This is a genomic window from Cryobacterium sp. Sr3 (genome assembly GCF_004402835.1).
GTDB classification, from domain to species: Bacteria; Actinomycetota; Actinomycetes; order Actinomycetales; family Microbacteriaceae; genus Cryobacterium; species Cryobacterium sandaracinum.
Genome location: NZ_SOFA01000004.1, coordinates 171,298 through 225,718, shown reverse-complemented (window position 1 = coordinate 225,718; position 54,421 = coordinate 171,298). Strand labels below are relative to the sequence as shown.

Genomic DNA, 54,421 nt, shown 5'->3' with positions numbered 1-54,421 from the left:
TCACCTTCCGCAACCTCACCCCGGCCGCGCACGCGGACATGCTGACGGGATTCGGACTCGACGCGGGCCTGGTGGGCTTTGTTGTGGGGCTCGACACCGACATCCGTGACGGCCTGCTCGGTGAGACCACCGGTGACCTCGCGTGCCTCACCGGCAAGCCGCCGACCCCGCTCGCCGCGGGTTTGGCTCGTGCGTCGTGAGGTGGTTGCTCGAGGCGAAGGACGGGGCCTCGGTGACCGACGCTCGATCGGCATCGGCATCGGCATCGGCAGGCGTCTGGCCAGCCCCGAGGGGGCGACGAGCAGGTGGAAGCCTTTGCGGGCAAGGATTGGCACAACCTCAGCCTGCCGGCCAAGGTGGAGGGCCAACGAAGAAACCCCAGTTCTGCGACTGGGGCTTCTTCATTGCGACCTCTGCAGAACTCGGGCTAGTGGCTCAGTGCCGGTTCCTCGAACTGGTTCATCGTGTTGTTGGTGCCGCCGGCCTTCAGGGCGGCCTCGCCGGCGAAGTACTCCTTGTGGTTGTCACCGATGTCGGAGCCGGACATGTTCTGGTGCTTGACCGTGGCGATCCCCTCACGGATCTCTCGACGCTGCACACCCTTGACGTAGGCGAGCATGCCCTGGTCGGCGAAGTAGCCCTTGGCCAGGTCATCGGTGGACAGCGCGGCCGTGTGGTAGGTCGGCAAAGTGATGAGGTGGTGGAAGATGCCGGCCTCGGCCGAGCCGTCGCGCTGGAAGGTGCGGATGCTCTCGTCGGCGATTTGAGCGAGCTCGGTCTCGTCGTAGGCGACGCTCATCAGCTTCGCGCGGTCGTAGGCCGACACGTCCCTGCCCTCGGCGAGCAGGTTGTCGTACGCCTGCTGACGGAAGTTGAGCGTCCAGTTGAACGACGGGCTGTTGTTGTAGACCAACTTGGCGTTCGGGATGACCTTGCGAACCTCGTTCATCATTCCGGCGATCTGGGCGACGTGCGGCTTCTCCGTCTCAATCCAGAGCAGGTCCGCGCCGTTCTGCAGCGAGGTGATGCTGTCGAGAACGCAACGGGCCTCACCGGTTCCCTGACGGAACTGGAACAGGTTGCTTGCCAGGCGCTTGGGGCGCAGCAGCTTGCCGTCGCGCTTGATGACAACATCCCCGTTACCCAACTCGGCCTCGGTGATCTCGTCGACGTCGAGGAAGGAGTTGTACTGGTCGCCCAGGTCCCCGGGCTGGTAGGTCACGGCGAGCTTCTGCGTCAGGCCGGCACCGAGCGAGTCGGTGCGCGAGACGATGATGCCGTTGTCGATGCCGAGCTCGAGGAACGCGTACCGCACGGCGTTGATCTTCGCGATGAAGTCCTCGTGGGGAACGGTGACCTTGCCGTCCTGGTGGCCGCACTGCTTCTCGTCCGAGACCTGATTCTCGATCTGGATGGCGCAGGCGCCTGCCTCGATCATCTTCTTGGCCAGAAGGTACGTCGCCTCGGGGTTACCGAAACCGGCGTCGATGTCCGCGATGATCGGCACGACGTGGGTCTCGTAGTTGTCGATCTGTTCCTGGATGTCCGCGGCCTTGGCGTCGTTGCCGGCGGTACGGGCCCCGTCCAGGGCGGTGAATAGCAGGTCCAGCTCGCGGGCGTCGGCCTGGCGGAGGAAGGTGTAGAGCTCCTCGACCAGCGCGGGAACGGCCGTCTTCTCGTGCATGGACTGGTCGGGCAGCGGGCCGAAGTCGCTTCGCAGAGCAGCGACCATCCAGCCGGACAGGTACAGGTAGCGCTTGTTCGTGGTCTTCAGGTGCTTCTTGATCGAGATCATCTTCTGCTGGCCGATGAAGCCGTGCCAGACTCCGAGGGACTGTGTGTAGACGGAGGAGTCCGCGTCGTACTCCGCCATGTCCTTGCGCATGATGTCGGCGGTGTACTGGGCGATTTCGAGGCCGGTCTTGAAGTGGTTCTGTGCACGCATGCGGGCGACCGACTCAGGGTTGATCGCGTCCCAGCTGCTTCCGGCCGCGTTCTTGAGAGCTTCGACAGCCTGGGTGTCGTCTTGATAGATGGTCATGTGCATTCCTTCGACGTTGAATTGTGCAGAGCGTTGGACGGCTTCCGGCGGCCCGTTATCGGCTGCTAATTGAAGACTGCTGCAATAACAAGCGGTCTTCTTCACGATTCCCGGCAGAACTTTTGGGATTCTTCTTCGTTTGAGAAGAATTCCCTGAGCGAGCCGGATCGTGACCGGGAATATGCCGAGATCGACGACCCAGGTGGGATCGGAGGGGAGGCCACCCCGGTGGATCCCTCCCCGCGCGACTAGGGTGTTGCGCGGAAGAAAGCTTTGACAGGAGGACCACCTGAGCCCTGACCGTGGCTGGGGTGTTCCTCGCGGGAAAGGCACGGCGGCAGAACCGCACCAATCAAAGGAAATCACTATGAACAGCACACCTTCAGTAATCGTTTTCGACGTCAACGAAACCCTCTCCGATATGTCCCCGCTGAGCGCCCGGTTCGTGGAGATCGGAGCCCCGGCCCACCTGGCCCGGGTCTGGTTCGCCTCGCTGCTGCGGGACGGCTTCGCCCTCGCCGCCGCGGGAGGAACCGCGCAATTCTCCATGATCGGATCCGAGATCCTGCGCGGGGTCCTCCGCGACGTCGACCTGACCCGTAGCCTCGACGACTCGGTGCGCCACGTGATGGACGGCTTCGAGACGTTGAGCCTGCATCCGGACATTGCCGACGGCATCCGTGATCTGAAAAGTGCAGGGTTGCGCCTGGTGACCTTCTCCAACGGATCCGCGCAGGTGGCCGAGTCCCTCCTGACCCGCGCGGGTCTCCGAGGGGAGTTCGAGGCTCTGCTCACGGTGGAGGACGCCCCGGCCTGGAAGCCGGTTCGGGCCGCCTACGACTACGCCGCGGATGTCTGCGGAGTGAAGCCGGGCGACCTGCTCCTGGTGGCCGTGCACCCCTGGGACATCCACGGGGCCGCGCAGGCAGGCCTCCGCACTGCGTGGCTGAACCGCGCCGATGAGATCTACCCCAGCTTCTTCGCGGCACCGGACCACACCATCACCGCCCTCGGCGAACTGGCCATTCAGCTCGCCCGCGACTCGCACCCCGCCCATCGCCCCTAACGAATTCGACGGAGATTTTGGCTCTGGAGCCCGGTTTGTGGCCCACACAGGTCGAAAATCGGAAAATCTCCGTCGAATTCGTTCGGGCGGGCCGTGGTCTGGGGGCAAGGGCTGTCGGGAAAGAGACCGAGGCCGATGGTGGCGCTCTGGATACCCTAGGGGGTATACTGATACTTTCAGTGAATCGAGAAGGAGTCAGCTATGTGCAGCCCCATTCGTTGTAACCGTTGCGGCAAGATCACCTGGACCGGTTGCGGTGAGCACGTCGACAGCGTCATGGCCGACATCCCGCCCGCTCAGCGCTGCACCTGCAACTAGGCATGAAGAACCTCGTCGCAGCACTCGTCCTGGCCGGTGCCGCCCTGTTCGGCCTCACCGCGTGCTCCGCTCCGGTCGCCCCGGCGGCTGAGTCCGCCATGGCGGCCGGCACCGTCGTGATCGACGTGCGCACCCCCGGGGAGTACGCCGCCGGTCACCTCGAAGACGCGCTGAACATCGATGTGCAGTCATCCGACTTCGACAGCCAGGTTGCGGCGTTGCCGACCGACGGCGACTACGTCGTGTACTGCCGCTCGGGCAGCCGTTCGGCCGCCGCGGCGGCCCGTCTGGCCGATCTCGGGTTCACCTCGGTGACGGATGCCGGCGCCATGTCTGCCGCCACCGTCTCCACCGGTCTCCCGATCGTCACGACCCCGTAGTGCCCGCAACACCGGCACCACCCACAACACCGCGAAGGGCACCCACGAGCGTGGGTGCCCTTCGCGGTGTTGCCGGTGCTTAGCCGCCGAAAGCGACGAGGTGCTTTCGAAAGCGGCCAGCAGTCGCTCGTAGACCTTCAGCACGTCGGGGGCGGTGACGCCCTCGACCGCGATGGTCAGATCGGCGATGTCGGTCTCCTCGACCGCACGTCCGGCCTCCATAGCGGTGTCCACGCTGACCGAGCCCTCGGCGAGGAGGGTGTCGTAGAGGTCCTGGGTGTCGTCGGTCAGGAACTCGTCGGCCTCCAGTCCGACGGTCGGGTCGGTGAGCTCATACCGCTCCAGGAGGGTGCACACGGCATCCAGGTGCTTGGATTCCGACTTGGCGATGCGGGTAGAGAGCGCCGGGTCGTACTGGGCGTCGAATGCGGCGTACAGGTCGTACGCGAGCTTCTCTTCTTCGCTCATCGCCGCGAGCTCTGACTTCCGGTCCTCGGTCAGCGTGCCCATGACCATGCCGCTCGGGTTCGACTGGCCGGCCTGGGGGGCGTCGCCGGGAGTCGGTAAGGCGGAGAGGCCGGTCAGGCAGACGCCTTGTCGGCGGCCTGGCGTGCCGCGATGCTGGCGTGCACCTCGTCCATGTCGAGGCTCCGCACGGCGGTGATGACCTCTTCCAGTGAGGAGGCGTTCAGGGCGCCGGGCTGGGAGAACACCAGCACTTTATCGCGGAAGGCCATCAGCGTCGGGATCGAACGGATGCCCGCGGCGGCGGCCAGGCTCTGCTCGGCCTCGGTGTCGACCTTGGCGAACACGATGTCGGGGTGCTTCTCGGACGCGGCGGTGAAGGTGGGTGCGAACATGCGGCACGGGCCGCACCAGGCCGCCCAGAAGTCCACCAGCACGATGGAGTTGTCGGTGATGGTCTGGTCGAAGGTTTTCTCGGTGGTGTCAATGGTTGCCATGACTCCAGAATATACCCCATGGGGTATTTTGGTCAAGCGTCGGGCGACGCCCGGAGCGGCCCGACAGGTTGCTTTTCAGATACCCCTGGGGGTATCGTATCCAATGTGCGATCCGATCGCACGCACAACGCAGGCAAGACGTCAGCACGACGCACGCAAGACTTGGAGGACTTCGAACCATGGACGTTATCGTTATCGAAACCCCGCAGCTGGGAGACCGCAGCTACCTGGTGCACGACGGCGCGGTCGCGCTGGTCATCGACCCGCAGCGCGACACCGACCGGGTGGAGAGCGCGGCACGCGAGGCCGGAGTCACCATCACCCACGTCGCCGAGACCCACCTGCACAACGACTACGTGACCGGCGGCTTCGCGCTCGCCCGGGTGCACGGCGCGAAGTACCTGGTCAACGCCGCCGACTCCGTCACTTTCGAGCGGGAGCCGGTCACCGACGGCCAGGTCTTCCCAGTCGGCGGCCTGACCGTCACCGTGGTGGCCACGCCGGGGCACACCCACACCCACGTGTCCTACATTGTCAGCGACGGCAGCGAAGAGGCGGTCTTCTCCGGCGGCAGCCTGCTGTTCGGCTCGGTCGGACGCACCGACCTGGTAGCCACGACCGACACGGTCGCGCTCACCCACGACCAGTATGCCTCGGTGCGCCGGCTCGTGCACAAGGCCGAGCATGACGCCGCGCTCTTCCCGACCCACGGGTTCGGCTCCTTCTGCTCCAGCGGCCCGGCCACCGGCGCCGGAGCATCCACCATCGGCGAACAGCTCACGGCGAACCACGCCCTGACCGACTCCGATGAGGAGCACTTCGTGCGCGACCTGATCACCAACCTCACCGCCTACCCCTCCTACTACGCGCACATGGCCCCCGCGAATACGCAGGGTCCCGGCGCGCCGAACCTGCAGGTGCCCGAGTCCCTCGACGCCGTCGAGCTCACCCGGCGCCTGGCCGAGGGGGAGTGGGTCGTCGACCTGCGCAACCGGGTCGCGTTCTCGAGTAACCACCTGCAGGGTGCCGTGAGCTTCGAATACGGCAACGGCTCGAACTTCACCACCTACCTGGGCTGGGTTCTGCCCTGGAAGGAGCAGCTCACCCTGGTCGGCGACCGCGCAGACGTCGAGGACGCCATCCGTGACCTGTCGCGCATCGGCATCGACTCGCCGGATGCCGCCATCGGCACCGAGCCGCACGCCCTGGCCCCGGATGCCCCGGTCGCCACCTACCCGCGTGTGGGCTGGGTCGGGATGCTGCAGGGCCGCGCCGAACAGGATGTCCTCCTGGACACCCGTCGCGCCGACGAGTTCGCCGGTTCCCACCTGCTCGGTGCGGTGAATGTTCCGCTGCACGAGTTGCTCTCCCGGATGGAGGAGATCCCGGCCGGCACAATCTGGGTGCACTGCGGTTCCGGCTACCGTGCCGGGGTCGCCGCCAGCCTTCTGCAGCGCGCCGGCCGTGAGGTCGTGCACGTCGACGGGAACTTCGACGAGGCCACGGCTGCCGGACTCACCCTGGCCGAGCTGACCGTCTAACCCCATGCCGGGAAAGCGAACGGCGATCCACCCGGCCGAGAAGCGCAGTCCCGGCTCGTGGACCGTCCCTGGAAGATGCTGCCGATCGGTGTGCTCTTCGGTTCTGGCCTCGACACTGTCGTCTCGATCAGTCTCTCCGTTTTTGCCCGGGGTGCTCACGCCGGGCCTGTTTTGGTACGCGGCCCTGGTGCTCCCCATCGTCTTCTGGGAGCGGTCCTGTTCGGCGTCGTCGCGCTGACCGGAGTCCTCCTGGTTCTGTGGGCACCATTCCGCCCCAATCTGTCCCTGGAAAGGCACTCATAATGGAACTCACCCCGCAGCAGGTCTTCAGCCGCCTGGCCGAGGCGCAGATCGTCGAAGTGCGGGAAACCCCCGAGCTTCTCGACGGCATGATCGCCGGAGCCCGGCACATTCCGCTCAGTACGATTCCGGAGAACACCGCAGCTCTGGACCCGAAGCGACCCGTGAGACTGGGCTGTCGCAGCGGGAGTCGCAGCGCCAGCGCCGCCGACTACGTGGCTGCCGCGGGATTCGACGCGAATACGATGACGGGCGGAATGCTCGAGTGGACTGCTGAGCGGCTGCCCACTGTTCTGCCTCAGCGCCCGTGATCATCGCGGCCCTCGTCCTCGGGCTCATCGTCGGGTCCCTGCTGGGCCTGGTCGGTGGGGGCGGGGCGATCATCGCCGTGCCGGCCCTCGTCTACGGGGTCGGGCTGCCGTTGGAGGAGGCGATCCCCACCTCCCTGATCGTTGTCGGAGCGGCCTCCGCCGTCGCCGTGCTCCCGCGGCTGCGTCGCGGCGTCAACTGGCGGCTGGCCACCATCGTCGGGTCGGCCGGGGTGGCGACCGCCTACCTGGGCACCATGGTCAACCGGCTGCTTAACCCGGGAGTTCTGTTGCTGATTTTCGCCGTGATCATGGTGATCGCCGGCATCCGCATGTTCATGCCGCCCCGACCTGGCGGCGGCCCCTGTGCGCTCCCGGGCGGGGAGATCAGGTGGCGCAGCTGCCTGCCCCGCGCGCTCGCCACCGGCGCGGTGGTCGGTTTCCTGACCGGGCTGCTCGGAGTCGGTGGAGGCTTCCTCATCGTGCCCGCGCTCACCCTCGTGCTCGGCCTGCCCATGAGCGTGACCGTGGGAACCTCGCTGGTCATCATCGTCATCAACTCGTTGGCCGGGTTCACCGCGCACCTGGGTGACGTGCAGATCGACTGGGCCGTGACCGGTGCGTTCGCCGTGACGGCCATGGCTGCGTCGCTGATCGCCGGCCGGCTCGCCCGCGGACTGTCCGACACTGTGCTGAAACGCGGATTCGCCGTTCTGGTTCTGATCGTCGCGGTCTATGTGGCCGTGCAGGCCGTGGTGGCGCTTGTCGACTAGGACAGCGCTAGGAACAGCTTCTCGAGTTCCTCCACGTGGAGGGGCTTCTTGTCAACGGTGTCGCCCTGGTCGGGGAGACACTCCTTCATCGCGGAGGTGATGATCGTGAAGCCGGCGCGGTCGATGGCGCTGGAGACGGCGGCGAGCTGGGTGACGACCGCCCGGCAGTCGGTGCCTGCTTCGACGGCGGCGATCACCGCGACGAGTTGCCCCTGGGCGCGCTTGAGCCGGCTCATGGTCTTGCGCAGATCATCTGGCCTTGTCGGGTCTGACTACATGTGTATAAAATACCCCGTGGGGTATCAACCCTCTTGACAATCGAGGAATCAGCCACACCATGAGAATCTCTAGAACGTTCACCGACCTCCGCATCTGGCCTCGCCGAAGACGGATGGTCGCAGCCGGCATCGCGGCGGCGGCGTTGACCGCGCTGACACTCGCCTCGGGCTCCGTTGCCGTGGCCGGCGGATCACTGATGTTCCCCGGTGCCGTCTGGGCCTATGCGGTCACGGTCGTCGGGGCCGGGCTGATCGGCCTGGTCGTCGCCAGCTACTTCGATGCCCCGATCGGCGGGGAAGCCACCCGGTGTGACGTGCGCTGGCCCGTGCTCGGCCTGATCGCGGTTTATCTCACCACCGAACTGCGGGAGGCCGTTCCACTTATCGCGGCCGCCGTTCGCCCGGTCGTCGCCGTCGCCGCGATCGCGCTGCTGGCGTGGGCGCTGCTCGAGCGTCTGGGCATCGAGCACCGTGCCGTCGACGATCGGAGTGTAAACGGTGAGGACGGCGAGGTCTGCACGACCTGCAAGCCGCTGTTCCCGGCGACGCGGAGCCGCTGACACCGTCAGGGCGCCAGAGGGTCGAGCCGACCGGCAACCACAGGAAGTCAAACCCCCAACAGTCGCACCGACGCTCCACTGCCCGGAAGACCGTGGTGCTCAGGAGGTCACGTTCCTGCGCGCTGAGACCGCCGAGTTCCGGTCTGCTCCCGACGAAGGTCTCCAACGGCCGATGATGTTTTGGCTGGTCTCCCCGTTCCAGATCACCGGGTACACCGCTACATGGATTCCGCGACCACGGCCAGCACGTTGGCGGCCGGGTCCGTGAACCAGGCGATTTGGGCCCGGTCTTCTTCGTCGCGCATGATGCCCTTCTCGTCGTTGGGCGGCATGTCGGCCAGATCCGCATCGCCGTAGATCTTCGTGGTCACGCCGCGGGCGTTGAGCTCGCCGACCGTCTTCTCGACGTCGTCGGTCATGAAGTTGAGAACGGTGAAGGACGCCGGCACATGATCGGGCTTGACGTAAATGAACAGCTGCGCGCCGTTGCCGAGCCGAACCTCGAGGTTGCCCATCATGCCCTCCGTGACGGAGAGACCGAGGGTCTCACCGTAGAAGCGTTTTGCCTTGTCGATGTCGTCAACGGAGAACGAACTGAAGGCCTCGGAACTGGTGAACATGTCAATCTCCTTCGTCAGGAACCATGTGGTTCGCCGACGACGATTGCACTCTGCACCAGAGTTGGATAGCCCCCGGCAGGGTAGCGGATCGCGGATACCCCGTGCCCTGCCGAGGCAGGTGCCTAGTAGCTGCGCGGCTGGCGCGGCGGGCGCTCGGTGCGGCCCTCGCGACGGACCGGTCCGCCGCCGTCGGCACGGATTTCGATGAGCTTGCCGCTGATGCGGGTGTTCTCCAGTCGGCCCAGCACGTCGCCCGGCATGTCGGCCGGCAGCTCGACGAGCGAGTATTCCGGGTTGATCTGGATGTGACCGAAGTCTTCGCGGCTCAGGCCACCCTCGTTGGCGAGAGCGCCGACGATCTGGCGCGGTTCCACCTTGTGGCGCTTGCCGACCTCGATGCGGTACGAGGCCATCGCGCGGTTGTTGTCGCGGGGGCGGCGTTCCACCCGCTCCACGCGTTCGCCGCGCTCTGCGCGTTCGTCACGGCGGTCGCCGCGACCGGCGTCGGCGCGGGCGCGCTCTGCCCGGTCGCCGCGGTCGGCACGCTCGGGCCGCTGCGCGCGGGCATCCGCCTGGGTGAGCAGCAGGGGAGTCTCTCCCTGGGCGACGACCGCCAGGGCCGCCGCGACATCCGCTTCGGGCACGTCGTGGTGTGCGACGTAGTGACCGATGATGTCGCGGAAGGCGCCGATCCGTTCGGACTGGCCGAGGGCCTCGGTGATGGCGTCGTCGAAGCGTGCCAGGCGGGTGACATTGACGTCTTCGAAGCTGGGCAGCTGCATCTGCGTCAGCGGCTGGCGGGTCGCCCGCTCGATGGCGTTGAGCAGGTGTCGCTCGCGCGGCGTGACGAAGCTGATCGCTGCGCCGCTGCGGCCGGCTCGGCCGGTGCGGCCGATGCGGTGCACGTACGACTCGGTGTCGATCGGGATGTCGTAGTTGACGACGTGGCTGATGCGGTCGACGTCGAGGCCGCGCGCGGCGACATCCGTTGCGACCAGGATGTCCAGCTTGCCGGACTTGAGCTGGTTGACGGTGCGCTCGCGCTGCACTTGGGCCACATCGCCGTTGATGGCAGCGGCGGAGTAGCCGCGCGCGCGCAGCTTCTCGGCGAGCAGTTCGGTCTCGTTCTTGGTGCGGGTGAAGACGATCATGCCCTCGAAGTTCTCCACTTCGAGGATGCGGGTGAGCGCGTCGACCTTCTGCGGGTACGACACCATCAGGTAGCGCTGGGTCGTGTTCGCGGAGGTCGTGGTCTTGTTCTTGATCGTGATCTCTTCAGGGTCGTTCAGGTACTTCTTCGAAATCCGCCTGATCTGCGGCGGCATGGTCGCCGAGAACAGGGCGACCTGCTTGTCGTTCGGGGTGTCGGCGAGGATCGTCTCGACGTCCTCGGCGAAGCCCATCTTGAGCATCTCATCGGCCTCGTCGAGCACCAGGTACTTCAGCTGCGACAGGTCGAGCGTGCCCTTTTCGAGGTGGTCCATGATGCGGCCGGGCGTACCGACGACGATGTGCACCCCACGACGCAGCGCGGAGAGCTGCACGCCATAGCCCTGGCCGCCGTAGACGGGGAGCACGTGCACGCCGCGCATATGACCGGCGTACTTCTCGAATGCCTCACAGACCTGTAGGGCAAGCTCACGGGTCGGGGAGAGCACGAGTGCCTGCGGGGTCTTCTGCGCCAGGTCGAGGCGCGAAAGAATCGGCAGCGCGAACGCGGCAGTCTTGCCGGTTCCGGTCTGGGCGAGGCCGACGACGTCGCGCCCGGCGAGAAGCGGGGGGATGGTGGCGGCCTGAATGGCGGAGGGAGTTTCGTACCCGACGTCCTTGAGCGCCTTGAGCATCGAATCATTGAGCCCAAGGTCGGCGAAGGTTTTCGTGTCGCGGGCAGTATCTGCCTCGCTCTGCGTGGGGGTCGTGTCAGGGGTGTGCATACTACAACGGTAATCCATCGGAGAGTGCGCCCCGTTCGTGCGGGAGGATAAGACCATGTCGACAACGCAGCAGCAACCCTGGGTAAAGAACTATCAGCCGGGCGTCCCGGCCGAGATCGAGCTCCCCACGGAGTCGCTCGTGGCGATGCTCGAGCGGGCCGTGGCCGAGGCCGGTGACCACCCCGCACTCGAGTTCTTCGGGCGCCGCACGACGTACACCGAGCTCGGCGACCAGGTCGACCGGGTTGCGGAGGGTCTGCGGCACCTCGGGGTGCGAGCGGGAGACCGGGTGGCCCTGATCCTGCCGAACTGCCCCCAGCACGTCGTCGCCTTCTACGCGGTGCTGCGCCTGGGTGCCGTGGTGGTCGAGCACAATCCGCTGTACACCTCGCGGGAACTCCGCCACCAGTTCGAGGACCACCAGGCGCGCATCGTGATCGCCTGGGACAAGTCCGTGGCCTCCGTTCGCGCCTTCCCGCGCGACATCGAGATCGACCACATCGTGTCCGTGAACCTGCTCCTGGCGTTCCCGACCCTCAAGCGCCTCGCCCTGCACCTGCCGGTGAAGAAATTGCGCGAATCCCGCGAGGCCCTCACGATTGCCGCGCAGGGCACGATCCCGTGGAAGGAACTGCTCAGCCATCTCCCGATCGATCCCGCGCATCCGCGCCCGTCGGTCGACGACCTCGCGGCCCTCCAGTACACCTCGGGCACCACGGGCCAGCCCAAGGGCGCCATGCTCACCCACTTCAACCTGTACTCCAACGCTCTGCAGGGCGAGGCATGGATGCACGGGGCCGAGTACCGCAAGGAGGTCTTCTACGCGATCCTGCCGATGTTCCACGCGTTCGGTATGACCCTCTACCTGACCTACGGCATCCGTAAGCAAGGTCTGCTCGTCTTGTTCCCCAAGTTCGACCCCAACTTGATTCTCGACGCCATGAAGAAGTCGCCCGCCACGGTGTATTGCGCGGTGCCGCCGATCTACGAGCGCACGGCCGTGGTGGCGAAGGAGCGCGGAATCTCGCTGCGCTCCTGCAAGTACTGCATCTCGGGTGCGATGAACCTGCCCGACCATGTCGTGGAACTGTGGGAATCGGTGTCGGGCGGGCTGCTGGTGGAGGGCTATGGCATGACGGAGACGTCGCCGGTGGCCCTCGGCAACCCGTTCCACCCCACCCGCCGGCCCGGCACGGTCGGCGTGCCCTTTCCCTCCACGCTGATGAAGGTGGTCGACCTGGACGACCCCACCGTGGAGGTAGTGCAGGGCCGGCCCGGCGAGCTGCTCCTGAGGGGCCCCCAGGTTTTCCAGGGCTACTGGAACAACCCCGAGGAGACCGCGAAGGCCCTCCTCCCCGGCGGCTGGATGCGCACGGGGGACATCGTGACCGTCGACGCAGACGGCTTCACCACGATCGTGGACCGCGCCAAGGAACTCGTCATCACCGGCGGCTTCAACGTCTCGCCCTCGGAGGTCGAGGCGGTGCTGCGACTGCACGCGGATGTCGTCGACGCGGCCGTCGTCGGCAAGGCTCTCGAACGCGGCGGGGAAATGGTCGTCGCGGCAGTCGAGCTGAAGCCCGGAGTGCCGCTCGATGAGGATGCACTGCGGGAGCACTGCCGCGAGCACCTCGCCGCCTACAAGATCCCGCGCCGGATCGTCACGATCGAGGACATGCCCCGCTCCATGCTCGGCAAGATCCTGCGCAAGCAGGTGCGCGAGCAGGTTCTGCCGGGGCTCTGAGACTGATCAGAGGTGCTGCTCGAGCCGACGCTTCGTGAGCAGGTAGGCCCGGCGCAACCACGGATCGCCGTCGCCGGCCCAGCGATTGAGCACCCCGTCTGCCCGGGCCCGGCCCGGCGCATCCAACCGCTCCACCAGCGGACCCACCACGTCGACGGCGAGCGGGTCGACCAACTCGCGCAGGCGGGCACTTCGCACAAATCCCTCGATCCGGCTCAGGTCGGAGTTGTCCAGCACCCGCACATTCGATTGCAGCAGCACGACGGCCGCGAGACGGCGCTCGAACACCGGCACCGCCCACAGCTCGGAACTCAATGCTGTGATGTCGTCGTGCGTCAGGCCGGGATACCGGCGGCCGGCGTCCCGGATCGTTCCGCGCACCGCGCCGACCGAGGCACCGTAGAACCGCAGGTCGCTGCCCAGCCGCTCCTGCGCCGCCGCCCGGTACGGATCCCCCTCGGCCTGCAGCGTCGCGTCTACGAAGCTGCCGGCGTCACTCACCCCTTCATTCTCGCGTTTCCGGAGGCTGCCGGCGCACCCCGGCCGTTACGCTGAGCGCATGACGACGGCATCGGAGAACACCGTGACGGACGCCCGATCTACCCGCCTGAGCAGCGTCAACCTCGCCGCCGCACTCCTCCTGGTCGCACAGGCCGTTCTGGTCTCCGTGGTCGTCCTGGCCCAGAGCGCCCCGGTGCTGCTGCCGGTCACGGCCGGCTTCCCCGGCGGGCCGGTGGGTTCCCAGGCCGAAGCGCAGGTCGTCGACCTGGCCGCCGTGAACCTCGGGGTGGCCGTCGTCGTCCTGCTCGCCTTCTCCGCGCTCCTACGTCTCGCCGCCGTGACCCCGACGGTCGCCGGCAGCTACCGGCGCGGCCTGGCCGCCGCGCGCAATCCGCTGCGCTGGGTCGAGTACTCGCAGGTCTCCGCGGTCACGGTGTTCCTCGTCGCCCAGTTCAACGGCGTCACGGAGGTCGGCACGCTGGTGGCGCTCTACGCCATCACGGCGGGTGCCACGCTGTTCCTCGCACTGCAGGAGCGTGAACCGGCCGGCGGCTCGCTCCGGCCCTTCGTCTTCGGAGCCATGGTCGGCATCGTGCCGTGGGGCATCATCGCCTTCTACCAGGTCGGCGCCGGGGTCCTCCATGACGTGCCCGAACTCTTCGTGCGCACCGTCACCCTCTCGCTGCTCGCGGTGGCGGCCTTGGTCTGGACCAACGCCTGGCTCGGCCGGCGAGCCCACGGCGCATGGGCGCATCCGCACCGAGTGGAGATCGTGCAGATCACCCTCGTCACGCTCGGCACCACGCTGCTGGCCGCGCACGTGGTGTGGGGCGTGCTGCTCTAGGCGAGGTTCGACACCGTCAGGTGCGGGGCCGACTCCAGCAGGGCCTGCTCGAACCCGGCCAGTGCCTCGGCGGGGAGCGACCAGGCCTGCCTTGGGCATCCGTCACCGGGTCTGCCACCCGCATCTGTCGTCACGTTAATACGGAGAATCTTAGGAAACGCCGGTTTGGGCGCCTGGGCGGCATGTCGCCAAAATCTCCGAAGTTAGCGACGGCGCGCCGGGTCTCGACGGGCTCGACCGCCGGAAGTCGAGCTCGACCGCCGGGCTCAAACGGGCTAGGCGAGCGCGCGGGCCACGTCCAGTCCGGAGCGCACGGCCCGAGAGATGCCCGACGGATGCCCGTGCAGCCGCCCGAAACCGTCTCCCGCCACGAAGATGCCGGGCTGGTCCGCGCTGCGGAAGAACGTGGAATCCGACCCCGAATCTGCAGGCACCACAGCATTCGCATACCGCCAGCGCTTCAACGCTGAGTCCAGAACGCGCACGCCGGGCAGCAGCCGGATCAGCTCGGCCAGCAGCTCCGCCTGCGAGAATGTGGCGTCCGCGTCCCAGGTCGCCTCGCTCCAGAGCGGGCTTGCAATGACCTCGAGCCACACCTGTCGGGCATCGTCCCGGTGCCTGACTCTAATCGTCTCGATGACTCCGTCGGGAGCGGACCAGCCCACGACGTCATTCACGACGTCGGCGCCGTCGACGATGCACAGCAGAACGGCCCGCCTGTCGTAGGCAGCCTCGAGCAGGCCGGGCGCGACAGCGATCCCGCTGCCGCGCAGCATCTGCAGGTTCTGTGGAACCGGCGCTGTGAGAACCACCGCCCGGCCTCCGAACGGTTCCCCCGAGTTGTGCGGCACGACGTGGATGAGACCGGAATTCTGCACGGCGAGGTGGGTGACGAAGGTGCGCCGGAGCGTCGTGCCGCCCGCCCACCGCTTGGCGATATCGCCCGCGGGCTCGTCGAACATCCACTTCGCGTAGCCCTCGGTGTCGGGCACGAACCGGGCTCCCGTTCGGCGGGTGATCTCGCGGGTGACCTCGGCGTCGTGACTGTGAACCGTGTCGACGGACGGGTTCAACAACCGGCCGCCGAGCGGGCGGCTCGCGAGCCGCCCGCCCGGCCGCGATCCCTTGTCGAGGAGGAGGACCGCACGACCGCGCTCCTGCAGGTTCCGGGCGATGGTCAGACCGCAGACGCCCGCACCGACCACGATGACGTCCCACGTTTCCATGTCTGGAGGCTAGTGCACGCGCGTTGCACGCGCATTGCACGCACAGCGCGCCCACCGTGCAGTCGTACGCTTGTTCGTGTCGTCCTAGCTGCCGAGACCCGGCACGGATGCCGCAGCGCTGCATCCGCAGCACCGCCCACACAAAGGAGTCCCGCATGAAGATCGTTGTCACTGGTGGAAGCGGAAAGCTCGGCCGGACCGTCGTGACGTACCTCGTCGCCGAGGGTCACGAGGTACTGAACCTCGACCGCGACGGTGCCCGCAGCCACGATCTGGTGGTCGTGGACCTCACAGACTACGGCCAGGTCGTCGACGCGGTCCTCGGTGTCGATGACCGGCATAGCGGGTTCGACGCCATCGTGCACCTCGGCGCGATCCCGGCTCCCGGCCTGGTTCCCGACGTGGCCACGTTCCACAACAACATCCTCTCCACCTACAACGTGTTCCAGGCGGCCCGGCGGGCGGGCATCAAGAAGCTGGTCTACGCGTCCAGCGAGACTGTGCTCGGTCTCCCGTTCGACATCGACCCGCCCTATATTCCCGTAGACGAGGAGTACCCGGCCCGGCCCGAGAGCACCTACTCGCTGGTGAAGCACCTCGAGGAGCAGCTGGCGATCCAGCTCACCCGCTGGGATCCCGAACTCAGCATCACGGCTCTGCGCTTCTCCAACGTGAAGGACCCGGAGGACTACGCGGCCTTCCCCGCCTTCGACGCCGACGCCACCCTGCGCAAGTGGAACCTGTGGGGCTACATCGACGGCCGTGACGGCGCCCAGGCCGTGCTGCGGGCATTGCAGAACGCGAAGCCGGGCTTCGAGGCGTTCATCATCGCCGCCGCCGACACGGTGATGAGCCGGCCGAACGCCGAGCTGGCCGCCGAGGTCTTCCCCGGCGTCGAACTCCGGGAGGTCGGCGAGAACGACACCTTGCTCTCCATCGACAAGGCCCGACGGATGCTCGGCTACGCACCGCAGCACAGCTGGCGCGACCACGTGTAGCCGTTTCAGCCGATGAAGCAACGGATGCCCCCACCCGGCCGGGCAGGGGCATCCGTCTTTTCGGTGCTGAGTGGTGTGCGGCTAGTTGGTGACCGCCACGAACGCCCGGGAGAACGACCACTGCGGGTTGCTCACCCCGGAGCACATGTACGCAGCGATCCCGCCGGTGCACGGCTGGTCCCGGGTCATTTCCCACCAGCCGAGGTAGTTCAGCGCGTTCGCCTTGGCGTACTTGCCGACCTTGGTCGTGTCGGTGAGCGAGCAGACCTCTCCCGTGTCGTTCAGCCCGATCATCGGCGTGATGCCGATCATGGACAGGCGCTGGGCGTCGGTCAGGCCGGTGTAGCGTCTCGTCCCGAACGAATTCGACGGATAGAGCAGGGGAGCCGAGATTCTGCCCAAATTGCCCCAAAACAGCCCGAAAACCGGATTTTTCCTCAAAATCTCCGTCGAATTGGTTCGGCCCTCCGGGCGTAATACAACCGCGCGAGACAACCGCGCGAGACAACCAATGGCGGAGGACTCAGTGCACCTTGAGCGACAGCAGCTGCGGTCCGCCCGGTGAGCCCACTCTGAGGCCGGCCCACGACACGAGGGTCCAACCGTCTTCGGGAGAGCCGGACAACTCGACCATCCCCGTGTTCTCGAGGTCGGTCGTGCCCGCGAACAGGGGCGACACATTGCTGGCGCGGGCCGCGGTCCACACGCGGATCGCCGCGCCGTGGCTGAACACCGCCGCCGTGTCGGCACCGGCGGCGGCAGAAGCGATATCGGCGTCGAACCGGGAGAAGAAGCTGTTCCCGTCCAGGCCTTCGGGCATCCTGGCCGCGAGGTCCCCGGTGACCCAGGTCAGCACGGTTTCAAAATAGGTGCGAATGGATGCTCGGTCGCTAAGTCCCTCGAGCGCGCCCGCTTCGATCTCGTGCAGCCCGGTGGCCACCTGAACGTCGAGCTGCAACGCGGTCGCCAGCGGCTCGGCCGTGAGCCGGGTGCGTACGAGCGTCGACGCGAAGATGGCGTCGATTGACTCGAGGCGCAGGGCATCCGGAATCACTGAGGCCTGCCGGAACCCGAGCTCGGTCAGGCCGGGGCCAGGGTGAGCGGTGTCGAGCTGGCCGAGCACATTCGCGGGCGTCTGGCCGTGACGGATCAGAAAGAGTCGCATTGTGACACCAGCATAGGCATCGGGCCTGGCGAGAGCCCGCAGGGTGAGGTCGTTGCCGCCGAGGGTGACAGCATGGGAGGAATAAACAGTGCATCCACGAGAGGGAGAAACCCCATGACGATCATCAAAATCAACGCCATCACGGTGCCCGGCGACAACGGCGACGAGCTGGCCCTCCGGTTTGCCGCCCGAGCCGGTGCGGTCGACGACCGACCGGGTTTCGAGGGTTTCGAACTACTCAAGCCGACGGATGGTCGCAGCACCTGGCTGGTCGACACCCGCTGGGCCGACGAGGAGTCCTTCCAGGCTTGGCTGACCTCGCCGTCTTTCGCGCAGGGTCACCGCGGCGACGCCCCGACGGAGGGCGAAGCACCGGCCCGGCCCATGGGCATCAGCAGTGAGCTGTGGTCCTACGAGATCGCCGGCGGCTCGTCGGCCTGACGCAGTCGCGTCCCCTGCGGTGCCCGAGGCCACGGCGCGTTACACGGAGCTGCGCGGCGGGCGGCCCGGTCGAGCTGGGCCGATGAGCGAACCCCGTGCACACGACGCCCTGCACACCGACGCCGTGCGACCGATGCGGGCCCAGGCTCTGCTGGATGCGTTGAACGTCCGGGTCGTCATCGCCGACGGCGCCATGGGCACCATGCTGTAGGACGGGCCTACGTCGAGGAGGACCGTGCCGAATTGTTCGACGGCACGGTGCGCCACGCGCGGGATGCCTTCGAGGGGTTGGCGGTGATGGAGCCGCTGGTCGCCGTCGCGCGGGGCGCCGACCCGGAATCCGTGGGTCTGCCGCCGCTCAAAAAGCGCATCCACAAGCGCAGTCTGCTCACCGTCACGGAGCCGGACGCCATGCCAGCCCGCTCCGATGTGGTCGCCGACAACCCGTGCCCGTTCCGCCGTTCTGGGGCACCCGCATCGTCAAGGGGATCGCGCTGGCCGAGTACTCCACGTTCCTCGACGAGCGGGCCACGTTCATGGGGAAGTGGGGTCTGAAGCCCAGCCGCGGCGGCGACGGCAAGAGCTACCAGCATCTGGTGGACACCGAGGGCCGACCCCGGCTGCGCTACTGGCTCGACCGCATCCTCGCCGAGGGCATACTCGACGCCTCCGTCGCCTACGGCTACTTCCCGGCACCAAGCGAGGGCAACGACCTCGTCGTGCTGCACCACGGCGACGACCCGTCGGGCGTGCTGGGGGTCGCCGGCCTGCCCGCCCCCGACGGCGGCTCCGGCGGCACCGTGGATTCCGAACGCCTGCGATTCGTTTTCCCCCGGCAGCGGCGCGACCGGCACCTGTGCCTGGCGGACTTCGTTCGCCCACGCGAATCCGGCCAGACGGATGTCGTCGCCCTCCAATTGGTCACGGCCGGAGCGAACGTCGACACGGTCACGGCAAAGCTCTTCGCCGAGAACAGATACCGCGACTACATGGAGCTCAACGGGCTGACCATGCAGCTCACCGAGGCGCTGGCCGAATACTGGCACTCCCGGGTGCGGGAGGAGCTCGGCCTGGGTGCCGAAGACCCGGTCGAACTGGCCGGCATGTTCAAGCTCGAGTACCGCGGCACCCGGTTCTCGCTGGGCTACCCGGCCTGTCCCGAGATGGAGGACCGCCACACGGTCGTCGAACTACTCAGGCCTAAGCGGATGGGTGTGGTGCTGTCGGAGGAGCTGCAGCTGCACCCGGAGCAGTCGACGGATGCGTTCGTGTTCCACCACCCGGAAGGGAAGTACTTCTCGGTGTAGCCGGTGTAGCCGGTGTAGCCGGTTCGGCCTGGGGTGGTCGGGCGGCCCTGCCTGGCCGGCCCAGCTTCGCTCGGCGGAGAGCGGCCAGTGCGGCCGGGCCTACCAGCACGATCCCGACCGTGGTGGTGATGGCGCGCACGGTGTCCCAGGTGAGGGTCGACGTCACGAGCGTGTACAGGGCGAAGGAGGCGAGGTTCTCGCCGAGCGTGGCGTCGGCCGCATAGGAGATGTCGGTGCCCGAGCCCACCGCGAACGGCCAGAACCAGAGGTTCATCACCAGTCCGAAGAGGTAGGACGCCACGATGCCGTAGGCCACGAGCATCGCGATCTCGAGGCGGGCCGCGCCGATATGTGCGGAACGGATGCGCGGCAGCAGCGCCGCCCCGGCTCCCACCCAGCCGCAGGCGAACATCTGGAACGGGGTCCACGGGCCGAACCCACCCCACAGGGCCGAGGACACCGCGATGGTGAGCAGGCCGAGCAGGAACCCGAAGCGGGCCCCGTAGGCGCGACCGGCCAGGATCAGCAGGATGAACACGGCCTCGACGCCGCCGACGCCGGTGCCCGCGATGCGCACGGCGGCGCCGACCGCGGAGAGCACCCCCAGCAGGGCCACGGTCTTGGCCGTGTACATCTCCCCGTCGAGGGTGAGAGCGAGGGCCACGATCAGGGCCGGCACGAGCGCGAAGGCCACGACCGGCGCGGCCGACTGGGCGTTCTCCGGCAGCGCCGAGGCGAAGAACGGCCAGGCGAAGCCGGCGGCCGCGAGGATACTGCCGCCGCCGAGCACCCAGGCGGTCCAGCCCGTCCAGCCGGTGCGCCTCATGACCGCACCGGTTCCGGTTCGGTGAGCAGGCCGGCGGCCATGATGACCGTCTTCGTCGCCAGGGACCGGGCGAAGTCGCGGTCGTGGGTGGCGAACAGGACCGCCGACGTGTCACTCGAGGCGCGCACTAGCGCGGCGGCGACGATCGCCCGGGCCTGTGGATCGAGGCCGCGCGTCGGTTCGTCCACCAGCAGCACCCGCGGCTCGGCGGCCAGCTGGATGGCCATCACGAGGCAGAGGCGTTCGCCGGCCGAGAGGTCCCGCGGATGCCGCCGCATCAGGTGCGCCGCCTCCGCCATGGTGCCAAGCCCGAGTAGGTTCGCGAACCGGAGCGCGGTTCCGATCCCGGTTCCCTTCCCGGCCGGGGGCTTCAGCCGGCGGTCGGCCCGGCGGCACTCCTCGGCCACCGTGACGGCGAAGAGCAGATCGTCGAAATTCTCAGGCACCAGGGCCACAGCCGTGCGGCGGTATCGGGGGCGCAGCTGCGCCACGTCCCGCCCGGCCACGAGCACGCTGCCTCGCGTCGCCGAAAGGGCGATCGCGCGCAGCAGGCTGCTCTTGCCCGCGCCGTTCCGACCCTCGAGCGCCACCAGGTCGCCCGCGTAGAGGTCCAGCGACACATCGTCGACCGCCCGCTCGCTCCCGTGCAGAACCGTGAGGTGACGGATACTCGCGAGCGGCCCCGCAGGCCCGGTGGCGGGGGTGGTCAGGGTGCTCTGACCCTGCTGTGCCGCCTGCTCCGCCGCCTGCTCCGCCGCGACCAGCGCACTCGGCCGCTCGCCCGGGCCGAGCGCATGCACGCGCGCACCGCGGAGCTCGAGCCAGGCATCCGCCGAATTCGACCACTCCCGGGTGTTGTGCTCGGCGACCACGACGCAGACCTGGGTCTCGTGGGCCAGGCGGTCGAGCACCTGCACCACGCGCTCCCGCGCCGGGGTGTCGAGATCGGCCAGAGGTTCGTCCACGAGCAGCAGGATCGGCTGGTTGACCAGGGCGGCGCCGATGGCGACGAGACTGGCCTCGCCCGCCGAGAGCTCCGAGGTGCCGCGGCCGAGCAGATGCTCGATCCCCAGCCGCTCGGCCACGTCGCGCACCCGCTGCTCCACGAGGACCGGTGCGATGCCGCGCACCGCGAGGGCGAAGCCGATCTCGTCCGGCACGGTTTCGGCCACGAAGGAGAGCCGCACGTTCTGGGTGACAAGTCCGACGAAGCCGGCCGTTTCGCGCGGGGGAGTGGCGGCGCGGTCGGCGCCGCCCACCTCGATCGAACCGTGCTGGGTGCCTTCGGCGAAGTGCTGGAAGAGACCGCTCATGCTGTGCAGCAGGCTGGTCTTTCCCGATCCGGTCGAACCGGCGATCACGGTCAGCGTGCCGGGAGCGAGGTCGAGGGTGAGTCCCTCAAGGTGCCAGCGCTCACCCTCGAAGCCGAGTGCGGCATCCGTCATCACGACCGGCTTCTCACACTCGCCGGCTGCCGCCCGCGTGGCGGCGAACCCGCGGGACTCCATGGACGCAGCCAGGCCGAGCGCCCGTTCCACGGTCTGCTCGAAGACCGGCACCAGCAGGGCCGGTGCCGACCGTTCGCCGCGCAACGCACTGGCCGTGCGCACCCGGCGCACCGCGTCGATCAGTGCCGGGAACGTCGCCCAGGCGATCACGAGCGACCGCGACAGGGCGCGCAGCGGGCCCCGGTTAGCGCCCCGGGCGAAGAAGCGGCGCACGTCGACGAGCGCGTTGAGCACTCCGAACCCGAGGATCACCAGAGCGAAGGGCAGCGCGCTCAGGGCGGCATTGCCGAGGCCTCCGGTCGTGACGGGCCCGAACAACGCGATGTGGTTGAACGGCCCATCGAGCGGCAGGCGCGGGAGGTCGAGCAGCAACAGGCCGCCGCCGGATGCCCCGCTGAAGGCCACCCGGTAGAGCACCCGGATGCCCACGAACGCTCCGGCAAGCAGCGCCGCCGAGCGCAGGGGGGAAAACCGGAAGCGCAGCATTAGCTTCCGGGGGTGGGCGTCTCGGTGCCGGTCGTGAAGATGAGGCCGACGGACTGGCCCGGTTCCAGCTCGAGGCTGCCGAGGCCCTCCTGGGCGTACTCCCACTCCGCGTCGGCGGTGGGCTTGACCCAGAGCGCCCAGTAAGCGGCAGCGGCGGGCATGGACGCGCAGGTTTCGGTGAACGGGGTTTCGCCGGCCACCTTGATGGTTTCGTCGGCGGCCGGGCGGCCGCCCACGCGGCAGACCACCTGGTCGCCCCACTCCACGGTGCCCTCGGTTTCCACACCGGCGGTCGCCAGAACCGTGCTGGCCGTGATCGTCCCGGCGGTGGCGGTGGCGGTGTCGACGCAGTCCGTGATCTCGGGGGCGTCGAGCGCGCCGAAGTCGACGACGACGCTCACGCCGGCACAGGCCCCGTCGGCCGGAGCGGCGGTGGCGGAGGCGGCGGCGGGGGTGGTGTCGGTCTCGGGCGCGCCGGTGGTGCATCCGCTCAAGGCCAGCGCCCCCACCAGGGTCAGGGTGGCCAGTGCTGTCAGCTTCATGTGCTCCAGAATACCCAGCGGCGGGTGAAGTCTGGTTCCTGTCACGCGCTGAGACGGGGGCACCGAGTGTTCACCGGGCCGACACCGGCTGGAGACCGGGAGACCTCCGGGCGTCAGCATGAGGCTCATAGATTCGATGGCGTTGTACCTACCCCCTATGAAGGAGTCGCGCCTTGCGCAAAAAGATCGCTGTCTTTGCCCTCACCGCCACCGCCACTGCCACCGCAGTCGTCGGCATCGCCCCTGCCGCGCTCGCCGCGACCGGCCCGTTCGATTTCGTGCCTCTCGCCGGTTCCGCCTACGGCATGGGCAGCACCGACTGGACCCAGCCGTACCTGCTACCGGAGGGCTTCACCCAGACCCTCGTGCACGACGAAACCGTGCTCGACGTCTACCCCGGCGTCGACGACCTGCATGACATGAACACCCAGAACGAGACCGGTGCTCAGGCCGGCCGCTTCCTCTACAACACCTACGAGGTCGGCTCGAACGGCGCCGTCTCTGTGACCGACCTGAAGACCGGTGCGGTCAGCGTCATCGCGCAACGCGCGGACTGGAACCGTCTCGATGGCATCCGCTGGACCCCCTGGGGCAGCCTCCTCGTCACGGAAGAGACCACCGGCGGCAAGGTCTTCGAACTGTTCTTCGCGAAGAACGACCCGACCACGGTCGAGCGTATCGAGGAGCGCACCGAGCTCGGAGCGCAACGTCACGAGGGCATCGACGTCACGGCCGACGGCTCCGTCATCGTCATCGACGAACTCAACGGCGGCTCAATCTTCAAGTTCGTGCCGACCGTTCGCGGCGACCTCTCCCAGGGCCGGCTGCACGCCCTCAAGATCACCGGGCTGACGGATGCCGCGCAAAAGTGGAACCAGGCCACCTTCACCGAGAAGGTCGGCGCCTTCGAATGGGTGGCCCTCGACCAGGCGCAGGTGCGCGTCGACGCGGATGCCGCGGCCAACGCGGTGAGCGCCACCGAATTCGGTCGCCCGGAAGACGTCGAGATCATCGGCCAGACCCTTTACGTGGCCAACACTTCCGAGGAGCGTGTGGTCGCGATCGACCTGTCGAAGCTCACCGTCAGCAGCTTCGTCGAGGCCGGCGTGAACGTGCCGGTCGAGGACAAGGCCGCCGGGGTCACCGGGTTCAACAACCCGGACAACCTTGCCGAGGGCCCCGACGGCGCCCTCTGGATCACGGAAGACAACAGCTTCAGCGACATCTTCCGGGCCGAAAAGGACCGAGACCACGACGGAGCGTCCGACAGCGTCGAGCTCTTCGCCTCGCTGACGGATGAAGGCGCCGAGACCACCGGGATCTACTTCGGCAAGAACCCGAAGGAGCTGTTCGCTACGGTGCAGCACCCCGACAAGGACCTCGCCGACGGCATCTGGAAGATCACGCGCGACTAGCCTCACCCCGGAGGCAGGCTACTGCAGCGCCGAGGTCAGCTGCGCGAGGCCGTCGAGCACGGTCTTGCTGTGGGGCTCGTTGTTCCAGTCCGACAACGTCAGCTCCCGGCTCACCTTCCGGTAGCCTGCCTCCACCTCCCGCATCCGGTCAACGAACGTGCGCCCACGCACCATCAGGGAAGTATCGAAGTGCCGCGTCGTCAAGAAGCCGGCATGAATGTAGCGCGGGTGAGGCGCGGAGGTGCTGGCAGCCTCAGTTCTGCGACAACCCGCGGGTGCCCGGCAGTTCCTCGCTCGACACCGAGCTGAGCAACAGGCTGGTCTCGCTGTTGAGCACGCCCTCGATCGAGCGCACCTGCCCGAGCAGCCGGTCGAAGTCGGCCAGGGTGTCGGTGCGCAGCTCGGCGACGAGGTCCCAACCGCCGTTGGTCGAGTGCAGGGCCTTCACCTCCGGAAAGCCGCGAAGGGCGTGGATCACCTTCGTGATTGCGCGCCCCTCCACTTCGATCAGGGTGATGGCCCGAATCGAGTTCGGGTCGCGGTCCTCCCTGATCCGCACGCCGAAACCCACGACGGTTCCCGAATCGGTCAGCCTCTTGAGCCTGCTGTTGACCGTGGACCGGGTGACACCGAGGTCGCGGGCGAGGCTGGCCACGGGCTCGCGGCCATTCACGCGGAGGACGGAGAGCAGGCGGCGGTCGAGGTCATCGAGGGGATACATTGCACATAGTGTATGTATATTGAGCGCACAATGCATAGTCATCTGGACAGAATGCGGCAATAATCAAATGGCGGCTGCACATCGCCCATGCATATGGTTGTAAACCTGAACGAGGGGAGACGCACGTGGTGCGCTTTGTAGACGTAGGAAACATCAACCGCTGGGCCGCCGCGACGGGTGTGGAACGCATCCTCACGGACATGGTCGAGTACCTCGAACGGGACTTCCGCCGCTGGCCTACCTTCGACAAGGCGCCGCGCGTGGCCAGCCACTCACCGCTCGGCGTGATCGAACTCATGCCCACGAGCGACGGCGTCACCTACGGCTTCAAGTACGTCAACGGTCATCCGTCGAACCCGTCGCGGGGCCTGCAGACCGTCACCGCGTTCGGCGTCCTCGCCGACGTGCAGAGCGGCTACCCCACCTTCTGGTCCGAGATGACCGTGCTCACGGCCTTCCGCACCGCCGCGACCTCGGCCATGGTCGCGCGCGCGCTCGCCCGCCCCGACGCCCACACCATGGCCATGATCGGCACGGGCACCCAGTCGGAGTTCCAGGCGCTCGCCTTCCGTGGGCTCCTCGGCATCAACCGGCTCCGCGTCTGGGACACCGATCCCGATGCCATCGCCAAATTCGTGCGCAACCTGGCTCCGCTCGGTTTCGAGATCATGGTCGCCACCGGGGCGACGGATGCCGTGACCGGCGCCGACATCATCACGACCTGCACCGCGGACAAGGCGAATGCCACCGTACTCACCGACGCCATGGTCGGCCCCGGCGTGCACATCAACGCCATCGGCGGCGACTGCCCGGGCAAGACGGAGCTCGACGCGGGCATCCTGCACCGCGCCGACGTCTTCGTGGAATTCACCGCGCAGACCCGTATCGAGGGCGAAATCCAGCAGATGCACCCCGAATTCCCGGTCACCGAGATCTGGCAGGTGCTCCTCGGCGAGGCCGCCGGCCGCACCTCGGCAGAGCAGATCACGGTCTTCGACTCCGTGGGCTTCGCCATCGAGGACTTCTCGGCGCTCCGCTTCCTGCAGGATGCCGTCGACCAGACCTCGTTCTACACCGATATCGACCTCGTCGCCGACCCCGATGACCCGAAAGACCTCTTCGGTCTGGTCACCGCGGGCGCGCCCGTCCTCGTCTGACCCCGGTGTCCGTGCAGGCCCCATCGGCCGTGGTGCTCATCCGGCCACATTTCTTCTCGCCGAACCCCGAGACGGCCCATGACAACGCTTTCCAGTCACGGGACGCCGGGCACGACGCCGCCCTGGTGGCCGAGGCCGCCTACGCCGAGGTGACCCAGGTAGCAGGCACCCTGGAGGCGCAGGGCATCGCGGTGCACCTGTTCGATGACGACGGGCCGGGCCGCCCCGACAGCGTGTTCCCCAACAACTGGATCTCGACCCACGCCGGGGGTCACGTGGCGCTCTATCCGATGCACGCGCCGAACCGGCGCACCGAGCGCCGGGGTGACATCGTCGAGATGCTCAAGCAGCGCTACCGCGTGCAGGATGTCGTCGACTACTCCGGTCTCGAACTCGACGACGTCTTCCTCGAGGGAACCGGCGCCATGGTTCTCGACCATGCGGCGCGCATCGCCTATGTGGCCCGGTCGCGGCGGGCCGACCCGATCGCGCTCGAACGGTTCTGCACCAACTTCGGCTACGAGCCCATCGTCTTCGACGCGTCTGACGAGAACGGCACGCCGATCTACCACACCAACGTCATGATGTGCATCGCCACGGACTTCGCCCTGGTCGGTCTCGACCTGATCGAGTCGCCGGCCCGGCGCAGCCACGTCGTGGAGCGCCTGGCGGCGCAGGATCGGCAGGTGCTCGCCCTCGACCGCGATCAGATCCGCAACTACGCCGGCAACGCGATCGAACTGCACGGACGGAACGGACGAATGCTGGCGCTCTCCCGCCGCGCCCTCGGCAGTCTGACTGCCGAGCAGCGCCGGATCATCGAGCAGAGCTGCACGATCCTGCCGCTTGACGTGCCCACGATCGAACTCGCCGGCGGCTCAGTGCGGTGCATGCTCGCCGGGATCCACCTCGACCGTCGTGCTGCGTTCACCAGTCAGGCGGCCGCGGCCGCCTGAGGGCTCAGGCGTTCGACGCTAGAGGCATTCGTCCGGATGGATGCTCCTGGTTGAAGCCCGGCGGTTGCGTACGCGAAACCAATCCGTGGGGTGTGGCTTCGGGAGGATCTTCGCGACCGCGAGTGCGGCGAACATGACCGTATTGATGGCGACGAACGCCGCAAGGATGGCGAATTCGTCCGATTGGAGCACCGTTGACGGAAGGAGGATTCCGACCGGAACCAGGGCGTGGAGAGCATCAACCATGATGGATCAGGCCACCCTTTGCAGTTCGTCGTTGGGTGCGGAGCGGATGACATGGCCCCACTGTGCCTGCCGGCCCAGGGTGATGTCGATGATCCCCTTGACAAAGACGCGGTCTAGGAACACATCGAAGATCAGCTCGGGGAAAAGCGTGAGCGCCTGCAGGCGTGCCCGTAGACCGCCCGCCCAGACCGACACGACACGTTCGGCGATGAAAACAAGACCGAGGCCAGCCCGAACGGAAACCAGACCCACGAATCGATCGCCAGAAGCGTCACAAGCATGAGCAGCAGGAACGCGCTGAGCGCGATGAAGCTGTAGCCCAGGCCCAACTGCTGGGCCCAGTACCGGAAGGTGAAGGGTGAGACGCCGCATGCCCCGATGTTCTCCAACGCGCCCCGTTGCCAGCGCAGGCGTTGTACCCACAGAGTGCGAACGGTTGGCATTACCTCGGTGACCACCGTGCACTTTGAGGGAGAGATGATGAGCGCTCCCAGCGACTTCAGGGCAATGGTGAGTTCGTTGTCTTCCGTGAGCGCGGCGGTGTCATAGACATCCCCGCTGGCCCCGGCGACGGCGACTGTCACGGGAGTACCGAATGTACTCGTTGCGCTGGAACTGACCGAGAAGCCCCAAACCTTCCTCTCCGGAGAACAACCCACCGACCGCCATCAGCGCACGATCGCTGGTGAAGCGACCAACGGCGGCTTCCAGAAAGCCGTCGTCGAGACGTGTGTCGGCATCCAGGACCATGATGAGGTCGTTGTCGCCCTGGCCCGGTAAGAGCACCTTCAGGATTTGATTGAGCGCCCCGGCTTTCTTGAATGTGTTCCGGCGAGATTCGAAGATCTCCACCCCCAGCGATCGGGCAATGTCGACGGTCCCGTCGGTGCAGTTATCCGCCACGACCACGACGCGTTCCGGGCGGTTCGACTGGGCGAGCAGCGATGACAGTGTCGCGAAGATCGATGTCTCTTCGTTGTGCGCGGGCACCAGAACGGTCACGGTCACGGCGCCGGCGAAGACTCCGCGCGTTCTTGCCATCGCGATTCCCGCCGAGAGGGGAGTGGTGCGCTGGTTCAAAGACCGACGGGCCTTGCTCGACGTTCCTCGTTCGAGCATCGCAATTCCTGCGGCGACGACAAACCAACAAACCAGAGGAGGGCCGCTGCACCTCCAGCCACAAGCCCGATGACGACGCCGACGCCGCGATCGAAAGTCTTTGCCCCGATGAGCGCAGATCAGCAGAGCAGGGGGACCTCGACCCTCCCGCTGCTGCTCCCGCTCCGGAAGAACTCGATCGCCGCCTCCCGGAACGCGCGTGACGTCGGGGCGTTGAAGTGATTGCGCCCGGGGATCTCGAAGAATCCTCCGCTCGGCGTGGCCGCGGCAAGTACCTTGGAGGCCTCGAGGATGCTGTCTTTGGTCCCGGTGGCGAAGAGCACGGGCTGAGTCGGCGCGTTGTCGGCGCCGGGTTGGGGGCCGCCGCGCATTCCCTCGACGAGGGCCACGAGGGCTTTGAGGTCGTTGCCGGGCAGCGCCCGGGCCATGGTCAGGTATGCCCCGGTAAGGCGGTCGGCGACCTCGGTGCCGTGCTCGATATGAGCGCGGGCATCCATGACCTTGAAGCGTCTGAGGGGGTCGCCGTCGGGTATGCCGCCGAGCACGGCCCGCGAGATGCGTCCCTCCAGTTCGCGGGCGGCCTGCCAGCCCACGCGGGCGCCGAGGGAGTATCCCGCGTAGGCGACCTCGTCGAGCAGGTAGGCGTCGAGTACCTGCAACACGTCGTCGACCAACGCCTCCATCGTGTAGTCGGCGGGGGAGCGGGGCTTGTCGCTCAGGCCGTGCCCGCGCTGGTCGATCGCGATCAGGTGGAAGCCGGCGCGGATGAGATCGCGCGTCCAGCCGGTGACGTGCCAATTGGCGACGGCGCTGGAGGCGAAGCCGTGCACGGCGAGCACGGTGGGGGCGCTCGAATCTCCGAATTCGTAGGTGGCCAGGTTGACTCCATCGGCCGAATAGACGAAGCGGTGCGGTGGGGCGGTGCGTTGTGACATCACGGACCATTGCATCACGACCATCCGGATTTCGGCCCACCAGGTCGACTTTTGGGCAATCCCGCCACCCTGCTTTGCCAGTGCTTTGCCAGCTAAAAATGAGGATATGTCCAGAAATCCCGGGCAGTCTTGAAGGTTCGCCCGGCCGGGTCCCCGACCGAGGAACGTCGAAAAAGAAGCGTGAGCGCAGCCGCGCGCGATTCGCCCAGTGAAAGTTATGCCAAACTCAGACTCGTCTTCCCCTTTGTCCGTCCTTTTCCCCAGTTCAAACCCTGAATCAGACGCCACTCCGGTCCGTGCGGCAGCCGCGATCGGCACCGACGTCGGACTCACCCGCCATCAGGAAACGCGTCGCCGGCGTGGACGAAGCCGCCTACTCGTGGCCGGCGCCGTCATCGCCGTTGGCGCCATCGTGGGCAGTGGATTCTCCGCCCAGTCTGCGTCGCAGGCTGCCGCGGACGAGCAAAAGAAACGCATCATTGCCACCGCAGCTCTGGCAGCCGCCACCGGCCCTCATCCCGAGCAGGCAGGCAGTCTCGACGGAGTCGTCCCGGCCCACGCCTCCGCGAGCGCCCGCACCGCCCTTGCCGGTGCCACCGGCGTGATCGCGGCGGCCCAGGGCAAGACGGATGTCTCGGCGCTCTCGAGCACCGTCGCCTCGCTCAGCGAGTACTCGCTTCTGGCTCCCGAACGAGTTTTCGATCTTGTGGAGCAGGTCACTGCCGAAGCCGAGGTCGTGAAGGCCTCGACCGCCGAGGCCGATCGCATCGCCGCGGAGCAGGCCGCGGCTGCTGGTCAGGCTGCCGCAGCTGCTCAGGCCGCCGCAGCTGCTCAGGCTGCCGCGGATGCCCAGGCGCAGGCCGCGGCCCAGGCGGCGGCTCCGAAGCCGGCAGCACCCAAGCCGGTCGCGCCCGCCCCGGCACCTCCCCGCCCCGCCGCCCCCACGAACCCCAGCGGAGCCCAGGCGATCGCCCGGGACATGATGGCGTCCAAGTACGGCTGGGGCGCCGACCAGCTCGGATGCCTGGTCAGTCTCTGGAACAAGGAGTCCGGCTGGAACGTCAACGCCTACAACGCCTCGAGCGGTGCCACCGGCATCCCGCAGGCCCTGCCCGGCAGCAAGATGGCCTCGGCCGGCGCCGACTGGGCGACCAACCCGGCCACCCAGATCTCCTGGGGTCTGAACTACATCGCGGAGCGCTACGGCGATCCCTGTGGAGCGTGGTACAAGTCGGTGGCCTCGGGCTGGTACTGATGGTCAACATCTTCGAAAAGTCATGTAGATTTTCTGCGTATTTCTAGAACTGAGATTCCATCAGTGCTAAAATCAGGGTATGGAAAACCTGGCCGATCTCAGCGACATCGAGAACTTCGACATCGAAGAGCTTGACGACGGCGGCGCGCTCGGCGTCGTGACGGCCGAAACGTCCGGTGATGCGGCTTCCCTCGATCGCAGAATGAGTGTCCTGGCCGAGCTGGTCTCCGCGGCCGCGGCCGCCGACCGACTGCTCGCCGCGGCGTCGGCGGCGCGGGCCGAGGCGGTCGACGAGGTGCGGGCCTGGTGCCTGTCCAATGAGCTTGCCGTCGAACGTGATCGCGCGCGCCGGACGGCTCGGGCCGAGGCCGTCGAACAGGGGCTCACGCCGCCTGCCGACAGCGCGGCCGACAGCGCGGTCGACAGCGGTTCGGTTTCGGCCGGCGTGGCCGGTTCCCGGTGGAACGCCCTTGAGATCGCCTACCGCACCGCGATCTCCGAACTCGCCTGTGCGTTGCACATCTCCCAGGCTTCGGCCTCCAATCTGATGGCGCAGAGCGAGGCGCTCACCGGCACGTTCACCGCCAGCCGCAATGCCCTCGCGGCCGGCCAGATCAGTTACGCGCACGTGCGGGTCCTGATCGAGCACGCCAATTCTCTTCCGACGGCGGCCCGCGCCGCCTTCGAGGCCGAGATGCTGCCCCAGGCGAAACGGCTCACCGTGCCCCAGTTCGACCGCACGGCCCGCCGCCTGCGGGAGAAGTCGCATCCGGAGTCGATTACCGTGCGCCGCAGCAAGAGCCAGGCCGACCGCACCCTCATGTTCGAGCCGGCCGCAGACGGCATGGGGTGGCTGCACAGCTACCAGCAGCTGCCGGTTGCCCAGGCGATTTTCCACCGAGTCAACGACATGGCGGCCAGTCTGCAGGGCCCCGACGAGCACCGCACCCTGGCCCAGCTCCGAGCGGATGCCTTCGCGGCACTGGTGGTCGACGGCGTCACCCCCGCGGGGCTCGGCCGGGGCATCCGCGCCACCGTGAACGTGACGGTGCCGGTGCTCACCCTCCTCGGCCGCAGCGACGAGCCGGGTCACCTTGAGGGGTGCGGGCCGATCGACCCCGAGACGGCCCGGGAACTGGCGGCCGGAGCGCCGAGCTTTACTCGCATCCTGGTCCATCCCGAGACCGGCGTGATGCTGTCGGTCGGCCGAGATCAGTACCGGGTGCCGAAGGACCTCCGGCGGCTCCTTGTGATTCGAGACGAAACCTGTCGATTCGCCGGCTGCAACCGACCGGCGGCCCGCGCCGAGATGGACCACAGCCACGAATGGCAAGAAGACGGCATCACTCGGTACGACAACCTCGCCAGCCTCTGCGCGCCCGACCACCGGTTGAAGACCCAAACCAACTGGACGGTGACCCAGTCGCCGCGCGGCGAGCTCCACTGGACCGCGCCCAGCGGTCTCCACTACAGGTCCGATCCGGCAATACCCTTCGAGCCTCCGGGCGCCGTCGACGACCCACCGCCCTTCTAGGGCCGGCGTCCAGGGTCACAATGTCTGCTGAAGCTCCCTCTCGTGCTCGCGGGAGCCCAGACCGACAAGGGCGGCTGGGCATTGGCCGGCTACGAGGAGGACAAGAAGCTGGCCGGGATCGTAACGGCCGCAGTGTTCGTGACATCCGCGATCTCCTCCGGGGTCGCGAATACGTGCAAGCCGAGGCAGGTCAGGGCGTAGCCTCAAGCCATGAAGCGCGCGCTCGCAATTGCCCTGGTGTCGGCCCAGTTCCTGCTGCTCCTGGCCCTGTCCCTCCTGCCCCACGGCACACTGTGGCCGGTGCACCTCGCCGTTGTCTTTGGCGCGATCGTGCTTGCTGTCGCCGGCGCGGTCTTCGCCGTGCTCGGCATGCTCGGCCTCGGACCGGCCCTCACCGCGAGCCCGATTCCGCGGGAACACGCGCCTCTGGTCACCACTGGTGTCTACGGTCTTGTGCGCAGCCCCATCTACACCGGTCTGATGATCTGCGGCCTTGGGCTCGTGCTGCTCGGTGCATCGGTCTGGCATCTCGTAGCCTGGCTCGCCCTCGTTCTGCTGCTGGCGGGCAAGGCACGCTGGGAAGAGCGGATGCTCGTCGCCGAGCACCCGGACTACGCCGCTTACGGCGCCCGCGCCGGCCGCTTCCTCCCCGGGATGGGCCGGCTGAAGCCGTGACGTGGTGAACCAATTCGACGGAGATTTTGGAGCACAAGTGCTTTTCGGCCGGGTTTTGAGACATTTCGGCCAGATTCTCCGTCGAATTCGTTCAGGACGCGGAGAGGAACACGTCGGCTGGAACACGACGGCTGAAACACGACGGCTGGAACACGACGGCTGGAACACGACGGCTGAAACACGACGGCTGAAACACGACGGCTAGACGAAGACCAGAACCAGCCGCACGACGACAGCCAGAATCGCGACTCCCGACAGGGCCAGCGACGCGAGCACCAGCCCTCGCCCTCGGGCGCCGGCCGGGATCACACTGAAAGCCCGCAATGAAAGGGAAAGCCCGATCAGGGCAACGAACAGCGCGGGAAACGGCAGCAGCACCGCGAGGACGACGCTGACGACCGACATCCAGAAACCCGGCACCCGGCCGGGCGTCTTCGACCAGTCCAGGTGGGGCGCACCGAGATTGAGCAGGTTGTTGCCCTCCATATTCGCGCGCGGGTCGGTCACGTGTCGCTCCTTCAGCTTGTCCTGACAGTCTCACACGCGCCACGAGCGCCTGCCCGCGTGTCGGCCCGCACGCGAGGACCGTTACCCTTGAGGAGGCCCGGGAAGGAACTTCTATATGAGCGAGCTTGCGGGTGAACTGGCGCGGGTGCGCGAAGCCTTCGACAAACCCACCCTGCGCCTGCTGGACCGCAAGTGGGCGCCGTTCGTGCTCTTCGTGTTCAAGTCCTCCTTCAGCCGCGACCGGCGCAGCGTGCGGGCCGATCTGCTGCACATTCAGGTCGACGCCTACCTTGCCGACCTGCGCTCGGTCGGCAGCGATGTGCCGGGCAAGACCGGTCGGGCCCTCTGCGTGCAGTGGATGAACGACCAGTGGCTCTACCGCGAAACGGGGGAGGGCGACGAAGAACACTACTCGCTCACCTCGCACGCACTCGAGGCGCTGCTCCTGGTCGAGAGTCTGTCCCGCGATCGGGCTTTGATCAGCGAATCCCGTCTCACCACGATCGTCGACACGGTGCGTCACCGCGCCACGCAGGCCAACCCTGATCGGGAGGAGCGCATCCGTCGCCTCGACCGGGCGATCGCCGAGAACGCCGCCGAGCGCGACCGCCTCGCAGCCGGCGGCGAGATCGCGCCCGTCTCGAACGAGCAGATGCGTGAGGGCTACGCCGACCTGGTCGACCTGATCGGCCAGCTGCCCAGCGATTTCAAACGCGTCGAGGAATCCGTCGCCGCCATGCACCGGCAGATCGTCAACGATTTCCGCGGTGAGGAACGCCCGATCAGCGAGGTACTCGACGAGTACCTCGCCAAAACGGATGCCCTGATGACCTCGACCCCGGAAGGTCGCGCCTTCGAGGGGGCCTTCACCCTGCTGCGCAACGACGACCTGCTGCGGGAGCTGGGGGACGACCTGGAGACGATCCTGCTGCATCCGTTCGCCCTCGAACTCAGCGCCACCGACCGCCGCAGCTTCATGGGCACCGTGCGCCTGATCCGCAAGGGCATCGACGACGTGCTCACCCAGCGCAACGGGCTGACGACCACCCTGCGCGAGCACATCGTCAACCACGACGTGGTCAAGGACCGCGAACTCGAACGCCTGCTGCGCGAGATCAACAAGGAACTCGCGACCTGGATGCAGACCGCCGGGCCCCGCTCCACGGTCACCGCCGAACTCATGCCGGGAACCCTCGACGCCCCGCACCTCCGCGAACGCTTCTACGACCCGGGCGCCCACCGCGCGCCGCCCGAGCTGCAGGATGTCTCCGACGACGCCCCGCCGCCACCGAGTCTCGACGAGATGCGCACGCAGGGCGGCCCGCTGCTGGGGGAGCTGCGCGACGCGATCGTGACGGCCTTCAACCACGGCGACGCCGCATCCGTCGGTGACGCCTTCAACGATCTCGACGTCACCCTGCGCCGCCCGGTCGAGATTCTGGGGATGCTTCAGATCGCCACCCAGATCGATGCGGTCAGCCGGTCCCAGACGCTCGAACGATTCGAAACCGTGCGACCCGACGGCTCCACCCGCAGCTTCGAGGTGCCCCGAATCATGCTCAGCGACGACGAAACTGCGGCGCTGTCCGCCCTGAACTACGGATCCGACAATGACTGACGAGCCCACCGCCGAGCACCCCGACATCGATATGCCCAGCTTTTCCCTTTTCGAGGGCGACGAGGGCGGACTCACCGTGGAGCAGCGTCGCACCCTGGTGCTGCTGCTGAAGCACCGCTACATCTCCGCCGCGCTGCAGCCGGCCGAATGGCAGACGCTGCTGCGCTCCCAGAGCCTGCTCAAATCGCGCCTGAACGACATGTTCCTCGATCTGCACGTCGACCTGCACTACGAGGTGGCATTCAAACGGCAGGCGGTCGCCGAGGGCGGAGACCGGTTCCCGACCCTGCTGCACGACGTGTCCTACACGCGGGAGGAGACCATTCTGCTCGTGCTGCTGCGGCAGCGGTTCCGCAGCGAGCGTGCCAACGGCCACGACATCGTTATCGTGGACCGCGACAACCTGGTGGAGAACGTCGGCCATTTCCGGCCCGAACACGCCACCGACCGGTGGGGCGACGCCCGAAAGGCCACGGCCGCCGTCGACAGCCTCGCGAAGGCGCGGGTGCTGCTGAAGACCAGCGACCCCGACCGATTCCGCATCTCCGCCGTGATCGAGGTGCTGCTGCCGGTGGAACGGCTGAGCGAACTGCTGGAGTGGCTGGTCACCCAGAACGCTGATCCCGGCCCGGATGCCACCGATCTTGACGATCTGCCTCTCCTGTCCGAAGCCCTGCCGGAGGCCCTGTCATGAACGATTCCCCGCTCTTCTATGTCGACGGCCTCACCGAAGGCACCACGCAGTGGCGCGCCGAGTCGTTCCAGATGGTGAACTGGGGCGGCTTTCAGGGCCACCACGAGGTTGCGTTCGCGCCCAGCGCCACCCTGGTGTCCGGCGCGTCCGGAACCGGCAAGAGCAGCCTGCTCGACGCCTACCTCGCCCTGATGATGCCGTCGGACACCCCCTTCAACGGCGCCTCCAACGACGCCGGCTCCGGGCGGGCGCGCAGCGCCGACCAGCGCAGCCTGATGACCTACCTCAAGGGCAAGACCGACGCCAACCGGGAGGCCGGCACGGGGGAGCTGCAGGACCAGGTGCTCCGCGGTGCCCACGAGTCCACCTGGGGTGCCGTGTCGATGACCTTCATCGACGACAACCAGCGCCGTTTCACAGTGTTACGGGCCTACTTCGTGCCCCGTGGCGCCACCCGGTTCGCCGACATCACCATGAAGATGGCCACGATCGACGGATACCTCGACCTGCGCGACCTGGCCGACGTGACCGAGTCCCGGTTCGACAAGCGCGCCCTCAAATCCCGGTTCCCCGAACTGGATGTCTTCGACACCTATGCGGCGTTCGCCCAGACCCTGTACACCCGCCTGGGCATCGGCGCCAACGGCGAGGGCGGCAAGGCGCTCAGGCTGCTCGCACGCATCCAGGCCGGCCAGCAGGTCAAGACGGTCGACGGGCTCTACAAGTCGATGGTGCTTGAGGAACCGTCCACCTACGGGGCCGCCGACAAGGCCGTTGCCCACTTCGAAGACCTCGAACGGTCCTACGGCGCCATGGTCGCCGAGGCGCAGAAGGCCAAGGTGCTGGAACGCCTGCCCGTCCTGCACCGCGTCTACGAGACGGCGACCGATAAGGCCGACCTGATCGACACCTTCGGCGTGCACCGCTCCGGCGACACGCCGTTCGTGCTGTGGCAGCTCCGCACGGAGCAGAGCCTGCTCGAGGAAGCCGCCGACGTCAACCGGGTGCAGCGGCGCGACACCCAGCTTCGCTCCACGACGGCCCGGGATGCCGAGACCGCGTTGAAAGCGCGTGTCGCCGACCTGCAGCGCCAGCAGCGTGACAACGGCGGCGACGTGCTCGTCAGCCTGCAGAACGAGCTTGGCCAGCTCACCGACAAACGCGACGACGTGGCCGCCGAGCGCTCCAAGTTCGACGAGCGCATCCGGCCTCTCGGCCTCTCCATCGACTCCGGCGACGACTTCGATCGGGCCCGCGCCGCGGCCGACGGGTTCCTGTCCGGCTTTCCCACTGCCGAAATCGACCTCGAGAACAAGAGAAGCGCGCTGCAACGCACGGCCTATCCGGTCGAGGAGAACCTCCGCACCCTGGGGCAGGAGCACCAGTTCCTGTCCGGGCGGGCGAGTCTGGTTCCCCAGCACCTGCACAGCGCACGCCTGCTGATCGCCGAGGCGTCGGGCATCCCCGCCGAGGAGCTGGCCCGCCTGCGGCTTGAGGCCGACAGCCTGGCGCGTGAAGCCTTTGCGCACGGGGCGAGCCTCGCCGACCTCCGGGCCCGCAGGGGCGCACACCAGTTCGTCGTCGACGCGGCCTGGCCGGCCATCGACGTGCAAGCCGCGGATGTCCGCATCACTGACAAGCGGGCCGAGCGCGAGCGCGTGCTCGCCGACAGTGACGTGCTGCGCGCCCTGAAAGACGAGGAAGAGCGTCTGGCCGCCGAACTGGAAACAGCCCAGAAGCTGAAGCACGCCACGGAGGTTGCCCTGCAGGCCCTCGTCGCCGAGCAGGGCCGCTTCGTGGACCGGCAGGATGCGGTGAGCAGCCGCCTCGACCGCATCGACGGTGACCCGGAAGCCGCGCTGTCCCTGTCGGAGGAGCACGCCACCCACCTCGACGCCCAGTTCGCGGCTGTCGCCGACCAGCACGACCTCGACGCGTTCGACGGGGCCATCAGGCGGCTGCGCGAGCGCCTCACCGAGCAGTCCAGTCAGGACCGGGACAGCGCCGCGGGCGCCCGCAACACCCTGATCGGCATCTTCGAGACCTTTCAGAGCCGCTGGCCCGACCCGAACATCGGCGTCTCGCTCGATTCCTACCCGAGCTACCGGGACATCCTTGACGCCGTCTACACACTCGGCTTGCACGATCGGCGCCAGGAGTGGAAGCGCCGCCTCGCGCTCTGGAGCGGCCAGGACCTGGTTCCCCTGGTCGGGGCATTCACCTCCTCCATCGAGGAAATCGAAGATCGTCTCCGTCCCATCAACGAGATCCTCACCACACTGCCGTTCGGAGCCGGGCGCGACCGACTCAAGATCGCGTTGCGTCGCCTCCACCGCGATGACGCCACCGCGTTTCGCACGGAACTCAAGGTGCTGTCCTCCGGATCCACGGATGCCTTCACCGACGAGCAGACCGAAAGCCGGTTCACCCGGTTACAGGCGTTCATGAACCTGATCCGCAAGTCCGCCGACGGTCCGCGCCAGGAATCCCAGCGCGATCTGCTGCTCGACGTGCGCCGGCACGTGGAGATCACCGCCGTGCGCACCACCCCGGAGGGCGTGGAAGTCAGCACCTACTCGTCGCTCGGCGGCAAGAGCGGTGGCGAGTCCCAGGAACTGGTGGCGTTCGTCGTGGGAGCCGCCCTGCGGTTCCAGCTCGGCGACGAGAGTCGCACCCGCCCGCGTTTCGCGCCGGTCTTCCTCGATGAGGGCTTCGTGAAATCGGACTCCGAGTTCGCCGGCCGTGCCGTGTCGGCGTGGAAGGGGTTGGGCTTCCAGCTCATCATCGGTTCCCCGCTCGACAAGGTCACCGCGCTTGAGCCGCACATGGAGCTGGTGCTCTCGATGACCAAGAACAACAGCACCGGGTTCTCCTACATCACGCCGCTCTCGTCGCCGGTGCGCTCGCATTAAGCTCCGCGCAGGACCCTACCGCGACAGGGGGAGCCCTGATTTCGGCAGGCCTGCACAGTAAGATTTTGTAGCGTGGCCGCAATTAAGGTGATCGTCGACGAGGGGCTCAAGATCGCGCTTTCCGCCGTCCGAATGGCGGTGAAGAACGACATCATCGTGGGCGCTCTCGGTGATCACGCCGACTACGATCCGGAACGCTACGCGGCGACCGCCCGGCACGAGCTGCACCTGCTCACCCGGCAGAACGAGCAGTACGCCCGCCGGGTCAAGGACCTGCGCACAGAGCTGACCAGGTCACGGTGGACCTCCGATCTCACGGAAGACCAGCACCACGACATCATTCAGCTCAAACTGCGCCGACGCGTGCATGAGAAGCTCGCCGAGGCCCTCGAGGCCGTGGCCGCCGACGACGACAAGGTCGCGCGTCTCGTGCGGCGGGCCCAGCGGGCCGCCAGCGACGAGGTCAGTGACGCGGTGTCGTCACGCCTGATCAGGCTGAACATCGACTGGCATGACCCCGATTACGAGGCCCGGCGGGAGGCCCGCACCGAGGTGTTTCTGCACATCGACCTCGCCCTTTTGAAGCTCAAGCACGACGCCGCGACCGACCTGTCCGCCAGCGACTACTGACTCCGGACTCAGTTGCGGGTGAAGAGCCGCGCGAAGAAGCCGGGGGTCGGGGCGTCTTTCTCGTGTCCGCGGCACCGCTGTGCACTCGGAACGCCTCGCATCACCTGGTCGACGTGCTGGCCGCACCCGGCCCAGGTCGTTTTTCCACACTTCTTACACGTAACTTGACGGCACATCCGTTGAACCCTTTCGTTGAACTCGTCCGCCCAATATACCCCATGGGGTATCACTTATGCTGCACGGCGTGCCCGCCAGGCGCGCCACGCACCGGTCGACCACAGCGCCCACGCCACGAGCACCGGCTGGAAGAGCAGGCGGATGCCACGGGACAGGTCCGAATCCAGGCCGAACGAATCGGTGGCCGTGACGAACTGGGAGATGTTGCCGGGGAAGATTGCCAGGAAGAACAGGGCCACGACCCAACCCACCTGCACCTTGCGCCTGGCCAGCAGCAGCAGCGACAGGCCCAGAGCGATCTCGACCAGGCCCGACGCAACCACGACGAAATCTCCCTCGAGCGGCAACCAGGTGGGCACCTGGGCGAGGAACGCCTCACGGTTCCAGGCGAGGTGGCTGATCCCGGCGAAGAGCAGGAATGCCCCCAGAGCCAATCGGCCGATCAAGCGGGGGATCGAGGTGCGGGGGGTACGGGTGCCGGTGGCAGCGTCAGCGGTCATGAATCGACTTTAGCCGCGATCTCGGCGTCCGTTCGGGCGTTGAAGATACCCCACATGATGTGCGTCGGGCCGCTGCCGTCCCTGCCGGGCGCCGCCGCGCGGCTGATCCAACGCTCGGCGGCCGCGGTGGCGCCGAGCGCGGTCAGAGACGGCGCGATCCGGGTCTTGCGAATCTTGCCGGCCATCACGCCGCCGTCCGGCGCAAGCCTCCAGCCGCGGCTGGAGGCGAGCACCTGCCCCACCTCTTCGTCGGTGAGCCACCGGGAAAAGCTACGGCTGGGCGGGTCAATGTCGGTGAGCTTCACGTTAGTGCCACCAGTTCGGCCTCCAGGCGTTCCACATCGACCCGGTGGCAGAGTTCCGTGGCCGGTGTCATCGCGGTGGCGCTGCCGGCGGCGACGGCGGCCCGGAACGCCCGGTCCACCGGGAACCCCTGCGCGATCCGCAGCACGAACGCACCGAGAAAGCTGTCGCCGGCCCCGACGGTGCTCTGCACCGTGACCTGCGGCACCCCCAGACGGATGATCCCGCTCGCCGAGGCGAGCACGGCTCCCGCTCCGCCGAGCGTCAGCGCGACGACTTCCGCGGACCCGCGGGCGACGAGCTCGGCGGCCGCGTCGATCTTGCTCTGTTCGGTGTCGAGGGTTGCGCCGACGAGCTCTCCCAGCTCACGCCCGCTCGGTTTGACCAGGTAGACCCCCTCGTCGAGCGCGGCCGCGAGAGCGGGACCGGACGTGTCCACGATGCAGCGGGCGTCGTGCCCGTGCGCCAGACGGGTGACCCGGGCGTAGAAATCATCCGGGACTCCCGGCGGCAGGCTGCCGCTGGCGACCACATAGCCGCCGACCGGAATCGACTCTCCGACGACCGCGAGACAGGCCCGCCACTCGGTTTCACTGAGCTCGGGGCCTTCCAGCACGAAACGGAACTGCTTGCCGGTGCCAGTCTCGTCGACGGTGAAGCTCTCGCGGGTGCTGCCATGGATCGGCACCGCGATGGTCGGGATGCGTTCGGCTTCGATCAGCCGGCGGAAGGCCTCCCCGGTAGGGCCGCCCGCGGTGTACACGGCCAGGGCCTGCCCGCCGAGACGTTGCACTACCCGAGCCACGTTCACGCCGCCGCCGCCCGGGTCGAGGCGGGACCGGCCGCAGCGCATCTTGTGCTCGCTGACCACGTGCTCGGTTGACGTGCTCACGTCGAGAGCGGGGTTGATGGTGAGGGTGAGAATCGGCCGCAGCAGGGCGGCCCTGGGGGAGTCCATGGTTCCAGCGTAGGAGACTTCCCCGCACGCCTCGTGCTGGCGCGGGGTTGAGCCGATAATCGGAGCATTCGCCCCATGACAGAAAGAGGCTCCACCATGACGACCCAACTCAATCCCTACCTGGGGTTCCGGGATACGACCCGGGAAGCGATGGAGTTCTACCGGACGGTGTTCGGCGGCGAGCTGACGCTGAGCACGTTCGCCGAGTTCGAGGCGAGCGACGACAAGGCTGAGCAGGACAAGATTATGCACGCCATGCTGACCACCGACGACGGCCTGGTGCTGATGGCTTCCGACACTCCGAACCGGATGGAGTACCGTCCGGGCACCAACTATTCCGTGTCGCTCAGCGGCGACGACGAACCGGTGCTGCGCGGCTACTGGGACAAGCTCGCGGCCGGGGGCACCGTCGTCATGCCGCTCGAGCCGTCGCCGTGGGGCGACAGCTTCGGCATGTGCGTCGATAGATTCGGCGTGAGCTGGATGGTCAACATCGCCGGCGCACCCGCATAGGTCGGTGGTGGGGGGTTCGCATTCGACGCCGCGCAGATGCAGCAGCTCCTGGTGCAGGGGGAGACCAGGTCTTCGACGCGCTCACAGCCAGGTCGAAGCCGGAGCCGCGTCTACCGAGGCCCGCCACTACGATGATGCTGTGAAGCCCTTCCTGCTGCTCGCCACCCGTTCTGAGGACGAAGCCGCCGATGACGAGTACGCCGGCTTCCTCGCGGCCGGCGATCTGGAACCCGACCAGCTCCACCGGGTGCGGCTCGAGGCTGCGCCGATGCCGCCGATCGACCTGAACGGATACTCGGGCATCATCGTGGGCGGCAGCCCCTTCAACGCGAGCGATTCCGCCGAGATCAAGTCGTCCGTGCAACGCCGCGTCGAGGCCGAGTTGGCCGCCCTCCTCGACCAGGTGCTGGCCCGGGACTTCCCCTTCCTCGGTGCCTGCTACGGTGTCGGACTGCTCACCAGCCATCTGAGCGGCAGGCTGGACCGCACCTGGTCCGAGGAGGCCGGGCCGACCTGGATCTCCCTCACCGAGGCAGGCGCAGCCGACCAGCTGTTCGCCGCGCTCGTGCCCACCTTCCAGGCTTTCGTCGGGCACAAGGAGGCCTGTTCAGAGCTGCCGCCCGGCGCCGTCCTGCTGGCGACCGGGCAGAACTGTCCCGTGCAGGCGTTCCGGGTCGGCAACAACGTCTACGCGACGCAATTCCATCCGGAACTGACCAATGCCGGCATCCTGACCCGCATCCGCATCTACCGCGAGTCCGGCTACTTCGATCCCGACGCCCTGGACGACGTCATCGCGGCGATCGACGCATCCATCGTCACCGAGCCGGCCAAGCTGATGAAGGCCTTCGTCTCGCGCTTCGGCAGGTAGAGCCGGCGGGGTCCGGCGCGGGTCCGGAACCGGTCCCGGATCTAGAGTGGTCCCATGGAACTCGAACCAACCGACCGTTCTGCGGCGGCGCTGCTGGAACTGGCACGATCACTCGGGGTTGACACCTCTTTCACCGGCTGGGACGGTGCTTCACGGGCGGTCGACTTCGGCACCCTGCGTAAGGTCCTGGGTGCCCTCGGCGTTCCCGCCGGCACGCCTGCCGAGGTTGATGCGGCCCTGACCGAGCAGAGCCTCGCGCCCTGGCGCCGGCTCCTGCCTCCCGTCGTGGTGCTCCGCGCGGGCGGCGAGGCCGAGGTGCCCGTGCACGCCGGCGCAGGTTCGACGGCCCTCGTCTGGATCGTCGCCGAGGACGGCACCCGGCACGAGGTGTTGCAGACCGGGCTCTGGGAGAAACCCCGCACCGTCGACGGTCGGCCGACGAGCCGGGCGATGTTCCAAATTCCGGCCGGCCTGCCTCTGGGCTGGCATACCCTGCACGCAGAGAGCGGAGACCACACGGCGCGCTGCGGCCTCGTCGTGACCCCGCCCCGGCTCGAGACCACCCGCAACCTGGCCGGGCATCGCGACTGGGGTCTGATGGCCCAGCTCTACTCGGCGCGCTCCTCCCGGAGCTGGGGGATCGGCGACTTCGCCGACCTTGCCGACCTGGCCGCCATCTCCGGCTCCCAATACGGAGCCGACTTCGTCCTGGTCAATCCGCTGCACGCGTCCGAGCCCGCCCCGCCGGTCGAGCCCTCCCCCTACCTGCCGTCGAGCCGGCGCTTTTTCCACCCGCTGTACATTCGGGTCGAGGACGTGCCCGAATACGCCTACCTCGCCCCGGCGGCACGAGCCGTTGTCGAGTCCCTCGCTGACCGGCAGCACTCGGCCAACCTGGAGGCGGACCACCTCGACCGCGACTGCGCCTATGCCGCCAAACTGACCGCGCTGGAAGCCGTGCACAAGGTGCGGCCGAGCCCCTCCCGTGCCCACCGGTTCGAGGAATTCTGCGCCGAGCAGGGTCAGGGTCTGGTCGACTTCGCGCTCTGGTGCGCCCTGGCCGAGTTGTTCCCGGCGGATGCGCCGGAATGGTCGATCGAGCCGCGCGGCCCCCGCGGTCCCTTCGCCGCCGAGCACCGGAAGCAGCTCGCGGACCGCATAGAATTCCACAGCTGGCTCCAGTGGCTCTGCGACCAGCAGTTGGAGACCGCTCAACGCGCGGCGACGGATGCCGGGATGGCCATCGGCATCGTGCACGACCTCGCGGTCGGGGTGCAGTTCACCGGGTCCGACGCCTGGACCCTGCAGGGCGTTCTCGCCCCGGGCATGACCGTGGGCGCCCCGCCGGACATGTTCAACCAGCAGGGCCAGAACTGGTCGCAGCCGCCGTGGCACCCCGGCCGGCTGGCCGAGTCGGGCTACGTCGCCTACCGGGACATGCTCCGCAGCATCCTGCACCACGCCGGCGGCATCCGGGTGGACCACATTCTGGGTCTGTTCCGCCTGTGGTGGATCCCGGTCGGCGCCGGACCGGGAGAGGGCACCTACGTGCACTACGACCACGAGGCACTCATCGGCATCCTGGCCCTCGAGGCCCAGCGCGCCGGCGCCGTGGTGATCGGCGAAGACCTCGGCGTCTTCGAGCCCTGGGTGCGCGACTACCTCGCCGAACGCGGCATCTTCGGAACCTCGATCCTCTGGTTCGAACGAGACAACGGCGTGCCGCTGGCCCCCGAACGGTACCGCCAGGCCTGCCTGACCAGTGTGAACACCCACGATCTGCCTCCGACGGCCGGCTATCTCGCCGGCGACCACGTGGCCCTGCGCGAATCGCTCGGTCTGCTCGGGCGATCGGTCGAGGAAGAGCGCACCGCGGACCTTGCCGAGCAGTCCGCCATGCTGGCCGCGCTTCGCGAACGCGGCCTGCTGCCGCCGCTCGGCACCGAGCCAGCCCCGACCGTGCAGGAGACGGTTGAGGCGCTCTACGCGTACACCGCACTGACGCCCTCGTCGCTCCTTGGCGTGGCTCTGGTGGATGCGGTCGGCGAGCGCCGGACCCAGAACCAGCCCGGGACCTCGAACGAGTACCCGAACTGGCGCATCCCGCTGGCCGGCCCCGACGGAAAGTCCGTGCTCATCGACGACCTGCCCGGCAACGCCCGCTTCGCCGCCCTGGTGGACGCGATCCGCGCCACTCCCTGAAGCGCTTCATCACGCCGAGGAAGATCTTCGCGCTGTCGGCCCGAACGGCGCCGAGCTGCGGAACCTGCGGGACCTGCCGGCCCCGCGGCCGGGTGTCGTATTCCGTTTTGGGCATTTGAACCGAGGAAGATGGGACGGATGACCACCCCCCAGAGCACCACCGCCCTTCGAGGCGCGCGCGACCACCTTCTGCAGCTGCGAGACGATCATGCGCGCGCCCAGGCCGAGTTCGAGTGGCCGGATGTGGGGGCGAACTTCAACTGGGCCGTCGACTGGTTCGACGTCATCGCCGCTGGCAACGACAAGACCGCCCTGTGGATCGTGGAGGAAGATGGCCGCGAACTGACGGTGACCTTCAGTGAGATGTCGGCGCGCTCCGACCAGGTGGCCACCTGGCTGATCTCCCGGGGCGTCGGGCACGGCGACCACGTCATGCTGATGCTGGGCAACCAGGTCGAGCTCTGGGAGCTGATGCTCGCCATCATGAAAGTGGGCGCGGTCATCCTGCCCACGTCCACGGTGCTTGCGACCGGCGACCTGGCCGACCGGGTTCTGCGCGGCGGTGTGCAGCACGTCATCGCCAACGCCGGCGACGCCGCCAAGTTCGACGCGGTGCCCGGCGACTTCTCGCGCGTCTGCGTCGGTGCGGCCACCCCCGGCTGGGCCGACTACGCGGATGCCGCGCTCGTCGCGGCCGAGAAGCCCGCCGTGGTCGTGTCCTCCGACGACGCGTCCCTGATCTACTTCACCTCGGGCACCACCAGCAAGCCGAAGATGGTGGTGCACACCCAGACGTCCTATCCCGTGGGGCACCTGACCACCATGTACTGGATCGGACTCCGCCCGGACGACGTGCACCTGGCCATCAGCTCGCCCGGCTGGGGCAAGCACGCCTGGAGCAGCTTCTTCGCCCCGTGGATCGCCGAGGCCACCGTCTTCGTCTACAACTACGCCCGGTTCGACCCGTTCGCCCTCGCCGACCAGCTGCACCGCGCGAAAGTGACCACCTTCTGCGCCCCGCCGACCGTGTGGCGCATGCTGATCCAATCCGACGTCGGCGCCAAGCCGGTAGGCCTGCGCGAGATCATCTCGGCCGGCGAGCCGCTCAACCCGGAGGTCATCCACCAGATCCAGCGTTCCTGGGGACTCACCATCCGGGATGGCTACGGCCAGACCGAGACCACGGCGATCGTGGGCAACGCCCCGGGTTCCGCACTTCTGGCCGGTTCGATGGGGATGCCCCTGCCGGGCGTCGCGATCACGCTGCTCGATCCCATCACCGGTGAGGAGAGCGACGAGGGCGAGATCTGCCTCGACCTGTCCCGCACCGCGGTCAACCTGATGGCCGGCTACCACGGGGATCCCGAACGCACGCGGGAGGCCGTGCGGGACGGTTACTTCCACACCGGTGATGTCGCCAGCCGCGACGCCGAAGGCTACATCACGTTCATCGGCCGCACCGACGACATCTTCAAGTCCTCCGACTACAAGGTCTCCCCGTTCGAGGTCGAGAGCGTGCTGCTGGAGCACCCGGCCGTGGCCGAGGCGGCCGTCGTGCCCGCGCCCGACGACACCCGGCTGAACATCGCCAAGGCCTACATCGCCCTGGCGGCGGGCTGGGAGTCCAACGGCGAAACGGCGCTCTCGGTGCTGCGCCACGCCCGCACCGGTCTGCCCCCGTACATGCGGGTGCGGCGGGTCGAGTTCTACGAGCTGCCCAAGACCAGTTCCGGCAAGATCCGCCGGGTGGAACTGCGCATGCGCGAGGATGCCGCGGCCGCCGAGAACACCCGGCTCCCCGGTGAGTGGCGCGACGACCAATTCCCCGAGCTCAAGCGCTGACCGGCCGTTCCGGCCGCTCACGGCAATCCGGCGGAGACCTCCAGGACGAGGCCGCGGATGGCCGCGAGCGGGATCGGCAGCCAGGAGGGTCGGTTGCGGGTCTCGTAGACGGCCTCGTAGAGGGCCTTGTCCAGCTGGAACGCGTCGAGCAGGGGCTCCTGACCGGCCAGGCTCTGGCCGGATCGCAGCGTGTAGCCGTCGAGGAAGGCGTGCTGGCACGCCGCGGCCCACGCTTCGGCCGACGCCGTCTGGTCGCCGGGCGAGGACCGCTCCACCGTGCCGGCCACATAGGAGAAGGACCGCAGCATCCCGGCGATGTCCTTCAACGGCACATCCGGCTGGGTGCGATCGTCGAGGGGGCGCAGCGGTTCGCCCTCGAAATCCACCAGCACCCAGCCGCGGCCGGGGACCTCGAGGGCCTGGCCGAGGTGGAAATCGCCGTGGATGCGCTGCAGCCGGGGCCAGCAAGCCCTCTCCGCCCGCTCGAAGATCGCCTCGACGGCCGTATCGTAGCCGGTCAGGGCGGGCACCTCGGCGGCGGCGCTGCGATAGCGCTCGCGCATCCGGCCGAGTTCGGCGGCGATGACCGCGGGGGTGGCGTCGTGAGTGGGCATCACGGCGGCCAGGTCGGCGTGCACGGCTGCCGTCGCCACGCCCAGCGCCCGCGCCTGTTCGCTAAAGTCCTCCCCGGCCCCGGCCGAGGCCAGGGCGGCCCGCCAGGCATCCGGGGCGCCCGGCAGGAACTCCTGGGCGAAGACGAGATGGCCCGTGAGGGTGACCCGCGGTTGCTCCGGCTCGGTCCACTCGCCGACCACGCAGCCCACCGGTTCCGGCACGAAGTGTGAGCCGGCCCGGGCCAGGGCCGATTGCACGGACACGTCCGGATTCTCGCCGGGATGCAGCATCCGGAACACCTTGCAGATGACGGGACGAGCCGGGCGCCCGGCGGCGTCGACGCAGTCCAGGATGATCGAGGTGTTCGACTGTTCTCCGCGCAGCAGACGGCCGGCGACAACCCGGGCCGGCCGTTCGGCGGGATCTGCGCTCGAGTGGAGTTCGCCGCGAGCCCGCGCGCCGAGGTTTTCGGGCTCAGGTGAGGAGGCCTGGCGCAGGATGAAACCCAGCAGAGCGCGCCCGTAGGCCGGGTCGGCGGTGCCGTCGTAGACCGCGCTGCCGTCGGCGAGGGTGACGATGAGGCCCTGCCCGCCTGCGGGGAGGGGAGTGGTCCGCTGGGTCAGGGGCAACTGGTAGAGGGTGCGGGTCGGGGCTGCGGCATCGAAGACGAGCTCAGTGCGGATGTCCACCTCGGCTTCCTCGCTCGGAAGCACCCAGCGCCCGATGCTGACCAGTCTCGGCACACGGCCCTTGTCGGCGAACCATCGCTGCGTCGCCACCCAGTGGTTGAGGTAATCCGGAAGTGGGATTGCGCGACCGTCGACAGTCATGGCCTCAGCGTACGCCCGCGCCGACGGGAGCCGACAGCAGGGACACCACGACGGTGCCACCCTTCGTCGACTGCTCGCCGATCGGCTCGAAGCCGAGCCGGGAGTGGAACGCCAGCGACCGAGGGTTCGGAGGTGCGATGTTCACTTCGCAGAAGACCTGGCCGACCTCGGCCGCGCGGGCCGCCGCGAAAATCGCGGTGTAGAGCAGGGCGCCGAGACCCTGGTTGCGGGCCTGGTCCGACACCACGATGCGGTCCACGTAGAGGAAGGACTCCGACCGGGCGGAGAACCATCGGTAGTTCTCGCTCGCGTAGTCGGCGTCGACCCCGAACAGCACGGCGAAGCCGAGCACCTCTCCCGGCGCGTCGTCGTGCACGACCGCGAGGGCGTGGCTGCTGGCCGCGAGCAGGGCGGAGAGGCTCGCCTCGTCATGGGCGTTGACGGCAGGCACAGCGGCGTTGTTGAGTCCGAGCACCGGTGCGGCGTCGGCGGGAAGGAGATGGCGGAGCGAATAGGGCATGGGATGACGATAATCCAGGTGCCGCCTACTCGGTGACGCGCCGGCGCATCCCGTTCGCCACCAGGGCCAGGCAGAGCGCGCAGACCACGAACAGAATGCTCAGAAGCACCGGGTAACCGGCCACGGCGTTGAGCCAGGCGAAGGCGACCGGCAGCAGGAAGCCGATGTAGGTGAGGCTGTAGTAGACCCCGGTGATGCCCGCCAGGTCGGCCGCCGTGGAGATCTTCTGGATCTCCACGAGCCCGGCCACGATGCTCACACCGTAGGCGGCGCCGAGCACGACGGCCGTGAGGAACGCGAGCACCGGGGACAGCACGATCGCCGTGGCCACGCTGAGACCCACTCCCAGCAGCATCACGGACATCCCGACCATGAGTGCACGCCCATCGGTGACCCGGTTGATCCGAGCCACCTGCGGTTGCACGAGCGCGCCGGTGCCGAGGGTCACAACCGTGAGCAGGGTCGCGTAGGCGAGGTTGAGGCTGCCGAGTTGGTCCTGGACCAGAGTGGGCATGATCGCGTAGGCGATGCCGGCGGCGCCGAAGACCCAGGGAGCTGACGGAATGATCACGCGCACGAAGCGGCGGTGTCCGGCCAGCGGAACCGCCAGGTCCTGCCAGAAGGGCCGGTGTGCCCGGTAGCGCGGCACGGTCTCCGGGGCCCTCAGCAGGCGGGGGAGCACAAGCAGGCTGAGCACGATGTGCACGACATAAGGGGAGAGGGTCGGCATCGGCCCCCACTGCGCGAGCACTCCGGCCACCCCGGCCCCGAGCCCGAACCCGACCGTGAGGGTGAGTGAAGGCCGCCGTGCCCCTGCCGTGCGGCCGGCCTGGTTGTCGAACGGCGGGCTGGACAGTTCCTTGAGCCACGCGGTTCCCACCGCCATCGCCACGGCGACGCTCAGCCCCGCCAGCAGGCGCCCGGCGGAGAGCATGATCCCGCTTGAGAATCCCAGACCCAGCAGGATGCTGGCGAGAATTCCCAGGACGACGCCTGCCAGGGTCAAGGGTTTGCGCCCGTAGCGGTCCGAGAGTGCGCCGGCGAGCAGCAGCCCGGGGACCAGGCCCACCACGTAGAAGCCGAGGAAGAGGTCGGTCATGACGACGGAATAGTGGCCGAGCGATTCGTACATGTGCAGGAGGGGCGTGAAGTGGTTCCCACCCCAAGCCATGACGAACAGGGCAGGAGCGGCGAGCTGCCAGGCGGGAACGGTACGGCGGAAAGTCATGGGTCTTTTCTGAAAAGCAGGTGCGGGAAGGTGGGGGACGGTCAGGGCGCCAGCTGCGCGTGATGACCGTCTTCGACGTGCTGGCGCAGTGCGACCTCGTAGGCGAGGGTGTCGCCGCCGCGCAGGTGGTGGGCAAGGATTCGGTGTTCGGCCACCAGACGGTCGAGGTTGCGCGGGTCGCGCAGGGCTGCCCGGTGCACGAGGCGCTCAAGCCTGGGGCCGAGCCGGGTGTAGATCCCGTCGATGACCCGGTTATGCGTCTCGTCGACGATGCGGGCATGGAACCGGTGGTCGGCCCGGGCGAACGTGAGCAGGTCGCCGGCCAGGGCGGCGTCGGACTGGACCCGAATAAGGTCCTGCAACTCGGCGTCGACGCCCGGGATGTCGTCCGGCCGCTCGCTGAGCAGGGTCACCGCCGTGTTCTCCAGCATGACGCGCACCTGTAGCAGCTCGGCCGTCTCCGTGTCGCCCAGGGCTGTGACGACCGCGCCCTTCTTGGGGAAGAGCGTCAGGAGCCCGTGAGCCTGGAGTTCGAGGAAGGCCTCCCGCACGGGGGTGCGGCTGGTGGAGAGGGCCTCGGCAATTTCGCCCTCGGTGATCAGCGAGCTTGCGGCCAAGGTGCCGGAGATGATGGCGTCGGCGACGGTCGTGTAGATCCGGTCGACGGCGGAGGGGGCCGCGGCGGGGGGCCTGGCGGCTCCGCGGGACATCGGGAGGAAGCTCATGCCTCAACCTTAGTCACACATGCACCTATCTATAAATGCATCAATGGATGCAATCTCATAAATTTCGCGTTCGGGTGGGTCTGACGGGAGTAGTGTTGGGAAAGAGGGCAAGTCACACGGTGCATCGTTGCATTAGCCGGAGCCTCGTGGTCCTGCTCTCTCGGCCCGACTGCGGGAGAGACACTTTCGCGGAGGGTGTCTCGATCCCACGAGGAGAGCAATCTACATGACAATCACTGAAGGTGTTCGCAGCGGAACGGATGATGCCGGTCGGACTGACTTCGCCTCCGGCCCCTGGCAGGATTCGATCGATCTGCGCGACTTCATCCAGCGCAATTACACCCCCTACCTGGGTGACTCGAGCTTCCTTGTCGGAGCGACCGCACGCACCACGGGGATCTGGGCCAAGCTGTCCGAGATGTTCCCCGAGGAACGCCGTAAAGGCGTCTACGACGTCGACGCCACCACGCCGTCGTCCATTACGGCCCACGCTCCGGGCTACATCGACCAGGCAAACGAGGTAATCGTCGGACTGCAGACGGATGCTCCGCTCAAGCGTGCCATTATGCCTTTCGGCGGGTGGCGCATGGTTGCCACCTCGCTCGAGACCTACGGCTACCCCGTGTCTCCCGAACTTGAAAAAGTCTTCACCGATTACCGCAAGACCCACAACACCGCCGTCTTCGACGTCTACCCTCCCGGGGTCCGTCGTGCACGAAACAGCCACCTGATCACCGGACTGCCCGACGCCTACGGCCGCGGCCGTATCATCGGCGACTACCGCCGTGTCGCCCTCTACGGCGTCGATGCCCTCATCTCGGGCAAGAAGAACGACCGCGCCGAGCTCGACATGGAGCCCTCGACCGAGGACATCATTCGCGCCCGCGAGGAAAACTCGGAGCAGATCCGGGCCCTCAAGGAACTCATCCAGATGGCGGCCTCCTACGGCTCCGACATCTCCAAGCCGGCCACCACCGCGCGCGAAGCCGTGCAATGGCTCTACTTCGCCTACCTCGGCGCCGTCAAGGAACAAAACGGTGCTGCAATGTCGTTCGGCCGCAACGCGGCCTTCCTCGACACCTACATCGAGCGCGAACTCGTCGCCGGCACCCTGACCGAAGAGGGCGCCCAGGAGCTGATCGACGACCTCGTCATCAAGCTGCGCATCGTGCGCTTCCTGCGCACCCCCGAATACGACGAGATCTTCGCCGGCGACCCGACCTGGGTCACCGAGTCGCTCGCCGGCATCGGTGAAGACGGCCGCCCGCTCGTCACCAAGACCACGTTCCGTTTCCTGCAGACGCTCTACAACATCGGCGCAGCGCCCGAGCCGAACCTCACCGTTCTCTGGAGCGACGCCCTGCCCGAGGGCTTCAAGCGTTTCTGTGCGCAGGTGTCGATCGACACCTCGGCCATCCAGTTCGAGTCCGACGAGATCATCCGCGCCGAGATGGGTGACGACGCCGCGATCGCCTGCTGCGTCTCTCCCATGCGCGTCGGCAAGCAGATGCAGTTCTTCGGTGCACGCGTCAACGCCGTCAAGGCGCTGCTGTACTCGATCAACGGTGGAAAAGACGAGGTGTCCGGCAAGCAGGTTGCCCCGGCCACCACGCCGAACGCCGACGAGGTGCTTTCCTACGACACCGTCTTCCCGGCCTACCTGGAAACGCTCGAGTGGCTCGCCGAGACCTACGTCACGGCTTTGAACTGTATTCACTACATGCACGACAAGTATGCCTACGAGCGTCTCGAAATGGCGCTGCACGACAAGGAGATCATCCGCACGATGGCTTGCGGAATCGCCGGCCTGAGTGTGGTCGCCGACTCCCTGTCGGCCATCAAGTACGCCACGGTCCGCCCGGTGCGCGACGAGACCGGCCTGGTCGTCGACTACACGATCGAGGGCGAGTTCCCCCAGTTCGGCAACGATGACGACCGCGTCGACACCATCGCCGTCGACGTGATGGAGCGGTTCATGAAAATGATCCGCAAGCACCCGACCTACCGCGACGCCATCCACACCCAGTCGATCCTGACGATCACGTCCAACGTGGTCTACGGCAAGGCCACCGGCAACACGCCGGATGGTCGCCGCAAGGGCGAGTCGTTCGCTCCGGGTGCCAACCCGATGAACGGCCGCGACACCCACGGGATGCTCGCGTCGGCGCTCAGCGTCGCCAAGCTCCCCTACAGTGAAGCGCAGGACGGCATCTCGCTGACCAACACGGTGGTTCCCAGTGGTCTCGGCCACACCAAGGAAGAGCAGATCACCAGCCTGGTCGGCCTCATCGACGCGTTCACGTCGGCAACCGGTTACCACATCAACGTGAACGTGCTCAACCGCGACACTCTCGAAGACGCCATGGCGCACCCGGAGAACTACCCGCAGCTGACGATTCGCGTGTCCGGCTACGCGGTGAACTTCGTCCGCCTGACCCGCGAGCAGCAGATGGATGTCATCAGCCGCACGTTCCACTCGCACTGATCACTGATATCAACGCGGCGACGCTGAGTAGGACGAGACAATGCCAGCAGTAAACCTCGGTCTGCCCAGCGCCGGCGCGGCGATCGCCCTGGTGGACGGTTCATCCGTGAGCAGTGAACAAGCCGAACTGGCTGAACTCCACCACCTCGAAATGGAGGCGATTCACAACGGATCGGTCGCCAGCGTCCACTCGTGGGAACTGGTCACCGCCGTCGACGGTCCCGGCACGCGAATGACACTCTTCCTTTCCGGGTGTCTGCTGCGCTGCCAGTACTGCCACAACCCGGACACCTGGAAGATGAAGGATGGGTTGCTCACCACGCTGGACGACCTCGTCGCCAGGGTCAAGCGCTATAAGGGCGTCTTCGACTCGACCGGCGGAGGGCTGACCATCTCCGGTGGCGAACCGCTCATGCAGCCTGCCTTTGTGACTCGACTCTTCGAGGAGTGCCACAAGCTCGGCGTGCACACCACCCTCGACACCTCCGGGTTCCTGGGCAAGAGCGCGTCGGACACGCTGCTGGACAACCTCGACCTCGTGCTGCTCGACGTCAAGTCCGGCATCCCCGAGACGTATAAAGAGGTGACCGGCCGAGACCTCGCTCCGACGATCGCATTCGGTGACCGCCTGAGCGAGCGGAACATTCCCGTCTGGGCGCGTTTCGTTCTCGTCCCGGGTCTGACCGACGCCGTCGACAACGTCGACGCCGTCGCCGAGATCGTGTCGCGCTGGCCGAACGTGCAGCGCGTCGAGGTTCTGCCCTTCCACCAGATGGGGGAGGACAAATGGGACCGGCTGAACATTCCATACCCGCTGCACGGCTCTCATCCTCCGGATGAGGCACTGCTGGTGCGGGTGAGGGCCCAGTTCGAGGCGCGGGGCTTGACGGTCTTCTAGACGCGAATCACACTCGAACCAGACGAGGCGTGGCATCTCTAGCGGTGCCACGCCTTTTCTGCGCAGTAAGCCAGAGGATGCCTCCTGCCAACCGCAGAAAAGCCGGAGTGGTTCGACTACTCGGCATTTGCTGGCTCGGTGGCGGACTCGCATTTCTGCTCATCGGAGGGCCGGGCCTCGTGGTTTCGATCACCGTGTTCGAGAGTCTGCCGGGCTACCCGGACATAGAACCGCTCTCCCAGAAGAGCAACACCTACGCCGCCCAGAACGACGGCACGTCCGTGCTGCTGGCCTCTTTCTACGATCAGAACCGCATCGAGGTCGACTGGGACGAGATCAGCCCCTACGCCCGAGATACCGTCATCGCCGCCACCCCCGCCCGCGAGATCAAGAAAATGCGCCTCACAATCGTGGCGGAGAAGAAATTCCCCCAGAACGACATCCTGCGCCAGTACCTCAACATCACCGGTTTCGGCGGCACCGTCTACGGCAACGAGGCCGCGGCGAACTACTACTTCGGCACGACGGCCGCAGAGCTCACCCTGCCGCAGGCCGCAAACCTGGTGGAGATCGTGGACAACCCGGCCAAGTTCCGCCTCGACAATCCCGGCAGTGAGACCAACGGCTACGCAGTCAACAAGGCACGCCGGGACTACATCCCGCGCGAGATGGTCGAGCAGGTGAAGATCACCGCAGCGGAATTCCAGGCTG

General features: G+C 67.5%; 58 protein-coding genes and 1 pseudogene (1 of these 59 cut by a window edge). 32 read left to right on the top strand and 27 right to left on the bottom strand.

Annotated features, from left to right (window positions below):
* Nucleotides 1-38 precede the first annotated feature (38 nt).
* Complete coding sequence (locus E3N94_RS16385; RefSeq protein WP_158250278.1) at nt 39-200, top strand: hypothetical protein; 162 nt, start codon at nt 39-41, stop codon at nt 198-200.
* Nucleotides 201-427: 227 nt separating this feature from the next.
* Here E3N94_RS16385 and E3N94_RS02065 read toward each other — a convergent pair whose 3' ends face one another.
* Nucleotides 428-2,041 carry an isocitrate lyase gene (locus tag E3N94_RS02065; RefSeq protein WP_134342395.1) on the bottom strand — a complete coding sequence of 538 codons (1,614 nt, stop codon included), beginning with the start codon at nt 2,039-2,041 and terminating at the stop codon, nt 428-430.
* 367 nt (nt 2,042-2,408) lie between these two features.
* Between E3N94_RS02065 and E3N94_RS02060 the strand changes: the two genes are divergently transcribed.
* The 3 genes from E3N94_RS02060 (at nt 2,409) to E3N94_RS16380 (ending at nt 4,288) form a co-directional block, all read left to right on the top strand.
* The gene (locus E3N94_RS02060; RefSeq protein WP_134342394.1) at nt 2,409-3,107 is read left to right on the top strand and encodes a haloacid dehalogenase type II; all 699 of its coding nucleotides are present in this window, start codon (nt 2,409-2,411) and stop codon (nt 3,105-3,107) included.
* A 320-nt stretch (nt 3,108-3,427) separates the two neighbouring features.
* Nucleotides 3,428-3,805 (top strand): rhodanese-like domain-containing protein, encoded by a 378-nt coding sequence (locus E3N94_RS02055; RefSeq protein WP_104101511.1) that lies wholly within the window; start codon nt 3,428-3,430, stop codon nt 3,803-3,805.
* A 54-nt stretch (nt 3,806-3,859) separates the two neighbouring features.
* The gene (locus E3N94_RS16380) at nt 3,860-4,288 is read left to right on the top strand and encodes a hypothetical protein (RefSeq protein WP_166790027.1); all 429 of its coding nucleotides are present in this window, start codon (nt 3,860-3,862) and stop codon (nt 4,286-4,288) included.
* 98 nt (nt 4,289-4,386) lie between these two features.
* Here E3N94_RS16380 and trxA read toward each other — a convergent pair whose 3' ends face one another.
* Nucleotides 4,387-4,767 (bottom strand): thioredoxin, encoded by a 381-nt coding sequence (gene trxA, locus E3N94_RS02045; protein WP_104101506.1) that lies wholly within the window; start codon nt 4,765-4,767, stop codon nt 4,387-4,389.
* A gap of 179 nt (nt 4,768-4,946) precedes the next feature.
* On the opposite strand from trxA, the gene E3N94_RS02040 reads away from it, so the two are divergent.
* The 3 genes from E3N94_RS02040 to E3N94_RS02030 all read left to right on the top strand — a co-directional run bounded on the left by E3N94_RS02040 (nt 4,947) and on the right by E3N94_RS02030 (nt 7,689).
* Nucleotides 4,947-6,308, top strand: coding sequence for an MBL fold metallo-hydrolase (locus E3N94_RS02040; RefSeq protein ID WP_134401457.1), 1,362 nt, complete (start codon nt 4,947-4,949; stop codon nt 6,306-6,308).
* A 302-nt stretch (nt 6,309-6,610) separates the two neighbouring features.
* A complete protein-coding gene (locus tag E3N94_RS02035; protein WP_134569676.1) occupies nt 6,611-6,919 on the top strand; it encodes a rhodanese-like domain-containing protein in 309 nt (102 codons plus the stop codon).
* Nucleotides 6,916-7,689: a sulfite exporter TauE/SafE family protein gene (locus E3N94_RS02030; RefSeq protein ID WP_347232364.1), complete on the top strand. Its 774-nt coding sequence runs from the start codon at nt 6,916-6,918 to the stop codon at nt 7,687-7,689. Before E3N94_RS02035 ends, E3N94_RS02030 begins: the two co-directional genes overlap by 4 nt.
* On the opposite strand, the gene E3N94_RS02025 is transcribed toward E3N94_RS02030, so the two are convergent.
* Complete coding sequence (locus E3N94_RS02025; protein WP_134342390.1) at nt 7,686-7,925, bottom strand: metal-sensitive transcriptional regulator; 240 nt, start codon at nt 7,923-7,925, stop codon at nt 7,686-7,688. The two genes, E3N94_RS02030 and E3N94_RS02025, sit on opposite strands and share 4 nt — an antisense overlap.
* 101 nt (nt 7,926-8,026) lie before the next feature.
* Here E3N94_RS02025 and E3N94_RS02020 point away from each other — a divergent pair, with 101 nt between their 5' ends.
* Nucleotides 8,027-8,527 carry a hypothetical protein gene (locus tag E3N94_RS02020; protein WP_134342389.1) on the top strand — a complete coding sequence of 167 codons (501 nt, stop codon included), beginning with the start codon at nt 8,027-8,029 and terminating at the stop codon, nt 8,525-8,527.
* A 218-nt stretch (nt 8,528-8,745) separates the two neighbouring features.
* On the opposite strand, the gene E3N94_RS02015 is transcribed toward E3N94_RS02020, so the two are convergent.
* Nucleotides 8,746-9,147 (bottom strand): VOC family protein, encoded by a 402-nt coding sequence (locus E3N94_RS02015; RefSeq protein WP_166790030.1) that lies wholly within the window; start codon nt 9,145-9,147, stop codon nt 8,746-8,748.
* Nucleotides 9,148-9,269: 122 nt separating this feature from the next.
* Entirely contained in the window at nt 9,270-11,081 is a 1,812-nt protein-coding gene (locus tag E3N94_RS02010) for a DEAD/DEAH box helicase (RefSeq protein WP_104101489.1), read from the bottom strand.
* 55 nt (nt 11,082-11,136) lie between these two features.
* Here E3N94_RS02010 and E3N94_RS02005 point away from each other — a divergent pair, with 55 nt between their 5' ends.
* Nucleotides 11,137-12,825: a long-chain-fatty-acid--CoA ligase gene (locus E3N94_RS02005; protein ID WP_134569674.1), complete on the top strand. Its 1,689-nt coding sequence runs from the start codon at nt 11,137-11,139 to the stop codon at nt 12,823-12,825.
* A gap of 6 nt (nt 12,826-12,831) precedes the next feature.
* Here the strand turns inward: E3N94_RS02005 and E3N94_RS02000 are convergent, their stop codons facing one another.
* On the bottom strand, nt 12,832-13,326 hold the full coding sequence (locus tag E3N94_RS02000; protein ID WP_104101483.1) for a DNA alkylation repair protein: 495 nt from the start codon (nt 13,324-13,326) through the stop codon (nt 12,832-12,834).
* Nucleotides 13,327-13,384: 58 nt separating this feature from the next.
* On the opposite strand from E3N94_RS02000, the gene heR reads away from it, so the two are divergent.
* A complete protein-coding gene (heR, locus tag E3N94_RS01995; RefSeq protein WP_134569673.1) occupies nt 13,385-14,170 on the top strand; it encodes a heliorhodopsin HeR in 786 nt (261 codons plus the stop codon).
* Here heR and E3N94_RS16375 read toward each other — a convergent pair.
* Nucleotides 14,167-14,304, bottom strand: a complete 138-nt coding sequence (locus E3N94_RS16375; protein WP_166785314.1) for a hypothetical protein — start codon at nt 14,302-14,304, stop codon at nt 14,167-14,169. The two genes, heR and E3N94_RS16375, sit on opposite strands and share 4 nt — an antisense overlap.
* 141 nt (nt 14,305-14,445) lie before the next feature.
* Nucleotides 14,446-15,396, bottom strand: coding sequence for an FAD-dependent oxidoreductase (locus E3N94_RS01990; protein WP_134419690.1), 951 nt, complete (start codon nt 15,394-15,396; stop codon nt 14,446-14,448).
* Between the two features lie 155 nt (nt 15,397-15,551).
* On the opposite strand from E3N94_RS01990, the gene E3N94_RS01985 reads away from it, so the two are divergent.
* Complete coding sequence (locus E3N94_RS01985; RefSeq protein ID WP_134374450.1) at nt 15,552-16,394, top strand: NAD(P)-dependent oxidoreductase; 843 nt, start codon at nt 15,552-15,554, stop codon at nt 16,392-16,394.
* 81 nt (nt 16,395-16,475) lie between these two features.
* Here E3N94_RS01985 and E3N94_RS01980 read toward each other — a convergent pair whose 3' ends face one another.
* Together E3N94_RS01980 and E3N94_RS01975 are read right to left on the bottom strand one after the other, a co-directional pair.
* Nucleotides 16,476-16,796: a hypothetical protein gene (locus E3N94_RS01980; protein WP_134511914.1), complete on the bottom strand. Its 321-nt coding sequence runs from the start codon at nt 16,794-16,796 to the stop codon at nt 16,476-16,478.
* A 121-nt stretch (nt 16,797-16,917) separates the two neighbouring features.
* Nucleotides 16,918-17,559, bottom strand: a complete 642-nt coding sequence (locus E3N94_RS01975) for a histidine phosphatase family protein (protein ID WP_134511915.1) — start codon at nt 17,557-17,559, stop codon at nt 16,918-16,920.
* Nucleotides 17,560-17,673: 114 nt separating this feature from the next.
* Here E3N94_RS01975 and E3N94_RS01970 point away from each other — a divergent pair, with 114 nt between their 5' ends.
* The 3 genes and pseudogenes from E3N94_RS01970 to E3N94_RS01965 form a co-directional block, all read left to right on the top strand.
* On the top strand, nt 17,674-18,000 hold the full coding sequence (locus tag E3N94_RS01970; protein WP_134569672.1) for an antibiotic biosynthesis monooxygenase: 327 nt from the start codon (nt 17,674-17,676) through the stop codon (nt 17,998-18,000).
* An 82-nt stretch (nt 18,001-18,082) separates the two neighbouring features.
* Nucleotides 18,083-18,211 carry a hypothetical protein gene (locus tag E3N94_RS17405; protein ID WP_255409034.1) on the top strand — a complete coding sequence of 43 codons (129 nt, stop codon included), beginning with the start codon at nt 18,083-18,085 and terminating at the stop codon, nt 18,209-18,211.
* Nucleotides 18,205-19,307 (top strand): annotated as a pseudogene (locus E3N94_RS01965) (vitamin B12 dependent-methionine synthase activation domain-containing protein); the annotation flags it as partial. The gene E3N94_RS17405 and the pseudogene E3N94_RS01965, both read left to right, overlap by 7 nt.
* On the opposite strand, the gene E3N94_RS16975 reads toward E3N94_RS01965, so the two are convergent.
* From E3N94_RS16975 to E3N94_RS16370, 3 genes are read right to left on the bottom strand one after another with little or no spacing between them, the layout of a single operon-like run.
* Nucleotides 19,201-20,133 carry an ECF transporter S component gene (locus tag E3N94_RS16975; RefSeq protein WP_241980835.1) on the bottom strand — a complete coding sequence of 311 codons (933 nt, stop codon included), beginning with the start codon at nt 20,131-20,133 and terminating at the stop codon, nt 19,201-19,203. The pseudogene E3N94_RS01965 and the gene E3N94_RS16975 sit on opposite strands and share 107 nt — an antisense overlap.
* Nucleotides 20,130-22,127 (bottom strand): ATP-binding cassette domain-containing protein, encoded by a 1,998-nt coding sequence (locus tag E3N94_RS01960; protein WP_241977343.1) that lies wholly within the window; start codon nt 22,125-22,127, stop codon nt 20,130-20,132. Before E3N94_RS01960 ends, E3N94_RS16975 begins: the two co-directional genes overlap by 4 nt.
* Nucleotides 22,127-22,669 carry a hypothetical protein gene (locus tag E3N94_RS16370; protein ID WP_166784716.1) on the bottom strand — a complete coding sequence of 181 codons (543 nt, stop codon included), beginning with the start codon at nt 22,667-22,669 and terminating at the stop codon, nt 22,127-22,129. The genes E3N94_RS01960 and E3N94_RS16370 overlap by 1 nt, the downstream gene beginning before the upstream one ends.
* Before the next feature lie 173 nt (nt 22,670-22,842).
* On the opposite strand from E3N94_RS16370, the gene E3N94_RS01950 reads away from it, so the two are divergent.
* Nucleotides 22,843-24,084, top strand: a complete 1,242-nt coding sequence (locus tag E3N94_RS01950) for an alkaline phosphatase PhoX (protein ID WP_241972981.1) — start codon at nt 22,843-22,845, stop codon at nt 24,082-24,084.
* A gap of 18 nt (nt 24,085-24,102) precedes the next feature.
* Here E3N94_RS01950 and E3N94_RS16365 read toward each other — a convergent pair whose 3' ends face one another.
* Together E3N94_RS16365 and E3N94_RS01945 are read right to left on the bottom strand one after the other, a co-directional pair.
* The gene (locus tag E3N94_RS16365; RefSeq protein ID WP_166784717.1) at nt 24,103-24,258 is read right to left on the bottom strand and encodes a hypothetical protein; all 156 of its coding nucleotides are present in this window, start codon (nt 24,256-24,258) and stop codon (nt 24,103-24,105) included.
* A 79-nt stretch (nt 24,259-24,337) separates the two neighbouring features.
* Nucleotides 24,338-24,805, bottom strand: coding sequence for an Lrp/AsnC family transcriptional regulator (locus E3N94_RS01945; protein ID WP_134342377.1), 468 nt, complete (start codon nt 24,803-24,805; stop codon nt 24,338-24,340).
* Between the two features lie 125 nt (nt 24,806-24,930).
* Here E3N94_RS01945 and E3N94_RS01940 point away from each other — a divergent pair, with 125 nt between their 5' ends.
* Entirely contained in the window at nt 24,931-25,962 is a 1,032-nt protein-coding gene (locus tag E3N94_RS01940) for an ornithine cyclodeaminase (RefSeq protein WP_104171237.1), read from the top strand.
* Nucleotides 25,963-25,967: 5 nt separating this feature from the next.
* Entirely contained in the window at nt 25,968-26,918 is a 951-nt protein-coding gene (locus E3N94_RS01935; RefSeq protein ID WP_198411465.1) for an arginine deiminase-related protein, read from the top strand.
* An 18-nt stretch (nt 26,919-26,936) separates the two neighbouring features.
* Here the strand turns inward: E3N94_RS01935 and E3N94_RS01930 are convergent, their stop codons facing one another.
* From E3N94_RS01930 to E3N94_RS01920, 4 genes are all read right to left on the bottom strand, one after another.
* Entirely contained in the window at nt 26,937-27,164 is a 228-nt protein-coding gene (locus tag E3N94_RS01930) for a hypothetical protein (RefSeq protein WP_134342376.1), read from the bottom strand.
* Nucleotides 27,165-27,295: 131 nt separating this feature from the next.
* Nucleotides 27,296-27,748: a glycosyltransferase family 2 protein gene (locus tag E3N94_RS16970; protein ID WP_241972982.1), complete on the bottom strand. Its 453-nt coding sequence runs from the start codon at nt 27,746-27,748 to the stop codon at nt 27,296-27,298.
* On the bottom strand, nt 27,708-28,283 hold the full coding sequence (locus tag E3N94_RS16965; RefSeq protein ID WP_241987032.1) for a glycosyltransferase family 2 protein: 576 nt from the start codon (nt 28,281-28,283) through the stop codon (nt 27,708-27,710). Before E3N94_RS16965 ends, E3N94_RS16970 begins: the two co-directional genes overlap by 41 nt.
* A 119-nt stretch (nt 28,284-28,402) precedes the next feature.
* On the bottom strand, nt 28,403-29,218 hold the full coding sequence (locus tag E3N94_RS01920; protein WP_241976840.1) for an alpha/beta fold hydrolase: 816 nt from the start codon (nt 29,216-29,218) through the stop codon (nt 28,403-28,405).
* A 379-nt stretch (nt 29,219-29,597) separates the two neighbouring features.
* Here E3N94_RS01920 and E3N94_RS01915 point away from each other — a divergent pair, with 379 nt between their 5' ends.
* The 4 genes from E3N94_RS01915 to E3N94_RS01905 all read left to right on the top strand — a co-directional run bounded on the left by E3N94_RS01915 (nt 29,598) and on the right by E3N94_RS01905 (nt 32,682).
* Nucleotides 29,598-30,473: a transglycosylase SLT domain-containing protein gene (locus E3N94_RS01915; protein ID WP_233191432.1), complete on the top strand. Its 876-nt coding sequence runs from the start codon at nt 29,598-29,600 to the stop codon at nt 30,471-30,473.
* A gap of 79 nt (nt 30,474-30,552) precedes the next feature.
* Entirely contained in the window at nt 30,553-32,007 is a 1,455-nt protein-coding gene (locus E3N94_RS01910; RefSeq protein ID WP_134342374.1) for an HNH endonuclease signature motif containing protein, read from the top strand.
* A 42-nt stretch (nt 32,008-32,049) separates the two neighbouring features.
* A complete protein-coding gene (locus E3N94_RS16360; protein WP_166784718.1) occupies nt 32,050-32,208 on the top strand; it encodes a hypothetical protein in 159 nt (52 codons plus the stop codon).
* Nucleotides 32,209-32,217: 9 nt separating this feature from the next.
* Nucleotides 32,218-32,682, top strand: a complete 465-nt coding sequence (locus tag E3N94_RS01905) for an isoprenylcysteine carboxylmethyltransferase family protein (protein ID WP_134401466.1) — start codon at nt 32,218-32,220, stop codon at nt 32,680-32,682.
* A 201-nt stretch (nt 32,683-32,883) separates the two neighbouring features.
* Here the strand turns inward: E3N94_RS01905 and E3N94_RS01900 are convergent, their stop codons facing one another.
* The gene (locus E3N94_RS01900) at nt 32,884-33,189 is read right to left on the bottom strand and encodes a hypothetical protein (protein ID WP_134342372.1); all 306 of its coding nucleotides are present in this window, start codon (nt 33,187-33,189) and stop codon (nt 32,884-32,886) included.
* Nucleotides 33,190-33,304: 115 nt separating this feature from the next.
* Between E3N94_RS01900 and E3N94_RS01895 the strand changes: the two genes are divergently transcribed.
* From E3N94_RS01895 to E3N94_RS01880, 4 genes are all read left to right on the top strand, one after another.
* Nucleotides 33,305-34,807 carry a DUF3375 domain-containing protein gene (locus tag E3N94_RS01895; RefSeq protein WP_104101447.1) on the top strand — a complete coding sequence of 501 codons (1,503 nt, stop codon included), beginning with the start codon at nt 33,305-33,307 and terminating at the stop codon, nt 34,805-34,807.
* Nucleotides 34,800-35,501, top strand: coding sequence for a DUF4194 domain-containing protein (locus E3N94_RS01890; protein WP_104101444.1), 702 nt, complete (start codon nt 34,800-34,802; stop codon nt 35,499-35,501). The genes E3N94_RS01895 and E3N94_RS01890 overlap by 8 nt, the downstream gene beginning before the upstream one ends.
* A complete protein-coding gene (locus E3N94_RS01885) occupies nt 35,498-38,413 on the top strand; it encodes an SbcC/MukB-like Walker B domain-containing protein (RefSeq protein WP_134569671.1) in 2,916 nt (971 codons plus the stop codon). The genes E3N94_RS01890 and E3N94_RS01885 overlap by 4 nt, the downstream gene beginning before the upstream one ends.
* Nucleotides 38,414-38,485: 72 nt before the next feature.
* The gene (locus tag E3N94_RS01880) at nt 38,486-39,043 is read left to right on the top strand and encodes a hypothetical protein (protein ID WP_104101439.1); all 558 of its coding nucleotides are present in this window, start codon (nt 38,486-38,488) and stop codon (nt 39,041-39,043) included.
* A 230-nt stretch (nt 39,044-39,273) separates the two neighbouring features.
* Here E3N94_RS01880 and E3N94_RS01870 read toward each other — a convergent pair whose 3' ends face one another.
* From E3N94_RS01870 to E3N94_RS01860, 3 genes are read right to left on the bottom strand one after another with little or no spacing between them, the layout of a single operon-like run.
* A complete protein-coding gene (locus E3N94_RS01870) occupies nt 39,274-39,720 on the bottom strand; it encodes a hypothetical protein (RefSeq protein WP_134569670.1) in 447 nt (148 codons plus the stop codon).
* Nucleotides 39,717-40,025 carry a hypothetical protein gene (locus E3N94_RS01865; RefSeq protein WP_104101432.1) on the bottom strand — a complete coding sequence of 103 codons (309 nt, stop codon included), beginning with the start codon at nt 40,023-40,025 and terminating at the stop codon, nt 39,717-39,719. Before E3N94_RS01865 ends, E3N94_RS01870 begins: the two co-directional genes overlap by 4 nt.
* Entirely contained in the window at nt 40,022-40,981 is a 960-nt protein-coding gene (locus E3N94_RS01860; RefSeq protein ID WP_174720206.1) for a 1-phosphofructokinase family hexose kinase, read from the bottom strand. The genes E3N94_RS01865 and E3N94_RS01860 overlap by 4 nt, the downstream gene beginning before the upstream one ends.
* A 96-nt stretch (nt 40,982-41,077) precedes the next feature.
* On the opposite strand from E3N94_RS01860, the gene E3N94_RS01855 reads away from it, so the two are divergent.
* The 4 genes from E3N94_RS01855 to E3N94_RS01840 all read left to right on the top strand — a co-directional run bounded on the left by E3N94_RS01855 (nt 41,078) and on the right by E3N94_RS01840 (nt 46,409).
* Entirely contained in the window at nt 41,078-41,494 is a 417-nt protein-coding gene (locus tag E3N94_RS01855) for a VOC family protein (protein WP_104101430.1), read from the top strand.
* Between the two features lie 139 nt (nt 41,495-41,633).
* Complete coding sequence (locus E3N94_RS01850) at nt 41,634-42,365, top strand: glutamine amidotransferase (RefSeq protein WP_104101427.1); 732 nt, start codon at nt 41,634-41,636, stop codon at nt 42,363-42,365.
* Nucleotides 42,366-42,419: 54 nt separating this feature from the next.
* A complete protein-coding gene (gene malQ, locus E3N94_RS01845) occupies nt 42,420-44,567 on the top strand; it encodes a 4-alpha-glucanotransferase (RefSeq protein WP_134419440.1) in 2,148 nt (715 codons plus the stop codon).
* Nucleotides 44,568-44,696: 129 nt separating this feature from the next.
* Nucleotides 44,697-46,409: an AMP-binding protein gene (locus E3N94_RS01840; protein WP_277613279.1), complete on the top strand. Its 1,713-nt coding sequence runs from the start codon at nt 44,697-44,699 to the stop codon at nt 46,407-46,409.
* A 17-nt stretch (nt 46,410-46,426) separates the two neighbouring features.
* Here E3N94_RS01840 and E3N94_RS01835 read toward each other — a convergent pair whose 3' ends face one another.
* The 4 genes from E3N94_RS01835 to E3N94_RS01820 are packed head-to-tail and all read right to left on the bottom strand — an operon-like array spanning nt 46,427 to nt 50,327.
* Nucleotides 46,427-47,854 (bottom strand): phosphotransferase, encoded by a 1,428-nt coding sequence (locus E3N94_RS01835; protein ID WP_134569669.1) that lies wholly within the window; start codon nt 47,852-47,854, stop codon nt 46,427-46,429.
* A gap of 4 nt (nt 47,855-47,858) precedes the next feature.
* Complete coding sequence (locus E3N94_RS01830; protein WP_104101418.1) at nt 47,859-48,374, bottom strand: GNAT family N-acetyltransferase; 516 nt, start codon at nt 48,372-48,374, stop codon at nt 47,859-47,861.
* A 25-nt stretch (nt 48,375-48,399) separates the two neighbouring features.
* A complete protein-coding gene (locus E3N94_RS01825) occupies nt 48,400-49,602 on the bottom strand; it encodes an MFS transporter (RefSeq protein ID WP_134374422.1) in 1,203 nt (400 codons plus the stop codon).
* 41 nt (nt 49,603-49,643) lie between these two features.
* Entirely contained in the window at nt 49,644-50,327 is a 684-nt protein-coding gene (locus E3N94_RS01820; RefSeq protein WP_104101413.1) for a GntR family transcriptional regulator, read from the bottom strand.
* Between the two features lie 226 nt (nt 50,328-50,553).
* Here E3N94_RS01820 and pflB point away from each other — a divergent pair, with 226 nt between their 5' ends.
* The 3 genes from pflB to E3N94_RS01805 form a co-directional block, all read left to right on the top strand.
* Nucleotides 50,554-52,812: a formate C-acetyltransferase gene (gene pflB, locus E3N94_RS01815; RefSeq protein WP_134342363.1), complete on the top strand. Its 2,259-nt coding sequence runs from the start codon at nt 50,554-50,556 to the stop codon at nt 52,810-52,812.
* 40 nt (nt 52,813-52,852) lie between these two features.
* Entirely contained in the window at nt 52,853-53,710 is an 858-nt protein-coding gene (pflA, locus tag E3N94_RS01810) for a pyruvate formate-lyase-activating protein (protein ID WP_104101408.1), read from the top strand.
* Nucleotides 53,711-53,889: 179 nt separating this feature from the next.
* On the top strand, nt 53,890-54,421 hold the 5' portion of the coding sequence (locus E3N94_RS01805; RefSeq protein ID WP_166790029.1) for a transglycosylase domain-containing protein. 275 nt of this gene lie beyond the right edge of the window; the window shows 532 of its 807 coding nt (coding positions 1-532); the start codon lies at nt 53,890-53,892; its stop codon lies off the right edge, out of view.

Bases quoted from the DNA above. Each gene is read 5' to 3' on its own strand.
- E3N94_RS02005 (WP_134569674.1), top strand. From the start codon at position 11,137: ATGTCGACAACGCAGCAGCAACCCTGGGTAAAGAACTATCAGCCGGGC.
- E3N94_RS01870 (WP_134569670.1), bottom strand. From the start codon at position 39,720: ATGACCGCTGACGCTGCCACCGGCACCCGTACCCCCCGCACCTCGATC.
- E3N94_RS01905 (WP_134401466.1), top strand. From the start codon at position 32,218: ATGAAGCGCGCGCTCGCAATTGCCCTGGTGTCGGCCCAGTTCCTGCTG.
- E3N94_RS02065 (WP_134342395.1), bottom strand. From the start codon at position 2,041: ATGACCATCTATCAAGACGACACCCAGGCTGTCGAAGCTCTCAAGAAC.
- E3N94_RS01860 (WP_174720206.1), bottom strand. From the start codon at position 40,981: ATGGACTCCCCCAGGGCCGCCCTGCTGCGGCCGATTCTCACCCTCACC.
- E3N94_RS01990 (WP_134419690.1), bottom strand. From the start codon at position 15,396: ATGGAAACGTGGGACGTCATCGTGGTCGGTGCGGGCGTCTGCGGTCTG.
- trxA (WP_104101506.1), bottom strand. From the start codon at position 4,767: ATGGCAACCATTGACACCACCGAGAAAACCTTCGACCAGACCATCACC.
- E3N94_RS01960 (WP_241977343.1), bottom strand. From the start codon at position 22,127: ATGCTGCGCTTCCGGTTTTCCCCCCTGCGCTCGGCGGCGCTGCTTGCC.
- E3N94_RS01830 (WP_104101418.1), bottom strand. From the start codon at position 48,374: ATGCCCTATTCGCTCCGCCATCTCCTTCCCGCCGACGCCGCACCGGTG.
- E3N94_RS02060 (WP_134342394.1), top strand. From the start codon at position 2,409: ATGAACAGCACACCTTCAGTAATCGTTTTCGACGTCAACGAAACCCTC.
- pflA (WP_104101408.1), top strand. From the start codon at position 52,853: ATGCCAGCAGTAAACCTCGGTCTGCCCAGCGCCGGCGCGGCGATCGCC.
- E3N94_RS01840 (WP_277613279.1), top strand. From the start codon at position 44,697: ATGGGACGGATGACCACCCCCCAGAGCACCACCGCCCTTCGAGGCGCG.
- E3N94_RS01825 (WP_134374422.1), bottom strand. From the start codon at position 49,602: ATGACTTTCCGCCGTACCGTTCCCGCCTGGCAGCTCGCCGCTCCTGCC.
- E3N94_RS01820 (WP_104101413.1), bottom strand. From the start codon at position 50,327: ATGAGCTTCCTCCCGATGTCCCGCGGAGCCGCCAGGCCCCCCGCCGCG.
- E3N94_RS01970 (WP_134569672.1), top strand. From the start codon at position 17,674: ATGACGATCATCAAAATCAACGCCATCACGGTGCCCGGCGACAACGGC.
- E3N94_RS02010 (WP_104101489.1), bottom strand. From the start codon at position 11,081: ATGCACACCCCTGACACGACCCCCACGCAGAGCGAGGCAGATACTGCC.
- malQ (WP_134419440.1), top strand. From the start codon at position 42,420: ATGGAACTCGAACCAACCGACCGTTCTGCGGCGGCGCTGCTGGAACTG.
- E3N94_RS16965 (WP_241987032.1), bottom strand. From the start codon at position 28,283: ATGCTCGAACGAGGAACGTCGAGCAAGGCCCGTCGGTCTTTGAACCAG.
- E3N94_RS16975 (WP_241980835.1), bottom strand. From the start codon at position 20,133: ATGAGGCGCACCGGCTGGACGGGCTGGACCGCCTGGGTGCTCGGCGGC.
- E3N94_RS17405 (WP_255409034.1), top strand. From the start codon at position 18,083: ATGAGCGAACCCCGTGCACACGACGCCCTGCACACCGACGCCGTGCGA.
- heR (WP_134569673.1), top strand. From the start codon at position 13,385: ATGACGACGGCATCGGAGAACACCGTGACGGACGCCCGATCTACCCGC.
- E3N94_RS01930 (WP_134342376.1), bottom strand. From the start codon at position 27,164: ATGGTTGATGCTCTCCACGCCCTGGTTCCGGTCGGAATCCTCCTTCCG.
- E3N94_RS16385 (WP_158250278.1), top strand. From the start codon at position 39: ATGCTGACGGGATTCGGACTCGACGCGGGCCTGGTGGGCTTTGTTGTG.
- E3N94_RS16370 (WP_166784716.1), bottom strand. From the start codon at position 22,669: ATGAAGCTGACAGCACTGGCCACCCTGACCCTGGTGGGGGCGCTGGCC.
- E3N94_RS02035 (WP_134569676.1), top strand. From the start codon at position 6,611: ATGGAACTCACCCCGCAGCAGGTCTTCAGCCGCCTGGCCGAGGCGCAG.
- E3N94_RS02020 (WP_134342389.1), top strand. From the start codon at position 8,027: ATGAGAATCTCTAGAACGTTCACCGACCTCCGCATCTGGCCTCGCCGA.
- E3N94_RS01895 (WP_104101447.1), top strand. From the start codon at position 33,305: ATGAGCGAGCTTGCGGGTGAACTGGCGCGGGTGCGCGAAGCCTTCGAC.
- E3N94_RS02055 (WP_104101511.1), top strand. From the start codon at position 3,428: ATGAAGAACCTCGTCGCAGCACTCGTCCTGGCCGGTGCCGCCCTGTTC.
- E3N94_RS16365 (WP_166784717.1), bottom strand. From the start codon at position 24,258: ATGGTGCGTGGGCGCACGTTCGTTGACCGGATGCGGGAGGTGGAGGCA.
- E3N94_RS01985 (WP_134374450.1), top strand. From the start codon at position 15,552: ATGAAGATCGTTGTCACTGGTGGAAGCGGAAAGCTCGGCCGGACCGTC.
- E3N94_RS02025 (WP_134342390.1), bottom strand. From the start codon at position 7,925: ATGAGCCGGCTCAAGCGCGCCCAGGGGCAACTCGTCGCGGTGATCGCC.
- E3N94_RS01920 (WP_241976840.1), bottom strand. From the start codon at position 29,218: ATGTCACAACGCACCGCCCCACCGCACCGCTTCGTCTATTCGGCCGAT.
- E3N94_RS01855 (WP_104101430.1), top strand. From the start codon at position 41,078: ATGACGACCCAACTCAATCCCTACCTGGGGTTCCGGGATACGACCCGG.
- pflB (WP_134342363.1), top strand. From the start codon at position 50,554: ATGACAATCACTGAAGGTGTTCGCAGCGGAACGGATGATGCCGGTCGG.
- E3N94_RS01975 (WP_134511915.1), bottom strand. From the start codon at position 17,559: ATGCGACTCTTTCTGATCCGTCACGGCCAGACGCCCGCGAATGTGCTC.
- E3N94_RS02040 (WP_134401457.1), top strand. From the start codon at position 4,947: ATGGACGTTATCGTTATCGAAACCCCGCAGCTGGGAGACCGCAGCTAC.
- E3N94_RS01885 (WP_134569671.1), top strand. From the start codon at position 35,498: ATGAACGATTCCCCGCTCTTCTATGTCGACGGCCTCACCGAAGGCACC.
- E3N94_RS01945 (WP_134342377.1), bottom strand. From the start codon at position 24,805: ATGTATCCCCTCGATGACCTCGACCGCCGCCTGCTCTCCGTCCTCCGC.
- E3N94_RS01910 (WP_134342374.1), top strand. From the start codon at position 30,553: ATGGAAAACCTGGCCGATCTCAGCGACATCGAGAACTTCGACATCGAA.
- E3N94_RS01835 (WP_134569669.1), bottom strand. From the start codon at position 47,854: ATGACTGTCGACGGTCGCGCAATCCCACTTCCGGATTACCTCAACCAC.
- E3N94_RS02015 (WP_166790030.1), bottom strand. From the start codon at position 9,147: ATGTTCACCAGTTCCGAGGCCTTCAGTTCGTTCTCCGTTGACGACATC.
- E3N94_RS01890 (WP_104101444.1), top strand. From the start codon at position 34,800: ATGACTGACGAGCCCACCGCCGAGCACCCCGACATCGATATGCCCAGC.